Annotated in this window: 51 protein-coding genes and 3 pseudogenes (2 of these 54 running past the window's edge); 15 read left to right on the top strand and 39 right to left on the bottom strand. The window is 49.8% G+C overall.

The window, feature by feature from the left end; translation table 11 throughout:
* The 4 genes and pseudogenes from ppsA to GSF01_RS07140 form a co-directional block, all read right to left on the bottom strand.
* On the bottom strand, positions 1 to 1,339 hold the 5' portion of the coding sequence (gene ppsA / locus GSF01_RS07130; RefSeq protein WP_159882345.1) for a phosphoenolpyruvate synthase. It extends 1,277 nt beyond the left edge of the window; 1,339 of the gene's 2,616 nt are visible here — the first part of the coding sequence; it begins with the start codon at positions 1,337 to 1,339; its stop codon lies off the left edge, out of view.
* A 260-nt stretch (positions 1,340 to 1,599) separates the two neighbouring features.
* Complete coding sequence (locus GSF01_RS29280) at positions 1,600 to 1,776, bottom strand: DapH/DapD/GlmU-related protein (protein WP_235941340.1); 177 nt, start codon at positions 1,774 to 1,776, stop codon at positions 1,600 to 1,602.
* Entirely contained in the window at positions 1,710 to 2,087 is a 378-nt protein-coding gene (locus GSF01_RS07135; protein ID WP_201305333.1) for an LbetaH domain-containing protein, read from the bottom strand. Before GSF01_RS07135 ends, GSF01_RS29280 begins: the two co-directional genes overlap by 67 nt.
* A gap of 33 nt (positions 2,088 to 2,120) precedes the next feature.
* Positions 2,121 to 3,026: pseudogene (locus tag GSF01_RS07140) on the bottom strand (NAD(P)-dependent alcohol dehydrogenase); the annotation flags it as partial.
* On the opposite strand from GSF01_RS07140, the gene GSF01_RS07145 reads away from it, so the two are divergent.
* Positions 2,991 to 3,434 carry a MerR family transcriptional regulator gene (locus GSF01_RS07145; RefSeq protein WP_159882466.1) on the top strand — a complete coding sequence of 148 codons (444 nt, stop codon included), beginning with the start codon at positions 2,991 to 2,993 and terminating at the stop codon, positions 3,432 to 3,434. The pseudogene GSF01_RS07140 and the gene GSF01_RS07145 overlap by 36 nt on opposite strands.
* Positions 3,435 to 3,898: 464 nt before the next feature.
* Here the strand turns inward: GSF01_RS07145 and GSF01_RS07150 are convergent, their stop codons facing one another.
* A complete protein-coding gene (locus tag GSF01_RS07150) occupies positions 3,899 to 4,477 on the bottom strand; it encodes a Crp/Fnr family transcriptional regulator (protein ID WP_159882346.1) in 579 nt (192 codons plus the stop codon).
* Between the two features lie 125 nt (positions 4,478 to 4,602).
* Here GSF01_RS07150 and GSF01_RS07155 point away from each other — a divergent pair, with 125 nt between their 5' ends.
* Positions 4,603 to 5,565, top strand: coding sequence for an NAD(P)-dependent alcohol dehydrogenase (locus GSF01_RS07155; protein WP_159882347.1), 963 nt, complete (start codon positions 4,603 to 4,605; stop codon positions 5,563 to 5,565).
* Positions 5,566 to 5,711: 146 nt separating this feature from the next.
* Complete coding sequence (locus tag GSF01_RS07160) at positions 5,712 to 6,404, top strand: YetF domain-containing protein (protein WP_159882348.1); 693 nt, start codon at positions 5,712 to 5,714, stop codon at positions 6,402 to 6,404.
* A 287-nt stretch (positions 6,405 to 6,691) separates the two neighbouring features.
* On the opposite strand, the gene GSF01_RS07165 is transcribed toward GSF01_RS07160, so the two are convergent.
* Positions 6,692 to 7,984: a UDP-N-acetylmuramoyl-L-alanyl-D-glutamate--2,6-diaminopimelate ligase gene (locus GSF01_RS07165; protein WP_235941333.1), complete on the bottom strand. Its 1,293-nt coding sequence runs from the start codon at positions 7,982 to 7,984 to the stop codon at positions 6,692 to 6,694.
* Between the two features lie 190 nt (positions 7,985 to 8,174).
* Between GSF01_RS07165 and GSF01_RS07170 the strand changes: the two genes are divergently transcribed.
* Both GSF01_RS07170 and GSF01_RS07175 read left to right on the top strand, forming a co-directional pair.
* Positions 8,175 to 9,131, top strand: a complete 957-nt coding sequence (locus tag GSF01_RS07170; RefSeq protein WP_159882350.1) for an AraC family transcriptional regulator — start codon at positions 8,175 to 8,177, stop codon at positions 9,129 to 9,131.
* A 36-nt stretch (positions 9,132 to 9,167) separates the two neighbouring features.
* Entirely contained in the window at positions 9,168 to 10,094 is a 927-nt protein-coding gene (locus GSF01_RS07175) for a cysteine peptidase family C39 domain-containing protein (RefSeq protein ID WP_159882352.1), read from the top strand.
* An 87-nt stretch (positions 10,095 to 10,181) separates the two neighbouring features.
* Here the strand turns inward: GSF01_RS07175 and GSF01_RS07180 are convergent.
* From GSF01_RS07180 to GSF01_RS07190, 3 genes and pseudogenes are all read right to left on the bottom strand, one after another.
* Positions 10,182 to 10,607, bottom strand: a pseudogene (locus tag GSF01_RS07180) (helix-turn-helix transcriptional regulator); the annotation flags it as partial.
* Positions 10,608 to 10,671: 64 nt separating this feature from the next.
* Positions 10,672 to 11,199, bottom strand: coding sequence for a hypothetical protein (locus GSF01_RS07185; protein ID WP_159882354.1), 528 nt, complete (start codon positions 11,197 to 11,199; stop codon positions 10,672 to 10,674).
* A 441-nt stretch (positions 11,200 to 11,640) separates the two neighbouring features.
* Positions 11,641 to 12,270, bottom strand: coding sequence for an NAD(P)H-dependent oxidoreductase (locus GSF01_RS07190; protein ID WP_159882356.1), 630 nt, complete (start codon positions 12,268 to 12,270; stop codon positions 11,641 to 11,643).
* A 134-nt stretch (positions 12,271 to 12,404) separates the two neighbouring features.
* On the opposite strand from GSF01_RS07190, the gene GSF01_RS07195 reads away from it, so the two are divergent.
* Complete coding sequence (locus GSF01_RS07195) at positions 12,405 to 12,764, top strand: winged helix-turn-helix transcriptional regulator (RefSeq protein WP_159882358.1); 360 nt, start codon at positions 12,405 to 12,407, stop codon at positions 12,762 to 12,764.
* A 115-nt stretch (positions 12,765 to 12,879) separates the two neighbouring features.
* On the opposite strand, the gene GSF01_RS07200 is transcribed toward GSF01_RS07195, so the two are convergent.
* Positions 12,880 to 13,515, bottom strand: a complete 636-nt coding sequence (locus tag GSF01_RS07200; RefSeq protein WP_159882360.1) for a TetR/AcrR family transcriptional regulator — start codon at positions 13,513 to 13,515, stop codon at positions 12,880 to 12,882.
* Positions 13,516 to 13,640: 125 nt separating this feature from the next.
* Here GSF01_RS07200 and GSF01_RS07205 point away from each other — a divergent pair, with 125 nt between their 5' ends.
* Complete coding sequence (locus GSF01_RS07205; protein ID WP_159882362.1) at positions 13,641 to 15,206, top strand: FAD-dependent monooxygenase; 1,566 nt, start codon at positions 13,641 to 13,643, stop codon at positions 15,204 to 15,206.
* An 84-nt stretch (positions 15,207 to 15,290) separates the two neighbouring features.
* On the opposite strand, the gene GSF01_RS07210 is transcribed toward GSF01_RS07205, so the two are convergent.
* From GSF01_RS07210 to GSF01_RS07255, 10 genes and pseudogenes are all read right to left on the bottom strand, one after another.
* Positions 15,291 to 15,917, bottom strand: a complete 627-nt coding sequence (locus GSF01_RS07210; protein WP_159882364.1) for a stalk domain-containing protein — start codon at positions 15,915 to 15,917, stop codon at positions 15,291 to 15,293.
* Complete coding sequence (locus tag GSF01_RS07215) at positions 15,904 to 17,247, bottom strand: M56 family metallopeptidase (protein ID WP_159882366.1); 1,344 nt, start codon at positions 17,245 to 17,247, stop codon at positions 15,904 to 15,906. The genes GSF01_RS07210 and GSF01_RS07215 overlap by 14 nt, the downstream gene beginning before the upstream one ends.
* Positions 17,244 to 17,624: a BlaI/MecI/CopY family transcriptional regulator gene (locus GSF01_RS07220; protein ID WP_159882368.1), complete on the bottom strand. Its 381-nt coding sequence runs from the start codon at positions 17,622 to 17,624 to the stop codon at positions 17,244 to 17,246. The genes GSF01_RS07215 and GSF01_RS07220 overlap by 4 nt, the downstream gene beginning before the upstream one ends.
* A 269-nt stretch (positions 17,625 to 17,893) precedes the next feature.
* Positions 17,894 to 18,367 (bottom strand): annotated as a pseudogene (locus GSF01_RS07225) (SRPBCC family protein).
* Positions 18,368 to 18,429: 62 nt separating this feature from the next.
* The gene (locus GSF01_RS07230) at positions 18,430 to 19,584 is read right to left on the bottom strand and encodes a sulfite reductase subunit alpha (RefSeq protein ID WP_159882370.1); all 1,155 of its coding nucleotides are present in this window, start codon (positions 19,582 to 19,584) and stop codon (positions 18,430 to 18,432) included.
* 301 nt (positions 19,585 to 19,885) lie between these two features.
* On the bottom strand, positions 19,886 to 21,850 hold the full coding sequence (locus tag GSF01_RS07235; protein ID WP_159882372.1) for a beta-galactosidase: 1,965 nt from the start codon (positions 21,848 to 21,850) through the stop codon (positions 19,886 to 19,888).
* A 134-nt stretch (positions 21,851 to 21,984) separates the two neighbouring features.
* A complete protein-coding gene (locus tag GSF01_RS07240) occupies positions 21,985 to 22,401 on the bottom strand; it encodes a Rieske (2Fe-2S) protein (protein WP_159882374.1) in 417 nt (138 codons plus the stop codon).
* Positions 22,398 to 23,543, bottom strand: coding sequence for an amidohydrolase family protein (locus tag GSF01_RS07245; protein ID WP_159882376.1), 1,146 nt, complete (start codon positions 23,541 to 23,543; stop codon positions 22,398 to 22,400). Before GSF01_RS07245 ends, GSF01_RS07240 begins: the two co-directional genes overlap by 4 nt.
* A gap of 242 nt (positions 23,544 to 23,785) precedes the next feature.
* Positions 23,786 to 24,673 (bottom strand): AraC family transcriptional regulator, encoded by an 888-nt coding sequence (locus GSF01_RS07250; protein WP_159882378.1) that lies wholly within the window; start codon positions 24,671 to 24,673, stop codon positions 23,786 to 23,788.
* Positions 24,664 to 25,479 (bottom strand): AraC family transcriptional regulator, encoded by an 816-nt coding sequence (locus GSF01_RS07255; RefSeq protein WP_159882380.1) that lies wholly within the window; start codon positions 25,477 to 25,479, stop codon positions 24,664 to 24,666. The genes GSF01_RS07250 and GSF01_RS07255 overlap by 10 nt, the downstream gene beginning before the upstream one ends.
* Before the next feature lie 155 nt (positions 25,480 to 25,634).
* Here GSF01_RS07255 and GSF01_RS07260 point away from each other — a divergent pair, with 155 nt between their 5' ends.
* The 3 genes from GSF01_RS07260 to GSF01_RS07270 are packed head-to-tail and all read left to right on the top strand — an operon-like array spanning position 25,635 to position 28,135.
* Entirely contained in the window at positions 25,635 to 26,693 is a 1,059-nt protein-coding gene (locus GSF01_RS07260) for an amidohydrolase family protein (RefSeq protein ID WP_235941334.1), read from the top strand.
* A 14-nt stretch (positions 26,694 to 26,707) separates the two neighbouring features.
* Entirely contained in the window at positions 26,708 to 27,769 is a 1,062-nt protein-coding gene (locus tag GSF01_RS07265; protein WP_159882382.1) for an amidohydrolase family protein, read from the top strand.
* Between the two features lie 15 nt (positions 27,770 to 27,784).
* The gene (locus GSF01_RS07270; protein WP_159882384.1) at positions 27,785 to 28,135 is read left to right on the top strand and encodes a Rieske (2Fe-2S) protein; all 351 of its coding nucleotides are present in this window, start codon (positions 27,785 to 27,787) and stop codon (positions 28,133 to 28,135) included.
* A gap of 129 nt (positions 28,136 to 28,264) precedes the next feature.
* On the opposite strand, the gene GSF01_RS07275 is transcribed toward GSF01_RS07270, so the two are convergent.
* Together GSF01_RS07275 and GSF01_RS07280 are read right to left on the bottom strand one after the other, a co-directional pair.
* Entirely contained in the window at positions 28,265 to 29,335 is a 1,071-nt protein-coding gene (locus GSF01_RS07275) for an FAD-dependent oxidoreductase (RefSeq protein WP_159882386.1), read from the bottom strand.
* Positions 29,336 to 29,340: 5 nt separating this feature from the next.
* The gene (locus GSF01_RS07280; protein ID WP_159882388.1) at positions 29,341 to 31,296 is read right to left on the bottom strand and encodes an FAD-dependent oxidoreductase; all 1,956 of its coding nucleotides are present in this window, start codon (positions 31,294 to 31,296) and stop codon (positions 29,341 to 29,343) included.
* A 114-nt stretch (positions 31,297 to 31,410) separates the two neighbouring features.
* Here GSF01_RS07280 and GSF01_RS07285 point away from each other — a divergent pair, with 114 nt between their 5' ends.
* Positions 31,411 to 31,917 carry a helix-turn-helix domain-containing protein gene (locus tag GSF01_RS07285; RefSeq protein ID WP_159882390.1) on the top strand — a complete coding sequence of 169 codons (507 nt, stop codon included), beginning with the start codon at positions 31,411 to 31,413 and terminating at the stop codon, positions 31,915 to 31,917.
* A 67-nt stretch (positions 31,918 to 31,984) separates the two neighbouring features.
* Here GSF01_RS07285 and GSF01_RS07290 read toward each other — a convergent pair whose 3' ends face one another.
* The 4 genes from GSF01_RS07290 to GSF01_RS07305 all read right to left on the bottom strand — a co-directional run bounded on the left by GSF01_RS07290 (position 31,985) and on the right by GSF01_RS07305 (position 37,795).
* Positions 31,985 to 33,556 carry an extracellular solute-binding protein gene (locus tag GSF01_RS07290; RefSeq protein ID WP_159882392.1) on the bottom strand — a complete coding sequence of 524 codons (1,572 nt, stop codon included), beginning with the start codon at positions 33,554 to 33,556 and terminating at the stop codon, positions 31,985 to 31,987.
* 243 nt (positions 33,557 to 33,799) lie between these two features.
* Positions 33,800 to 36,034, bottom strand: a complete 2,235-nt coding sequence (locus GSF01_RS07295; protein WP_159882394.1) for a helix-turn-helix domain-containing protein — start codon at positions 36,032 to 36,034, stop codon at positions 33,800 to 33,802.
* Positions 36,035 to 36,040: 6 nt separating this feature from the next.
* Complete coding sequence (locus GSF01_RS07300) at positions 36,041 to 36,898, bottom strand: carbohydrate ABC transporter permease (protein WP_159882396.1); 858 nt, start codon at positions 36,896 to 36,898, stop codon at positions 36,041 to 36,043.
* Positions 36,899 to 36,907: 9 nt separating this feature from the next.
* On the bottom strand, positions 36,908 to 37,795 hold the full coding sequence (locus tag GSF01_RS07305; RefSeq protein WP_159882398.1) for an ABC transporter permease: 888 nt from the start codon (positions 37,793 to 37,795) through the stop codon (positions 36,908 to 36,910).
* A gap of 396 nt (positions 37,796 to 38,191) precedes the next feature.
* Between GSF01_RS07305 and GSF01_RS07310 the strand changes: the two genes are divergently transcribed.
* On the top strand, positions 38,192 to 39,289 hold the full coding sequence (locus GSF01_RS07310) for an amidohydrolase family protein (RefSeq protein WP_159882400.1): 1,098 nt from the start codon (positions 38,192 to 38,194) through the stop codon (positions 39,287 to 39,289).
* On the opposite strand, the gene GSF01_RS07315 is transcribed toward GSF01_RS07310, so the two are convergent.
* The gene (locus GSF01_RS07315; protein WP_159882402.1) at positions 39,286 to 40,164 is read right to left on the bottom strand and encodes a helix-turn-helix transcriptional regulator; all 879 of its coding nucleotides are present in this window, start codon (positions 40,162 to 40,164) and stop codon (positions 39,286 to 39,288) included. The genes GSF01_RS07310 and GSF01_RS07315 overlap by 4 nt on opposite strands.
* 99 nt (positions 40,165 to 40,263) lie before the next feature.
* Between GSF01_RS07315 and GSF01_RS07320 the strand changes: the two genes are divergently transcribed.
* Positions 40,264 to 40,635 carry a Rieske (2Fe-2S) protein gene (locus GSF01_RS07320; RefSeq protein WP_159882404.1) on the top strand — a complete coding sequence of 124 codons (372 nt, stop codon included), beginning with the start codon at positions 40,264 to 40,266 and terminating at the stop codon, positions 40,633 to 40,635.
* A 95-nt stretch (positions 40,636 to 40,730) separates the two neighbouring features.
* On the opposite strand, the gene GSF01_RS07325 is transcribed toward GSF01_RS07320, so the two are convergent.
* The 3 genes from GSF01_RS07325 to GSF01_RS07335 all read right to left on the bottom strand — a co-directional run bounded on the left by GSF01_RS07325 (position 40,731) and on the right by GSF01_RS07335 (position 44,127).
* Entirely contained in the window at positions 40,731 to 43,055 is a 2,325-nt protein-coding gene (locus GSF01_RS07325) for a helix-turn-helix domain-containing protein (RefSeq protein WP_159882406.1), read from the bottom strand.
* A gap of 154 nt (positions 43,056 to 43,209) precedes the next feature.
* Entirely contained in the window at positions 43,210 to 43,644 is a 435-nt protein-coding gene (locus GSF01_RS07330; protein WP_159882408.1) for a VOC family protein, read from the bottom strand.
* A 45-nt stretch (positions 43,645 to 43,689) separates the two neighbouring features.
* Positions 43,690 to 44,127, bottom strand: coding sequence for an SRPBCC family protein (locus GSF01_RS07335; protein WP_159882410.1), 438 nt, complete (start codon positions 44,125 to 44,127; stop codon positions 43,690 to 43,692).
* A 520-nt stretch (positions 44,128 to 44,647) separates the two neighbouring features.
* On the opposite strand from GSF01_RS07335, the gene GSF01_RS07340 reads away from it, so the two are divergent.
* Positions 44,648 to 45,766 (top strand): mandelate racemase/muconate lactonizing enzyme family protein, encoded by a 1,119-nt coding sequence (locus GSF01_RS07340; RefSeq protein ID WP_159882412.1) that lies wholly within the window; start codon positions 44,648 to 44,650, stop codon positions 45,764 to 45,766.
* A 72-nt stretch (positions 45,767 to 45,838) separates the two neighbouring features.
* On the opposite strand, the gene GSF01_RS07345 is transcribed toward GSF01_RS07340, so the two are convergent.
* The gene (locus tag GSF01_RS07345; protein WP_159882414.1) at positions 45,839 to 46,636 is read right to left on the bottom strand and encodes a DUF2935 domain-containing protein; all 798 of its coding nucleotides are present in this window, start codon (positions 46,634 to 46,636) and stop codon (positions 45,839 to 45,841) included.
* A gap of 318 nt (positions 46,637 to 46,954) precedes the next feature.
* Here GSF01_RS07345 and GSF01_RS07350 point away from each other — a divergent pair, with 318 nt between their 5' ends.
* Positions 46,955 to 50,224 (top strand): FIMAH domain-containing protein, encoded by a 3,270-nt coding sequence (locus GSF01_RS07350; RefSeq protein WP_159882416.1) that lies wholly within the window; start codon positions 46,955 to 46,957, stop codon positions 50,222 to 50,224.
* Positions 50,225 to 50,342: 118 nt separating this feature from the next.
* Here GSF01_RS07350 and GSF01_RS07355 read toward each other — a convergent pair whose 3' ends face one another.
* The 8 genes from GSF01_RS07355 to GSF01_RS07390 all read right to left on the bottom strand — a co-directional run.
* A complete protein-coding gene (locus tag GSF01_RS07355; protein ID WP_159882471.1) occupies positions 50,343 to 51,245 on the bottom strand; it encodes a DsbA family protein in 903 nt (300 codons plus the stop codon).
* A gap of 25 nt (positions 51,246 to 51,270) precedes the next feature.
* Positions 51,271 to 51,585 (bottom strand): winged helix-turn-helix transcriptional regulator, encoded by a 315-nt coding sequence (locus GSF01_RS07360; protein WP_159882473.1) that lies wholly within the window; start codon positions 51,583 to 51,585, stop codon positions 51,271 to 51,273.
* Positions 51,586 to 51,723: 138 nt separating this feature from the next.
* The gene (locus GSF01_RS07365) at positions 51,724 to 52,404 is read right to left on the bottom strand and encodes an MBL fold metallo-hydrolase (RefSeq protein ID WP_159882418.1); all 681 of its coding nucleotides are present in this window, start codon (positions 52,402 to 52,404) and stop codon (positions 51,724 to 51,726) included.
* A 3-nt stretch (positions 52,405 to 52,407) separates the two neighbouring features.
* Positions 52,408 to 53,316 carry a hypothetical protein gene (locus GSF01_RS07370; protein WP_159882420.1) on the bottom strand — a complete coding sequence of 303 codons (909 nt, stop codon included), beginning with the start codon at positions 53,314 to 53,316 and terminating at the stop codon, positions 52,408 to 52,410.
* Positions 53,317 to 53,335: 19 nt separating this feature from the next.
* On the bottom strand, positions 53,336 to 54,376 hold the full coding sequence (locus GSF01_RS07375; protein WP_159882422.1) for a coiled-coil domain-containing protein: 1,041 nt from the start codon (positions 54,374 to 54,376) through the stop codon (positions 53,336 to 53,338).
* Entirely contained in the window at positions 54,369 to 55,250 is an 882-nt protein-coding gene (locus tag GSF01_RS07380) for a cell division protein FtsX (protein ID WP_235941335.1), read from the bottom strand. Before GSF01_RS07380 ends, GSF01_RS07375 begins: the two co-directional genes overlap by 8 nt.
* Entirely contained in the window at positions 55,225 to 55,887 is a 663-nt protein-coding gene (locus tag GSF01_RS07385; protein ID WP_159882424.1) for a cell division ATP-binding protein FtsE, read from the bottom strand. Before GSF01_RS07385 ends, GSF01_RS07380 begins: the two co-directional genes overlap by 26 nt.
* Positions 55,884 to 57,671: the final stretch of a non-ribosomal peptide synthetase gene (locus GSF01_RS07390; RefSeq protein ID WP_159882426.1), read on the bottom strand. It continues 5,319 nt past the right edge of the window; 1,788 of the gene's 7,107 nt are visible here — the last part of the coding sequence; its start codon lies beyond the right edge, outside the window; its stop codon occupies positions 55,884 to 55,886. Before GSF01_RS07390 ends, GSF01_RS07385 begins: the two co-directional genes overlap by 4 nt.

Genomic DNA, 57,671 nt, shown 5'->3' on the forward strand with positions numbered 1-57,671 from the left:
TAATCAAATTCGAAACGATTGTCGGGTCATTTTCGATGTGTGGTTGAAGGCCTGCAGACGACATACCTTGATTGCTTTTAGGGGGACTCGGTACTTGGTTATCCGTTGGTATCGATCTTATAAAATGTTCTCGCTCTACGACGGTCGTCAGTGCATCCTTGATGAGCGGATCGTTTTTCCCCAGGACATTTATTAATGTTTCCCTGCCGGAAGGCGAAGCCAGCATAGGTGTAACATCAACAAACAACCTTCCACCCGCTTTGCGCATGGGTGCAGGAGTGATCAACAGGTAAAAGGACAATCCTAGCGGCTTCATGGGATCGGTCATCATTTGCTGATGGCCGACAGATACATAGACGTGATTTTCTTCGTCATTCGCTTCGGGGATCGGGTATAAGGTCGTGATGGGTCGACTCTGGACGATATAAAACGTATCATCAGCCAAACACCATTCGATATCTTGCGGGCAGCCAAAATAAGCTTCGATCTGTCTTCCGATGCTTGCCAGCTGTAAAATTTGTTGTTCCGTAAGCGCTTGATTGTTTTGCTGATCGGGATCGATCTGCTTTGTCTCTGTTCCGCCTTCTCTTCGACCATAGATAGCCAATTTTTTGGCTGCTATCCTCTTGTCGACGATCCGCCCTTCCTGTACTTGATAACAATCGGCAGATACCAAGCCAGAGACCAGTGCTTCTCCAAGTCCAAAACTGGCATCGATCGATAGCAGCTTTCGGTTGGAGGTAATCGGATCAGCGGTAAATAAAATCCCGGAAGCTTGCGGGAAAACCATCCTTTGAACGATTACGGATATATAAACTTGACTGTGGTCAAATCCATTTTGCATACGGTAGATAACCGCGCGATCCGTAAATAGGGAAGCCCAGCATCTGCTGATATGCTGCAAAATGGCATCGACGCCGATGATGTTTAGATAGGTGTCTTGTTGACCGGCAAAAGAGGCATGCGGCAAATCTTCGGCAGTCGCACTCGAACGAACGGCATAAGCATGCTCCCCGCCAAGTCGGGAGAGATAGTGAGTAACTGCTTTAACAACATCGGAAGGTATTTCTGCTTCCCTAATCAGTTGTCGCAGTTCCCTGCTGATTTCACCAATTTGCTCCCGGTCCTCTGCTTTCAGTTCGGTTAGGCGATCCAATAAAGCATGATACGTTGGGTTTTGTTCGATGGCTTTTTGAAATCCAACTGTGGTAACACAAAATCCTTCCGGCACCTGTATTCCTTCCATGGTGGATAATTCCCCTAAATGTAACCCTTTTCCGCCAACGAGCAAAAGCTGCGTTTTTTCGATTTCTTGGAAGCTGAGAACCACAGAACTCATCGAGATCTCCCCTAACCGTTAATTTGAAAAAAGAATTTGACAACAGCTTACCTGCATGGTAAAATAAAATTGTAAGATGCGGAACTAATGCAAACTTTTATTTTTTAGACGCAATCTGATTATATCATCGTGTTTGTTTATATGCAATATAAAAGAACCTGACCACACTACTCAGGTTCTTTTTTGATTTCCCGCTATCCTTAGTCCCCCTGCCTTCCCTCGGAAGCCGCGATTGAATTCCATTCCTTTTTCAAAACGTTTCATGTTAACATTTTTACGACTTTTGCCGGAACCCCAGCAACAACACTATCCTCTGGTACATTCCGATACACTACGGCTCCTGCTGCAACGATAGAGTTGTCCCCGATAGTCACACCAGGGAGTATGGTAGCACTTGACCCAATCCAAACATTTTCGCCAATTGTAACCGGAGAGATCCGTTTCCTATACGAATTCCGCCTCGATCTTGAAAGGAACACCCTGTATTAAAAAACACGTTTTTTCCAATCGCGATATTTTTGCCGAAATCGGTATAGAACGGCGGGAAACAGATGAAAGATGGATCGATGTGACTGCCTGTCAATTCACTAAAAATCTCTACTATTTCTTCTTGTGAATGAAAGGACGTGTTCAATGTCATCGTGATTTTTTGAGCTTCATAACTACACTGAGTTAATAGTCGGAATAATTGTTTATCTTCAGCGGAAATGGAGTTCCCTTGTTTACAAAAATGGATAAACTCTTTCATCTCCATTAAAATCACCAGTCCTTCAAAATCTTTTCACATTGTGCTTATGTCAATCACGAATCTATATTTTACGTCGGAAGCTAATACACGTTTGTAGGCTTCGTCAATTTGGTCGGCAGATATCACTTCGATCATGGGAACTATGTTATGTTTTGCACAGAAATCCAACATTTCCTGCGTCTCGCGGATACCTCCGATCATGGAACCTGCGAATGAACGGCGATGTCCGATCAAATTAATCACTCTTAGTGACAGCGGTTCTGCAGGAGCACCAACGTTCACCAGCGTGCCGTCAAAAGCAAGTAAACGCAAATAGGCATCCAAGTTTATACTTGTACTTACCGTGTTAATAATCAAATCAAAGTGCCCGGTCAATTTCTCGAATGTTTCCGGATCGCTTGTGGCATAGTAGTGGTCTGCTCCTAATTGCAAGCCATCGGCCTTTTTATTCAAGGTTTGGGACAGAACCGTGACCTCGGCGCCCATGGCATGAGCAATTTGGACAGCCATATGGCCAAGTCCGCCCATACCAACAACAGCCACTTTCTTGCCTGGGCCCGCTCCCCAATGGTTAAGAGGCGAATAAGTCGTAATACCTGCGCAAAGTAACGGAGCAGCCAAGTCAAAACCAATGGTTTCTGGAATTCTGACAACAAAGTTCTCCGTTACGACAATATGGGTAGAATATCCACCTTGCGTAAGTTCGCCGTATTTGTCAACGCCAGCGTAGGTTTGGATATTTCCTTTAAGGCAGTATTGTTCTTCCCCTTTCCGGCAATTCTCGCATTCGCCGCAGGAGTCGACCATGCATCCAACCCCTACCCGGTCACCGACCTTATGTTTTGTAACTTGAGGCCCTACAGCCGTGACAATTCCCGCTATCTCGTGTCCAGGCACAAGAGGATAGTTTACTGGCCCCCATTCACCGTGAGCGCAGTGGCAAAGGAATTGAATCTTACACCCTATACCTTGCGTTACTACGATAAAGAGGGACTTATGCCTTTTGTAGAGCGGACCTCCAGCGGGATAAGATTGTTTAAAGAATCCGACATCGAAGCTTTGAAAATAATTGAATGTTTAAAATCCACGGGGATGCCGATCAAGGGAATTAAAAACTTTATCGATTGGTGTTCAGAGGGAGATTCCACCTTGCAACAAAGATATGACATGTTTTTGGAACGGAAAGCTACCGTAGAAGCACAGATAGAAGAGCTAAAAAAAACAATGGAAGTCATCGAGCATAAATGCTTATACTACAAGACTGCACTTGACGCCAAAACAGAAAATATCCATAAAAACGTGAATATAGGGAGTAATTTTACTCACTTAGTAGAAAACCACTTGTAATTCATATAGAAACATATGAGTTACAAGTGGCTTATCTTGTAATGGTTCAATTCTTGTTCCCTTAGTTTACAGACTTGCTTGGTCAAATTTGTCCCAGGACAGATATACACATAAAATTGTTAATCCGAAAAAGATAAGTGAAATTCGAGTATTTCTACGGAATTTGATGCCGTATGCAGAGAAAAAAATCGCCGCGGCAAATTTTGCCGCGCTTTGATAATATCCATTTTCTGAAATAAAGGTATTACTAAATAGTATTGCGATCAGCAAAGTTGAAGTAACTAGAAGCTTAAACCACAAAGGTTCCCTTAAGAATTGTTTATACATAAATTTAATCATTTGCATCTCGGTCTATCCCTTCTCTTTTTTTTCTCGCGGTATACGCAGTTCCCCATTTTCCAGCCTCATCTCTTGACTTAAGTCAATGCACGTAAACGTCCCCCTAGCTACAATGAAATCATTACTTAATCTTGGTGGATTCTCTTCTTAATTCTGCTTAGTGACTCCGCAGTAATGCCCAGATAACTGGCCAATTGATGTTGGGGTACCCGGTCGATCAAAGATGGGCGTTTCATTAGCAGCGTCTTGAAACGTTCTTCAGGCGATGAAGCAATAAATGCAGCGAATTCCTCTTGGACCTGACTAAAGCTCTCCTCAATCATCCTGCGGGTCATTGTCTCCAATTGAGGGTGTTTGTTGTACATTTCCTTTTCGGTGACCAGGTCGCCAACAACCAGTATCGAATCTTCCATGCACGTGAAGGTGTAGTCGGACGTCTTGTCTGGTTTGTGATGATTGAAAATGGCGATGGCTTGCTCTTCGGTGTAGAAATTGGATGTGACCTCTCTACCCTCCTCATTGATCGCATACTGCCTTACGCAACCTTTCAAGATAAAATAACATTTTGTAGGGGTATCCCCTTGTATAATAAGAACGGTCCCTTTTTTAAATTCATCTATTTGGATCTCATCCACAATGGCTTGCTGATCTTCCTCGTTAAGGGAAGTCCATCTCGACATATATTTGTAAAAAATGTCTTTCATATCAGATTTGCTTCATCTCCTTCTCTAACGGTCATGTATTATCCATTTTCTTACGTTAGGGAGCCGTTTGTAAAGGATTGTTTCAGTGAACCATAAAAATTAGCCTTAAATAGGAGGGAAAACTCATGAGAGCCATGGTCCAAATGTCGTATGGTCCACCTGAAGTGATTGTCCCGCAAGAAATCGCGAAACCGTCCCCAGGAGACAAGGAAATTCTCATACGTATCCAAGCCGTATCTGTAGGACCGTCGGACTGCGCTTTTCGCAAGGGCGATCCTGCTATGATTAAATTGATCTACGGATGGTCCAGGCCGAAATATGCAATTGGTGGATGCGAATTAGCCGGCGAGATCGAAGCGGTCGGCAAAGAAGTAAGACATTTTAAAACGGGGGATCGTGTTTTGGGGATGAGCGTCAAAAACTTCGGCGCTTATGCCGAATATAAGTGTCTTTCCGAAGAGAGCCCACTTGCGGTTTTTCCGGACAATATCTCCTTTGAAGAAGCCGTCGGCATCTGTGACGGAGGTGCCACCGCATTGACGTTTCTAAGAGATAAGGCAAAGCTGCGGAAGGGACAGAAAGTGCTGATTAATGGTGCCTCGGGGGCTGTCGGGATTTACGCCGTGCAATTGGCCAAATACTATGGCGCTGAAGTAACCGGTGTTTGCTCTGCCGGCAATGAAGCTCTGGTAAGAAAAGCAGGAGCAGATTACATTATTGATTACAACTTGGAGGATTTCACGAGGGCGAACAAAGCCTATGATGTCGTTTTTGATGCGGTAGGCAAACGCTCCTTCTCGTCATGCAAGCGTGTACTTACGACCAAGGGAGTTTATCTGACTACCACACCTAAGCTGTCTATCCTTTTTCAGATGATGCGGACTTCCCTTTTTAAAGGAAAACGGGCTGTTTTTGCAGCAGCCGGCCTTATGCAAAACAATGCGAATTTGGCGTTTCTCATGGAACTCGCAGGAAATGGTACGCTGAACGCCGTGATTGATCGTCGATATCCTCTGGAACGCCTACCGGATGCCCACAAATATGTAGAGACCGAGCGTAAAAAAGGTAACGTGATTGTTACGTTCTAAAGTCAGCCGTGCTCCTTCGCTCAAAAACTTGCCCTTATGTAGGGTACGGTGCCGTTCAAGTTCATTAGCTTTCTTTCACTTAACAAGTATAAGAGGTGGAAATAAAGACCAATCTAGAACTATCTGTTTTGCAGGGAGCTCAGCACATGACCTATGGAGAAATTCTATTTCGTACGGCAACGTCCTTTGCTGCTCTACTTGTTTTGACGCGTCTGCTCGGTAAAAAACAAGTCGGACATCTAACGTTTTTCAATTATGTAACAGGGATCACCTTCGGCTCCACAACCGCCGAGATTATCGTCAACAGACAAATCACGCTGCTGCAAGGAATAGCTAGCTTGGTCTTATGGTCGCTCTTGGCGTACTTCATCGCATTGATCGGATTGCACTCCGTCAAAGCTCGTGAGATTCTCGACGGCGAGCCTACGATTCTCATCAAAAAAGGAGAGATTTTGGAAAAGGAATTGGCTAAACAGCACCTCAACATCGATGATTTAATCATGTTGCTTCGGAATAAGGATGTCTTCTCACCCAAAGAAGTCGAATTTGCAATTTTGGAACCAGACGGTAAACTCAGCGTGTTGAGAAAAGAAGAACTGCTGCCTGCAACAAAAAAAGATATAAAGGCAACCGTTACGCCTATTCAAAGAATCCCGACGGAGCTTATCATTGATGGCAAAATTGTAGAAAAAAATCTTATGAAAATGGATGTCTCCGTTGCCTGGCTTAACCAACAATTAAAGAAAGCCCGCATTCATTCTATGGATCAAGTATTTTACGCAGAGCTCCAATTGGACGGGACGCTGTATATCGACAAATACCAGGACTCGATCCCATAAATAGAGCTGGTGGCGACTGCTTGAGTTCAGACCAACCTATTAACTTAATTTTGTCATCCATGCGGCAAGCACATCTTCAACTTCATTGGGTGCATCTTCTTGAGGATAGTGACGGCCTGGCATAGTAACTTCGGTCTGCGATGGCCAATCACCGTTAGATTGTGAAGCACGATTTTCAGCAAGCTTACTGGGTTCGGCTTCCCTCCGTACGTAACCTTCTGCTTCCAACTTGATAATTGCTTTGCTCGTTGTCTTTTTGTCGATGAGCAGTTTCTTACTTCGGACGATTAGCTTTTCCCCTCCCGAATCGCTTGTCGCGCAACTTCACGGTCATCAAAGTGGATCGTTCCATCCTTCATAATCTGGTACGTTTCGTGCCCTTTGCCTGCAATAACTACAACGTCTCCCGAGTTTGCCATCGAAATTGCATTCGAAATGGCCCTGGCGCGATCCGCCATTAATTCATACCTGTCTGCTGAATAATGCTTATCAGGCAGACCGGCCTCGATGTCCGTTAGAATCCGTTCCGGATCCTCGGAACGCGGATTGTCCGATGTGACGATCACAAAGTCGCTGTATTCGGCCGCAATGCTACCCATGATTGGGCGTTTCATACGGTCACGATCACCGCCGCATCCGAACACAGTGATGACCTTTTTCTCAGAGAACGCCCGGACAGCCCGAAGCACATTATCCACCCCGTCTGGTGTATGGGCGTAGTCAACCAATACAAGAAACGGCTGTCCTTCGTCAACGATCTCTAGTCGTCCCGGAACCCCGGGTAGCGATGCGAGTCCATCTCGGATTGTTTCCAGCGTCAAGCCCTCGGCGAGCGCGGCGGTAATTGCCGCCAGCGCATTATAGACATTGAAGGTACCTACCATGTCGATCTTCATTTCAGACGTCCCCTTATATGTAACGACCCGAAACGACGTACCCTGTGCGCTTAATCGAATTTCCTCTGCTCGTACGTCCGCCTCTTCATGGATTCCGTACGTCAGGACATGCGCCGCGGTTAATTTCTGAAAGACGGTGAACACTTGGTCATCTGCATTCAACACAGCGAACTTGCACGCTTCTGGGTCGCCGGTGAACCGATTGCCGAGACGGGAAAAGAAAAGTCCTTTAGCAGCGATATAATTGTCCATCGTACCGTGATAGTCCAAATGATCCTGTGTAACGTTCGTAAACACCGCTGTCCGAAAATCACAGCCTAGCACCCGTCCGGCATCAAGGCCCTGTGATGTCACTTCCATCACGGCATATGCACAGTGTGCATCGACCATTCGTCGCAGATTTACCTGTAGTACTGGCGGTTCCTGCGTATTGATGTCCGTTTCAAGCAGGGTGTCACCAATCTTTGTGCCGGTGACCCCAATCAGCTTCAGTTCGCTGCTTGGATAACCATTGAAATGTGCAGAGAGTACCGCAAGCGCATGTCGTGAATCCTGCACGAGAACTAACGGCACGTCGACATCGATGTTTCGTTCCGCAACAACGGCTACCGCTCCAGCCTTCACTGCATCATTAGCATAGGGATGCCGATCTTCCTGATAGCCTGGAATGCCTGATATACACACGAACAGATCACCCGGCGTAACACGCCGCGAGTGAGTGGTCTGATTTGCATACAGGGATTGTTCTTTATTTGACTGGGGATTCCTAGTTGGTGTCTAGGAATTAAAAGAACAAAACCCCCTAAATATAGTAAAATAGGGTATGGATCCTAACATAAGCAAGTCCAATTGATTTCGGAAGGTGATGTAAAGAGTGAGCCAAAAGGAATATGTCTCAAGTATCAATAAAGTGATTGATTATATCAATAATAATATTGACACAGAATTAAGTCTCAATATTCTTTCAACAATTGCTAATTTCTCCCCCTATCATTTTCATAGGATATTCAAAAGCATTATGGGTGAGAATCTATATGATTTTATTCAGAGGATACGTATTGAGAGGGCTGCAAACTTGCTCCTGTATCAACCTGATATGCCAGTAACCGAGATTGCCTTAAATTGTGGATTCTCATCATCAGCTATCTTTGCGCGAGCTTTTCGAACCCATTTTTGTATGTCGGCGACTTCATATAGGAAATCATTTAGCAAGAATCGCAAAATTAATAGCAAAGATTGTAAAGAACAAAATAAACCCTGTCATTATTATAAAGAGTATCTGGTGACACCAGGAGATCCTAATAAGGAGGAATCTTTGAGTATGAATGTAGAGATTAAATCTTTACCCACTTATCATCTTGCTTATTATCGCCATCTTAAAGGTTATCAAAAAGGAGTTTACAACCAAGATATTACTGAGTCGTTTAGGAAGGTCGAGAATTGGGTTGCCTCACGGAATTTATTTAGTTCGACAACTCTTGGAATAGGTATCACTTATGATAATCCAGACATTACTTCCAACGATAAGTGTCGATATGATGCAGCCTTTACGATACCGAATGATATCACTGAAGCAAGTGGTGAAATTGGGGTTCAAGATATTCAAGGCGGATTATACGCGATTTGCAGGATAGAAGTTAGCAAAGATAATCCATTTGAAGTAGCCATCTCCAGCCTCGGGGAGGTAGTAGATTATTTATACGGAAATTGGCTTCCTGATAGTGGTTTCCAACTAGCCGACAAACCTAGCTTAGAAATATACTACCGCGGTGATGAGAAACAAGAAGAGCAGTTTGTAATAGATTATTGTTTGCCAATAATCACAAACTAATATGAAGAATAATCTGTTGCTGGAGGTTTGCAACTAATGACCCAGTATATTGGAAATGGCGCGTATTGTTATGCAAATTCTTCTTCAATGCTATTAGCATCAATCGGAGAGAAAATTTCCCCTTCTTTAATAGAAGTGTTAACGGGTGTAGGACTAGGAGCTATTTGGGTTGGTAATTTACCCTACTTCAGTAGTTGGGCTGGTATGCCGGACAAAGGAATTAGCCATGCGTTACGAATTCTCGGATTCGAATTTGAGGAGAATTTTTGCCAAGATGGTGATGAACTGCCGCTCCGACCATTAAAGCAAGCTTTACAAAAGTCGCCCGTCGTACTGGGACCGCTTGATATGGGATACTTACAATATAACCCCAATTACAAGAATCTCTTTGGGGCAGACCATTATGTCCTTGCTTACGACATAGATGATGAATACATCCATGTTCACGATCCAGCAGGATTACCATTTGTTTCTCTATCACATGCTCTTTTAGAAAAGGCTTGGAAAGCAGAAAATGTGTTTTACCACCCAAATTGTTTTCGTTATTGGTCATCTCCACAACGTATTACTTCCCCAACAGAAGAGGAAATTTTTCATAAAGCAACTGCTTTTTTTAAATCAATTTATAAAGAATCACAGGAACATGCGGAGAAAGAAACAATGCTTTGCGGAAAAGAAGCAATCGAAGCTCTAGCAGACAGAATTAAAGACGGTAATGTTGCCCCTCAATTAATTGGACATTTATCTTATTTTGTTTTCAGTGTTGGTTCAAGACGGTGTGGGGACTACGCGGATTTCTTTCGACCCTTCAATAAGAAGTTATCTGACCTAAAGCTGAGTCAAGGGAATTTATTTGGTAAATGTCAGTCCAACATTGTTAAGAGTAACTTCCAAATAGTTTCCGATACTTTAATGGATCTAGCATGTGTTGAAAATGAATTTTGCGTAGAACTACATAAATAACTGATTCTATAGTATAAATAATAAAACGACCGGGGAGAGCATCTGCTTTCCCGGTCGTTTTTGAATATGGAACTACGACGTATTATTGAACACTTCAAAACTTTCCTTCGTTTCGATCCGATAATTCATTGCCTCTGCCCCTTTGATTGTGATAAGGAAGGACAGACGGGGGTAGGCTTTGAGTGCAATCCCCTCTTGGCGGGCCATTGCCGGCGTGATCCCGTGCAGCGCATGGAACGCTCGTGCGAACGGGACTGGCGATTCGTAGCCATACTTCAGCGCGACGTCGATCACCTTCGCCGAACCGCCTTGCTGTAGCTCCAGCGCGGCAAGCGTCAACCGTCTCCGCCGAATGTACTCCGACAGCGTCACGTCCGTAATGAACGAGAACATCCGTTGGAACTGATACGATGAACAGCAGGCCAAATGGGCCGCTTCCCTCAACTCGATCTCTCCAGTCAGGTTCGCTTCAATATAGTCTATCGCCCGATTCATCCGCTCCAGCCACTCCATCTCAGTCCCTCCTCTCGTATTCAAGTATAGGTGGGGAGGAAAAAAGCTTCGCAGCCATTTGTGCCTAAATAAGTTGCTTCGATTGAGGTGGAACACATAATAAGAGCTGGCAGCCCAGCTCTCTTTTCGGTCCATTCGCAGTGAATTCCTGGGTTGCTGTCAGCTTGACCGACAACGATCCGCTCAGATCCGCACTGTTTTTCCCGGTGATACTAACCCAATGAGTGCCCGTGGACCAAGGGGACGATGCATAACCAGCCCCGGATTGACCTGCGGGTACTTTGAAAAGCAGTTTCGAAGTTCCCGTCAGTTTATCTTGAGTAACATGAATAATAATTTCATCGGATGATGGATTATTAACCCATACCTTCACCCATCCATAATGTTCTGGGATGCTGAAACTTGTTTCATACTTCCTTCCAGAAATTGATTCACTCACAACTACGTTTTCGAAATCGAAAGTTGTGATCGTATCGGTGCTTAGGTCTACACCTTTTACAGGAGTTTCAGCGGAGCAGCTGCAAATAACGGCAACGGACGCGAGAATAGCGGATACTGCAAGGCTAGTTGTAACCTTTTTGAGCTTCATCATCTGGAAAATTATCTCCTAACTTCTTATATGAGGCTGTCGATTCATTGTGAGTAACTGAGTTGAAACGTTCTGCTTTCGCTAACGGACCTCAGCGTCTCTATTTGCAGCATTTTCGCAATATTGAAAATCTAACGGACTCAGATTACGCTATTTGGTGCATTTGCGTCCATTCTATGCGGTTTTGACGTAACTAAGATCGTCTGTGTCCGTTACAATTTGAACAGGCCCCATTTTTGTGAAATAGCGACTGTGGTGTCCGTTACGATCTGCCTTTACTTAACTGCGCTGCCGTCCACAATGAATCGACAGCCTCTATATGGTCGTTATACATCTCCCTGAGCACCACTGTTCAGTTGAAATGTATTATCTTACATTTTACCATATTTCTGTATATAGGAGGTATGGTTATTCCATCAATGAAAGGGACCATTCAAGAAAAAATTAGAAACGTTTGGCAACTTCCTTAGCATGGGCAATTGCTTTTTCTTTTACAGATAGAGCCTGTTCTGATAAAGCCGTTCCCTCCACAAAAATTGCTTCACTCGTTATCCCATAGAACTGTAAAACCTTATTCAAATAGCTGTATCCCATTTCAAGAGAGGCAAGCGGACCTTCCGAATAAACGGAACCGCTAGCTTGAATATGCAAAGCTTTCTTTCCCGGCAACAGGCCTATTGGACCATTTTCGGTATATTTGAACGTCTTCCCTGGAATTGAAGTCGCATCGGTGTATGCTTTCAAAACTGGCGGGATCGAGAAATTCCACATCGGAGAAACATAGACGTACTTATCAGCAGCCACGAATTGATCAACAATCTCCCCAAGCCGAGCCACTTTTGATTGTTCAGCATCAGACAGTTGATCGATAGATGAACCCGACCGCAGCTTTCCCCAACCCCTTAAAACATCAGCATCGAATTGCGGAATATCCTCTTGGTACAGATCCAAATGAACAACTTCATCCGATGGATTTGCTTCATGGTACGCTTCAATAAATTCATTGCCTACCGCGAGGCTAAAAGATTCTTGTGGATCCAGAGGATGTGCGGTGATATACAGGACATTGGCCATTAATTAAAACTTCCCTTCTGTAATTAAAATAAATACACTTCCAAGGTTGATCATATTATATATACATTTTTATGAAAAGTAGGAACAATAATGTGGTATAGTATAAAATAAGGTACTGTAAAGGAGGCCAACGCATGCAAAAGAACCCGGACCAATGTAAATTCGTTGTGGCCCTGGATACGATCGTCGGCAAATGGAAGCCGATTATCATTCATCATTTGCTTCAAGGTAAGCCTTTGCGATTCAATGAGTTAAGAAGATTGCTGCCCGATATCACTCAAAGAATGCTCACGCTCCATCTGCGCGAACTGGAGGAGGATGAGATCATTCAACGAGTCATTTATCCGCAAATCCCGCCGAAAGTGGAATACTCCATTACGGAATACGGCATGAGCTTGTCCCCGGTTATGGATACCATACACCAATGGGGAGCGGCCCATATCGAGAGAAAGAAGCTCAATAAGGAGAAAAATGAACAGAATGAACCGAACTAGCGTTCGAAACTGAGCTAGTCCGGTTCATTCTATAGCTTGACGACATCACCTCTTGCTTTAATGCGCATCGTCCGGTACGCCCGTCACCGGATCGTCCCGGATGCCAAACCCCGTTTTATCCGGTGCGTGGTGCATATGCACGAAGAAAGACGCGTACGCCTTCCGTGATCATACGTTTGGTCTGTTCATCCCCCCATGTCCCGGTTTTTCTCGGTTGATTAAATGCCAATAAAAACGTTAATGCAGCGAAATGCTTTGCAGCCATTTGCGGATCGGGCACATCGAGCAGTCCGGTTTGTCCAAACTCTGTAAACCTCCTGATAATCCCCTCTTCCTTCGCGTTATCCAACCTTTCTAAAAACGAGTCTGGCAGGTTGGCGGCTTCCACCATGACCAGGCGGATCAAAGCCATGTAATCGGACGAACCGTTCGCAGAAGCTACGATTTGTTCGCAAAATAAGATGAGCGACTGCTCGAGATCCTCGAAGTCCCGAAGATGGTCTGAAATCCCCTGCTCGATCATGACCAGAACCGCTGAACTGGTTTCCTCCACAACAGCAAGCAGTAAGTTCTGTTTGTCGCCATAATAATCATACACGGTTCGTTTGGAAACTCCCGCTTTGGCGGCGACCGCATCAACGCTGGAACGATCAAACCCCTCCGACAGAAACAAATCCCGTGCCGCCGCCATAATTTTACCTCGTTTGTCTGCTGAGCCTTTGCGGATCGTCTTGTTTATCGTAGTATCCATTCTTACGTCTCCCCCTTATAGGTATGCTATCGGCAATTGATGAGAGTTCCGCTTTACAAACTACACTGTACGGTGTAGTATAGCGATTATGACATGTCAAATCAATGTTCCAGGAGGATTCTATCATGAACCCCATGCCGTCTTTTGTTGATGTTCTCATTGTCGGTGCCGGACCTACAGGGCTTACACTTGCTTGCGACCTTGCCCGTCGAAACGTTAACCACTGTATTATTGAACGAAGCACCTTCCATAGCGTAGCATCTCGCGCTAAAACGATCCAGCCCCGCTCTCTTGAAGTCGCTGATGATTTAGGAGCTGTTCGCTACATGATGGACACAGGAATCGTGGATTTGCCTGTTCGTTATTATACCGCAGATGGCGGCAGTGTTGATAAGCCGGGTATTACCGTTGCAGCCAGCGCCGAACTGGAGACACCCTATCGTGATCCGGTCTGGATTGCTCAATTTGATGTGGAAAAAGCATTGCGAGATCGATATGCGGAGCTTGGCGGTCAAGTTGAGTTGGGCGTGGAAGCTGTGGGGCTTGTTCAGGATTCCGATGGTGTGACGGTAACCGTGAATACGCTGCAAGGAAACAAGCAAATCCGCGCTCGCTATGTAGTAGGCGCTGATGGAGGCAAAAGCAACATCCGCAAATTTATTCAATTGCCGCTTGTTGGGCAAACCCACGAGAATGAGCGGTGGTATCTTGGCGATGTACGATTGGAGGGGTTGGATCGCGGCCGTATCCACATCTGGACATCTCAGGAGGGAATGATCGGGGTGACGCCGTTGCCGAAAACCGACATTTGGCAGCTGCAAGCTACCATTCCGGCAGAAACCGAGGAACCGGAGCAGCCTTCGCTAGAGGTGTATCAAGCCATGTTTGACCGTCGAGCAGGTGCCGGACGTGTTCGGCTCACAGCTGCCTCTTGGCTGTCCATCGCCCGGATCAATATTCGCATGGTGGAACAATACCGCAAGGACAGAGTCTTCCTCGCCGGCGACGCTGCTCATGTGCATCCGGCCGCAGGTGGTCAGGGCATGAATACAGGCATGCAGGACGCGTACAATCTCGGATGGAAACTCGCTGCAGTGCTGCGCGGTGCCGATCCTGCCTTGCTCGATACGTATGACGAGGAACGCCGTCCTATTGATCAAGCCGTACTCCAGGATAGCTCCAAGAAGATGGAGGCGATCACAGGGACAGTGACTGAGAGCGGAGCTTTGTCCCAAACCATGAGCATCCTATCCGACGATCTGACGAGCGGGCTTCGCATTTCCTATCGATCAAGCTCTCTCACCCGTCCGTTTGCTCGACCGAATGTTATCCGTACATTACCCGGAGATCGTGCTCCGGATGCCTTGGGTCTACAAGGCACCGGATTTGCAGGAAGTGTCTTTGACCTATTGCGCGGCCCACACTGGACGCTTTTGGCTTTTGCAAAATGCACCGATCCTTCGCTAAAGAACTTGGCCAACAACGAACTCCACGTTCATGGCATCCTCCCGTCGGATGTAGAGGGAGTGGAAGGCATCATCGACACGGCAGGGAATGCCTACCGAATATACGAAGTGGAAAGCGAAGAACTCATCTTGATTCGCCCCGACGGTTACATCGCGCTGCGCACCTCCATTGAGGATACGGCGTCGGTTTCGAATTACTTGAATTCCATATCTTGCGCAAACTGATTTTCAAATAAAAAGGCCCTAGTCCAGAGAACTGAACTAAGGCTAAATTGAACTTCCTTACGACAAAGTCGTAAACATCTATGCTTATTGCGTAAACGTTGCGGTCCTTGTGCTTTCATCCCAGTCGACTTGAACACCCAGTATTTCGGCAAGCTGTCGAACGGGCAAGAAGGTCAGATCGTTTTTAATCATCGGAACGGCTTCTTCCAGTTTTACCTCTTTGCCATCAACCAACATCTCTGATTTTCCGATATACATCATGATACTTCTAGTGTCTTTTTTTAGCGTGATTTTTTGTTCGGTTGGTTCCCAGGCTACTTCAAATCCGAATCCATCCGCTAGCGCCCTCAACGGAATCATGGTCCGACCATTCTCGATATATGGCTCCGCCCCGCTTAATGAGTATGCATGCAAATATTTTCCATCTACACGGACCGAGACATGGGTTTTCTTCGCTTCTTCACAAGAGGGAAGTTCGACGATCACTTTTTTGCCATCCTTCTCCACGCCGAGTTCTTTAGGCTCCCCATCCCGGCTCGTGTAACAGTCAGGGATAGGCACAGCATCTGACCAAAAGAAAGTTCTTTCAGCTTCAGCGGCATAGACATGGTTTCCTGCCAGCATGACCAAGAGCAACCCGAACGTAACATATCTCCATTTTGCCTTTAGCAAGTCTATCATCTCCATCATCTTCTCTTTAATTACGGTCAAAGGTGTAAGGACGAACTCCTTTTTCATCATAAACATACGAGCTTATTCCGTTAAGAGCAGCCTGAATTTCTTCTGGTGTAAACTCGTTCGTAATATCTTGCGGCACCGGAAGTCCTTTATCTAGATAAGATTGAATCTTGCCGTGCAGCTCATCGATTTTTTTCTGTGTTTTCTCGTCAAACGGCTTCATCTTGTTCGTTTTAACTGTTGCAGGCGATTTATTTCCTTGCCTATCGTAGTAGACGGTGGTTCCATCTGCAGATTGGACGTAAACATTTCGTCCTTCATCTTGTTTACCTGTCGGAATTACGATCGGCTCAGCCGTCCTGGTCGGGACAGCCGTTCCCGCAGCATATGTAGCCGCCCCTCCACTAACGACCAAGACAATTGCAACAACAAGGGACAATGCCAATACCGGTTTTTTCATTGTCTTCTCCTTCATAACGTTCATCAGTCTCCTTTTCATAGCCTTTTTTGGACTGCACAGGCTGCTTGTGAAAACAACATATCTTTGCATAACACCGTACTCCAGCATGGTCAACAATGTTTCGCCGTAAATTCGCCGGTTTTCCGTATTCATTTCCTGAACGACTTTTTCATCACAGGACAGCTCACAATCCGTATTGATCTGTTTAGTGAGCGAATAAGCTGCCGGATTAAACCAGTGAACCGCATTTGCAAGAAGCACCAGCAGCTTTACCAGGAGATCGCCTCGCTTTAAATGAACGAGTTCGTGCGATAGGATCATGGCAAGCTCTTGTTCCCCCAATCGGGTATCCGGCAGTACAACCATGGGTCTCCACAAGCCCATAACCATTGGTGTTGCTGCATGAGCACTTACGATTACCTTGACAGGGCATTGCACCGTATCGCATATCCAGCTTTCCTGTAATACCGAACGTTTAAATGCCCGATATTTTTGGATATGGACAGCAAGAAAGACAATGGCTCCGACGGCCCAAATGACCGTTGCGCATACAGCAAATTCCTTTGTGTAAGAAAACCGCAGCAGATAGTCAAACTGTTGCTTCAATAAGTACAAGCTGCTTGTTACCAGCTGCTCCGTTGGCGTAACATGCACATAATGTTCCGAAACGGTTCCTGATACCGGAGTTGTGCCTATGTCGGGTGAGATGGAACGGATGAAAGAGACAAGCCTGTTCATGATCTCCGAACCGCCAAGAAGAAAAAATACAGGAATCAAGCCGGTATAATAATGCCACGTCTGGGAAAATACGTTTTGCGTGACAAGCTTGATACTGTTTTGTAAAAACCATATGACTGTTCCAACAAAGGACGCAATAACGAGGGATAAGACGAAAGCCATCATTCCTTACCATCCTTACGATTAAACCAATCTCTTAATTCCGATATGTCATTTGGAGTTAGTTCAGCATCATCAACAAGAGCAGCAATCAATTTTTTGGCTTTCCCATCGTACAAGCGACTAAGAAAAGTTTTGGTTTCAACCTTCTTATACTCACTCAATGTCAGTGCAGCCTCGTAATAGTTCACCTTTCCGCTCATTGATTTTGTCAAAAATCCTTTTTCGATGAGTCGTTTCAGCAAAGTCGATACCGTTGAAGTTTTCCAGTCTTTGCTTTCGAAAATGTCTAGAAGCTGCGTAACGGTTACGGGCGTTGCTAACTCCCATATCACCTCCATGACTTCCATTTCGGTTTCAGATAATCTTCCTACATGTTTCATCGGCGCGCACCTCTGATTGTTAATGCGACAACTTGTCGTAAGTCAAATGTACGACAAGTTGTCGCAACTGTCAATAGTGATTAAATTAATCCGTATAATGTGAGAGCTGCTGCCGTTATGAATGATCCAAATAATAAAACCAACGGCAGTCCTGGAATTGAACTGTCCCCCATACGGCATACAGGTATAAAAAAGCCTGCTACGGTGAGGGGAGCAGTTCAAACTGTGGACTGCCGCTGGTTTATATCGAACTATTGTGTCTGTTAACGTCAGGACATACTTGCCAGATGCTCCTCAAGACGATCCATCGTCTGCTCGGCACCTGGGACGGCATATGTTTTCGCCTTATCGAAGACAGCGGCATTTTCTTCAAAAACCGTGCTATAAGAAAGTTTGGTCTTACCATCCAGATCCACAAAGATTGCCGTCGCCAGAAAATGGGGGAACATAGCATGTTTGATGAAGATTCGCTCAAATTTTACGACCTCGACAAAGACGTTGGTGTTGGGATAATCAACGCCATCAGGACCGTGCATGATAAACTTTCATGTACCGCCCGGTTTCATATCAAACGTCTGAAAAGACGTCGTAAAACCTCGAGGTCCCCGCCATTTCGAAAGGTGCTCCTCTTTCGTCCAAGCTTCAAACACAAGATCGCGTGGTGCATCAAATACGCGGGTGATTATAATCTCTCGTTCACCTATTTTCGTTGCGATATTATTAGTCGCGTTGTATTGCTTCATTTCCATCCATTCCTTAATTCTAAAGGCCATAATCTCGAAAATGGTTCAATTGATGCCATTATTTAATACACATCGCGCTGGTAACGTCCTTGCTCCTGCAATCCATTGAGATACGCTTCAGCATCTTCGCGGCTCAACTGGCCTTCTTTTTCAATAATGTCAATCAGGGTGTTATGAACATCCTTCGCCATGTTTTGCTTATCGCCGCACACGTAGAAGTAAGCTCCACGCTCGAGCCATGCGAACAGCTCTCGACTGTTCTCTTGCATGTTATGCTGCACGTACACTTTCTGATCCGTATCGCGAGAGAAGGCAGCGTCGATTTTGGTCAGCACGCCTGCTTGTAGATATTGCTCCAGCTCCTGCTGATAAAGAAAATCCGTCGCGGCACGCTGATCGCCAAAGAACAGCCATGCTTTGCCTGTCGCTTTGCTCACCGTACGCTCTTGAATAAAGGATCGGAACGGAGCAATACCCGTCCCTGGCCCCACCATAATGATGTCATGTTCCAAGGTTTCCGGCAGACGAAAGTGCTTATTAACCTGAATAAAGACCGGAATGGTATCTCCTTCGTTCAACCGCTCCGCGCACATAACCGAACATACACCTTTGCGCTCGCGTCCGTGCGCCATGTAATGAACTGCACCGATCGTGAGGTGGACTTCCTCCGGATTTGCAGCCAGGCTGCTTGCAACGGAATACAACCGTGGCGGCAATTTCCTTAATAAAGCGACAATTTCATGCACGGAAGCTTTCCAGGGTCCAAATTCACTCAGCAAATCCAGTAAATCTCGGCCATGCGTATAGGCCTTCATTTTTTCTGCATCCGCCACGAGTTGCTTCAGCTCTTTACTCTCAGAAAGCTCTGCTGCCTGCTGAACGATTTTTTTGGATAGCAGGGTAAGCTCGAAATGCTTCAATAGTGCTTCTTTCAGCGGGAGCGTTTCATTCTGCTTATTTATGACAACTGTTGTATCAGCATCCCACTTCATAACCTCGAGAATAAGAGTTACCAATTCGGGATCGTTGTAAGGAACTATACCCAAGCAATCGCCGGGCTCATAGGAGAAGCCAGAGCCTTGTAACGACAGCTCAATATGGCGTGTTTCTTTACTGGAGCCTTCTCCATTTAAATTCACATTTTTTAAAACTCTCGCTTGAAACGGGTTGGTTCTGGAAAACAAGGATGGTACTTTTTCGACATCAGTAGCTTGCATTTCTCTTCACCCCAGCAAAATTTTTTCTATAGAATATCACATGCCGCTCAACTTAGAAATTGTTTTTTATGAACCATCCGGATTTTCATCGCAGAAATGACGCGGATGCTGAGCGTACTTAAGAAGCTCCCTCCTTCGTTGCTTCGCGGAGAGAGCTTCAAGCTTGCTACTAGACGTGGTTCGTGTCGATCACTTATGAATTCGGGTAACAACGAAATCGTGGAAGTATCAAGAGCGGATGCGGGAGCCTTACTGCGATATACTTCAGCTTCTCTAAATTCCGCCGCACTATTTCAGTGCCTCAATAGATTCTGTCCTCTAGCGCCCCCATCTCCTGCGTCGGTTCAATCCTTCCATCCGCAAGGAGATACATGCGCACCGCAAATTCTCTCAGCGCACGATCACATTCCGCATACGGGCGATTGCAGATATCGATCAATCCGCTTTGTCCGGTCGCACCGTCAAACCTTCCGAGCGGCGGCTGATCGAATAGCTCGAAATAGTGCAGCCCCACGACCGAAGGCTCCGCCACGCCCTGCTCCAGATAGTAGGAGATCGCCTTGGCCCGCTCCTCCTGACTTGCAGCCTGCACCAGGCCGCTGCCTAGCAACCCTCTGTCATAGCCCCCTATATGCCATTCACCAACAATCGTCGGCAAGTCGCTCAAGCGGTATGCTTCTTGCGACTTGGCGCTGCATGTGTCTCGGTAGCAGTTAAAGGAAAAAACGTCGAAATGCCTGAAGCCTGGCACCGACACGGGCTTGAACTGGCTATAGCGCATACCAAGATTAAGGTGGTTCGGGTCCACACGGCGCAACGCATCGGACGGTACACGCGAGTACATCTCGATCAGAACTTCATCAAACTCGTGTAGATCGGCAGCAGCGAGGTCGCTTAGCCGGTCGGCATGCTCCAGGGGTACTAACAGGTCGTCAAACGATTCAAATTCCGTCTTCCATGCGGCGTTAAGCGCAGACAACTCGGTATATTTTTCTATCAGGAATCGGACGAGCGCATGCTTGGAAGCAAAGTCTTGTCGGCTGGCCAACAACCGCTCGGATAAGCACAGCTCCTCAAACAGCCATTCCGGCTCATTGGTCAGGAAGTAGCCGATCAGCATCGGATTATCCCGCAGCGGCAGAAGCTGCTTGGCATAATCCTCACTTAATTCGGCGTATTCCCGGGAGAACACATCCGGGAAATCACGGAATATACATGACGACGGCTTCGGAAAGTCGATCAGCGACCATACAAACGGAATCTGCACCTTCTCCAGATATGCCAGCGTCCGCTCGTCCGGATAGTTGCCCACTCCCACTCCAAGTGTGTTAATCCCCCAGGCTTTCAACCTGGCGCCGTTAATGTCTGCCCAAGCATTCCACCAGTCATCACCAAAGGCATGCATCATGTTTGCGCGGCTGAAGTTAAACATCCATCGGTCTTTTCCCGTCTCTACACCGTTCCTTTTACTGAATTCGGGGTCCTGATCGGCGGTCATGTACGCCTGTGAGTAGAGGGGGTCATTCCGATCCGGAAGCCATTCGCAAAGCGACTTCATCCCGTCGATAAAGGTGTAGATGCCCATGCGGTTGCCATAACAGATACCATGAGACACAAACGCGCAGCCCTCCGGATCGACGAGCCACCAACGGCGGCCATCATGCCGCGTGTGAAACCAGCCCGTCGACTCGAATCGCTTGTCCAGCCACCCCCCATAGCGTGAGAAGCCCTCCGGATATTCATCCACTGCCTTCTCGCGCTCGCTACGCAGGTAGGACACCAGCTCTTCCGCCGAATGTGTCTTGCCCGGCCAGTTTTTTTTCGCTATCTGGCCCAGCATGTCCACAAAGACCTCACCCTCCACGGGAAATCTGGGCGCGTCCGTCACGCAGGCTTCGCTGATCTCAACTTGCGTAAGCCCTGCCTCTCGTTCGAAGACAAGCTCCACAGCCTCCATCTCGCCGATGCTGCACGGCCTTCCATGCGCCGTCGATTTGTATTGCCCCGGTCGCGGCTCCAGGAAAAACGATTGGCTTGCAAGTACTGACAACGGAAAGCCCGCGGTAATCCGAACGTCCGGCAGCAGCTTCTGGGTCACGACAAATGCCGGTTTTTCCTCACCCTTGCGAAAAAAACGGAAGCTTGCTCGAACAAGCGACTCTTGACGAACTCGGAGCTGAACCGTCAGCCAGTGATCGCTCTTCCAGCTTTCACAACTTGCTCGGAAGCAAACATCTTCCGTCTGTCGAAACTTGACCATTTTCATCCTTTATCCCCCTGATCGGCTTTGGAGCCGGTAGTCGTAATGGGCTTCCCTTGAGTACCAAGCGGCCGCAGGAATGCTTCTTCCAGCGACCGCAAATCCCGGCAAGCAGAGCTGTAGGCTCCACAAGCAATGGCCTACATATGCACGACGACCGAATCTTCTTCCAGCGTGACGTCGAACTTCTCAACCGTTACGTCGTAAGACATGGTACGCTTCGATGGGTCCACGATCATGCATCCGGTCTTGATATCGAACTCCCACTGATGCCACGGGCAACGTACGATTTCGCCCTCACGCTCATAGTCGAATTGCCCCGGGCCCGGAGAGACGACTAGCGCCGTAGTCAAGCCCTTGCACAGCTCGGCGCCCTGATGCGGACACACATTGCGAAGCGCGTAGAATTGACCATTGACATGATAAATACCGAGGCTACGCCCACCCGCTTCTACCAGCTTGCGAGTGCCTGGCGGAATGTCCGAAACTTTGGCCACAACATGCTTCTGAGTACTCGCGCGCTGCAGAGAGGTCTGCGGTTTTATGGATGAGGTCATGGCTTCGTCACGCTTTCCTCTCTCTCAGATTTGCGCGAAGGCAGGTTATATAGCTCGGCTGCATTCTGATAATACACCCGGTCCCACAGCTCATTCTCGAGCTTGGGCATGGCCTGCAGCGGGGAATCAAAATCCCAGTGCGGATAGTCCGAGCAGAACATCAGCGTTTCTTTCGCATAAATATTGTCCATCATCTGATCGAACACTTCGCGGGTAGGCGTTTGTTCGATCGGCTGCGTGGTGACGCGCACGTTGCTGCGGAAATATTCGCTTGGTTTCTTCTTCACCCAAGGCGTTTGCACACGCAGCGACCTCCAGTCCTCATCAAGCCGCCAGAGATACGGTGCAATCCAGAATACGCCGGATTCCTGCATGACGACTTGTAATGTTGGAAAGCGCTCGAATACTCCTTCGAAGATAAAGCTTGCCAAGTGAGCCATCATAACCTGGGGGCGGCAGGCGCGTGCTTCGATATAGTGGGACACATAGCCCGCTCCGGTAGGCGTTTCGTTAATCCCAATGCCTTCGCCGCCGACGTGGATGGTGAATGGCAAATTATGACGGACACATGCTTCGTAGATCGGATAATAAAATCGGTTGCCATATGGGAACATAGCCCCGTTATGAACCAGCACCTGAACCATGTCGCTCCGTCCTCCGACACGGTCGATTTCCTTGGCTGCCTGAACAGGGTCCTGCTTCGCAATAAACACGGAGCCCTTCAGCCGGCTGTCCCGACTCAGCCAATGCTCGATCACATAGTCATTGGCAGCCGTGCTTAGCGCAGCCGCATAATCATAATTCATAGTACCCTGATGTCCAGGTCCTTCCCCTGTTAATATCCCGTATTCTACGTTATACGGGTCCAGATGATGCTTTTGCATAAAGGCCAGATCGCTACCGGCCGGTCCGCCCTCGGGAGGAAATGAATCCACCATCCGCCCGCCGACGCCGCCGTTGAAATGCATGCCCGACGGCAGCGCCGAGCCGTACGTATCGATCATTTCGCGGTAATGTCTAGGCAAGTAAGGCTTAACAACATCCAAACCCGTGTAATTGTGGATATCGCAATCGATAATAGAACGCTTCAACTTGGACCGCTTTGCTGCTTCTGGCTGTCCGTTTGCTGTTATTGTACTCATTGCCCGAACCCTCCATTATGTCCATATTGACTTGCTATAACACTTACAAGTTTATTATAGAGCGAGGCAGTGATTAATGATTGCCGATGTTTGACGGGATTTCTCTTAATAATTGACCAGTTTCGGACTTTTCCCCGATCCCATGCCTGATCCGTCTGGAAGGCAGCACCTCATAGAGGCTCTACGCGCAGAACCGCCTTATTGCCGTGATCTGACCCATATATTGCAGTTGCAACATCCCGTTATTCCCTCTCGATCCGTTGGCGGTAGGCAGACGGAGTTTCTTCCGTCAGCGCTTTGAAGTGACGGCTGAAATTAGACGACGATGGAAATCCGATCATGTAGGCGATCTCCGTGATGGACACATCCATCGCCTCACGAAGCAGCCGCTTGCCCTCCGCTACCCGCTGTAGCAGTACATATTGGTAAAAGCTGATCCCCATCTCCTTGGTAAAGCTTCGGGTTAAGTATTCTTCGCTCACGGAGAAGAGCTTGGCGACCGACTTCAGTGTCAACTCCTTGCTCAAATGCGCACACACATAGTCGGAACAAGATTGTACTAGATCATGCTTCCTTCCCTTCTCCAGCTCGCCTGTGACGATCTCGGGTCCTGCCGTGCTTCGCTGCAGAAAAGCGGTAACCTGCAGGACCTGAGCCAAAGCCATCCGTTCCCAGCCGATCTTGCGTGTCCCCAGTTCGCGACGCAGGTCTTCACACATCTCTTCTAATTGCCGTTGCTGCCTCGGGTTGAGGGTGAAGCTTAAACAAGAGTCAACGGGTACCCACGAAAAATCGATCAGCTGGTGCAAGGCAGGGAGCATGCCGTCTTCCTCGCAAAAATGGATGCAGATGACGCTACGCTTGTACGAGGACCTGGATATCATCTGATGCGGAACCGTCCCCCTGAACACCAGAACCGAACGGGGGGACTGCAGCAGGACCTGCTTGCCGACGACCATCGTGCCCTCCCCCTCCTGAGTCACGTGAATCTCTAGTCCTGGCTGCCGATGAAAGCTGGTGCCTTTGATCCACTCATTGCTTCGCAGCATAATAGGAAAGGAATGGAGGGTATTCTCGATATCCTTACTCCATTGAAGCTGATCCTCATTCATAAAGCCCTTCAAATCCATGTCTGCTCGTCTCCAGCCTTCCTGGGCATACTCTCTGCTTTCCGTACCTTCAAGGTATGAGATGGGGGATAACCGACAATTTTCTTATACATATAATTGAAATAAGTCTGATCGCAGTACCCCAGCGATTCGGATAGCTCCCTGATGGTCATGTTGGTAGTCATCAGCAGATCGCGCGCTGCGGCGATTCGGACCTCGTGCATATAACCTATGGGAGTCCGTCCAGTCACACGCCTGAACACAGTGGAGACATAAGTGGGAGACCGATCCACGTACCGTGCCAAATCGTTGATGAGTATTGGTTCGCGAAAGTGCTTTAGAATGTACTCTTGGATGCGCAAGGCCAGGCTGCGGAGTGAGTGGGGATGGCTTCCAGACAGCAACTCGCGCTGAACGATCCCCAGAATTTCCGTCAAGATCCCCCTCGTAATCAACTCATACCCATGCAGTTGGCCGATCCAGTATTCGTTCAACAGGCTGAACCGCTGTTTGAGATAATCGAAGCCGAGAGGCCGGATTAGCTTGAATGGCTCATCGACAAAGCAGGCCAAATCCTCGTCGGGCAAGTCCTGAAAGTGGGCGGAGTAGAGCGCATGCGGATCAGCAAGGTCCGTTTCCGAAGAGCGCATCGTATGCTGCTGCATAAACAACCCTTCCCCTTTGCGGATCCGCAGCGTCTGTCCCGCTATCCGGTAAATGACCGTTCCTTTCGTAACGAGGAGGAAAATGTGCTGCTTAGTTGGACTCAGAGGGACCTTCCAGCTTCCATGTACAGATTGCTGATAGGCAACGGAATAAATCTTCATGGACTCATACGCTCCTTATTATTAGATGGAAATCAAAGAATCACTCAAAAAAACGTATGATTATCAATCGTACTGGATGGACAATCCGGCTAGAATGACAGTATGAGCAAACGAACTGCCATTCCGCTCATTTTCAAAAAGAAAGGGTGATTGTATTGCTACCAGCTACAAAAGTTATCGACGTCGATGTCCATAACCAATTGAAGAGCTTCAGAGACCTGCTGCCCTACTTGCCGGAACCTTGGAGAACCCAGGTCGCTCAATCGGGCATTGGGATGCCTGACCGAGGGTATCCTTCTCCGGTCGGGGTGCTGCGCAAAGATTGCACACCTCCCTCCGGAGGTCCGGCCGCTTCCGATCCGGATTATCTCGTCAAAGATCTGATAATGCCGTTTCACATTGAATACGCGATATTAACCGGTAACCTCATGGATGTCTCCACCATGCATGACCCGGATCATGCCGCAGCTATCGCTTCGGCATACAACGACTATCTGGTGGCGGAGTGGCTTCCGAAGCATCGTTCATTTCGCGGCTCGATAGTCATAGGCACCCAAGACCCGCAGCTCGCTGTCCGGGAAATTGACCGGATGGCGGAGCATCCGGAGATGGCAGGCATCGTGATTGGCAGCGCCCAGCGTGCTCTGCTCGGCCAGCGCCAGTTCCACCCGATCTATGAAGCGGCACAGCGCCACGGCCTCCCGATAGCTATCCATCCTGGCGGTGAAGGAGCTGGGATAACCCCCCCACCCACGCCGTCCGGATATCCAACCCGATATCTCGAATATCATACATGTTTGTCGCAAAACTACATGGCTCACCTAACCAGCCTGGTATGTGAGGGCGTTTTCGAAAAATTTCCTGAACTAAAGTTTGTTTGCTTGGAGGGCGGCATTGCTTGGCTGCCCCATCTGATGTGGCGGTTGGACAAAAACTACAAAGGACTCCGCTCGTCCGTGCCTTGGCTGAAGCGCATGCCGAGCGAGTATATCCGCAGCAACTGCATGTTCTCCACTCAGCCGATCGAGGAACCGGACGATCCTAAACATTTGCTAACTATATTCGATATGATCGATGCCGAAAATATCCTGATGTTCTCCAGTGACTACCCGCATTGGGACAACGACATCCCCACTGAAATTCTGAAGCGGCTCAAGCCGGAAGCGCGGCAAAAAATATTTTACGATAACGCCAAAAAACTGTATCGGCTATAAGGAGGCTACCCGTCATGCTGGATAAAGAACTGAAAGTGATTGATACCGATTTACACAATGCGTTGAAAAGCGATCGTCAGCTTGTTCCCTATCTGCCGGAGCCATGGAAATCCCAGGTTGCCCGTTCAGGCATCGGGATGCCGAGCCTCGGCTACTCGTCTCCTGTTGGCGTTCACCGTCAGGACTGCCTTCCACCGGGCGGAGGCCCAGCCGCCTCCGATCCGGATTATCTGGTCAAGGACCTCATCGAACCGTTTAATATGGAGTATGCCATTCTGACAGGCACTCATATCGGGATCTCGGTCATGCATGATCCGGATTTTGCGGCGGCTATTGCCTCGGCTTATAATGACTGCACCATGGCCGAGTGGCTTCCAAAGCATCCTTCGTTCCGCGGCTCCATCCTGGTCGCTTCGCAGGACCCGTATCTGGCCGCTCGCGAGATTGACCGGCTGGCCGGCGCGGAAGGGATGGTGCAAGTGATTATGAGCAGCGCGCAGCGCGCTCCGCTCGGCCAGCGCCAGTTCCACCCGATCTATGAGGCGGCGGAGCGGCACGGCTTGCCTGTTGCGATCCACCCTGGAGCGGAAGGCGCTGGTGGCACGCCGCCTCCGACACCGTCCGGCTATCCGACACGGTATCTGGAATGGCATACATGTCTATCGCAGAACTACATGGCGCATCTGGTCAGCCTCGTCTGCGAAGGCGTGTTCGAGAAATTCCCGAATCTCAAATTCGTCATGCTGGAGGGCGGTATTGCCTGGCTTCCGCATCTGATGTGGCGGCTGGATAAGAACTATAAAGGACTCCGCTCTTCCGTACCATGGTTGAAGCGTATGCCGAGCGAATATATTCGCGACCATTGCCTATTCTCCACACAGCCTATAGAAGAGCCGGAAGATCCGAAGCAGCTGATTTCGATCTTCGATATGATCGATGCCGAGAACTTCCTGATGTTCTCCAGCGACTACCCACATTGGGATAACGATATCCCCACCGAAATCTTGAAGCGGCTTTCCCCGGAAGTACGACACAAAATATTTTACGGCAACGCCAAAGCGTTGTACCGATTATAGAACGGAGGACACAGCATGAGCATTCACTATGTTGCGCATACGAAAGAAATTGAAGAAGGGAAAAGCAAGATTGTCGAACTGGAAGGTCGATCGATCGGCATATACCGGATCGGCGACGACTACTACGCGCTTCATAACCGTTGTCCGCACGAAGGCGCCCAGCTTTGCAAAGGCCCCGTATGCGGAACAACAATGCCCTCCAACGTGTACGAATACGAATTCGGCCGCAAGGGCGAGCTCGTCCGCTGTCCTTGGCACGGTTGGGAGTTCGAGATCAAAACCGGCAAATCGGTGTTCAGCGACAAAGTCCGAACGAGGAGCTATAAAGTTCAAGTTGATAACGGCAAGATAGGCATAGTCCTTTAAACCCATTTCATCAAGAGCATAGCCCCGCAACCTGTCAATCAGGATGAGGGGCTTTCTTGGATTTTCGCTTTCTACCATTAATCGCAGTTAAGAATCACTCAAATCAGCAGCATCAGTTGCCGCTCCCCTTTACCCCTTGGAAGAGGATGGCTGAGCAGCCAAGTCTCCAACCAAGTTACCCAGAAGAAATGCATTGACGATGGCTAGCTCCTCATCGTGACCATCAAAAGGATAGTGCTGGACCCATGGCCCGGCCATGAACAAACCGTCTGCAATTCGCCGATTGCAGAGCAATCCCTCTGGAATCGGCGCTACGGGCAAAGCTTCGGATTCCGCCGACGCCTCGTTGAGGGAGATGACATGACCGGCAACCTGTTTGTCATCAGATCCGGTTGAGATGACCATGTCCGGCTCTCCCCACACATCATCAGCAAGATGGGCTAGCACTCCGGTTTGTAAAGCTGGAACCCGTTCACATAAGGAGTTTAAGGCCTCATCCATCACTACCAGCCATTCGGCCCGATTTCGCTCCCTAGCCGCCTCAAGCGTAACACGCCATTCGCCCTTCCAGTAGGCTGGCCGGCAGGTTACTTTCACTTCACCGGCAACGGGCAAACTCAGTGCCGTCTCATCCGGACATTCTCCTTGTACGCCATTGTAGATAAAGCGCGCCATTGATAACGCCCTCCCAGAAGGAGCCGGCTCAAACGTAGCCGCAGCGATCTTGCCGTGGGCTGACGCATCGATTACACAGTTCGTATCCAACATAGCCCGGCCCGAGCCGTAAATCACTTCCAGTCCGATGACGCGGTTATTCTCTCTAAGCAGACGCGATGGCCATATATGGAACAAAACCTCCACCCCGTGCCGCTCCATCATGTCATCGAAAGCAACTCCGGCGACTGCAGGATCTACCTGACCGTTGAACCAGCCCTGGCGCTCCTGCAAGCATTCATAAAACTCCTGCACGGCTTTCGAATACTTAGCATATTGATCAAGCCTGACAAAGCTGTTGCAGGCGCGCACTATTTCCCGGCCTAATACGCCGGTCGGCTCGATCAGCAGGACGCGACGGCCTTGTCCAGCCAGTACTCTGGCGGCCGCCACCCCTGAGATGCCTCCGCCGATCACAACGGCGTCATAATGTCCCCAATGCGGAATATTAGCCTTGCTTCTGTCCCTGTTCAATTCTACAGTCATGCCGTCTACACTCCCTTCCATGCAGTTAATCGCTCTGACAACTTGTTGGCCGCCACCCTGGCATAGCCCCTATGATCCTGCCGGTAACCATTGAAGATTCTGCGCCCCTTGCCTCCGACCAGTTCCAGTACGTAGGCGGCCGCAAGTTCAATCCCCCAGCGCATGGAGCGGGTATCAGGTAAAGCAGGCAGCTCTTCCCCCGAATGGTGAAGCACGAAATCATTCCCTAGCTCGGGATCGGCGAGCATAACTTCTACCGCTTCCCTCGTTTCCGCTTGCATCGAACCGGATAGCTGATCGGCTACCGAGATCAGATAATGAAGCATAAACAGCAGCGTCGCACTCCGTTTTTCAGTACGCAGCAGCTCTATTACGTCAGTAGCTACGGTGGAATTTTTCATATTCTTCAGCAAAACCAGAGCGGATACCCAGCTTTCCTCGGTACGTGTCAGCGTATTAGGCCGATCCGCATCCCGGCTGCGGAATATAGCCGCCAGAACCGGCACGGCAGCTTCTTGGCCAAGAAGCCCCAGCGCGAAAGCGATTCCACGCTGATGTCTGCCCTCGGTCTGCGACAAGGCCTCAAGCAGGACCGGCACGCATGCATCGCCGAGTGTCCATAGCCACCACAAGGCAGCAGATTCTTCATCACCGCCCAGATAGCCGATAAGCTTCTCCACTTCTGCTGCAGTCGCTCCTTCCTTCAGAAGGCGTGACATATTTTCTGTGGATTCTCCCTCTAGGGTTACCCAAGGCTTGCTGTCACCCGAGATTTCATCCTCTTTCAGCACTCCCCTGGATAGCAGCCGCTGCTGCAGTTCGGCAACGGGAATATGTCGCGGAATAACACCATGTTTGACGCTTAATGCCGCCGCCGTCCCGACTACCTCGCCAATCTTGTGCAAATCACGCTGCATCCTGAGCATCATCGCAGTGTCATGATCTTGAGAGAAGGCTCGGCAGCCGATCAGCAGACCGTCGATTTCCTTCGGGACAAAGCAGCGGTACGGAACGTCTCCGCCGAAGCCGAAGCGCCACATGCCAAGCATCGCAACCCAGATCTGGGACCATTCGCTCTCGTTAGCATAATCAAACGCATGGTTCTCATGATGGGCGAAGCATCGCATAACGACATCCTCGAAGCGCCTATCCACAAGAAAATCATGCTGGTTCAATATGTGCTCACCCTGGATCAGCCGTCCCTCGCGCAATCCTAGCTGAGGACCGATCACGGTATAATGCATGTTCAACGGATTCTCTCCGCCACGCCATGCATGTCGGCGCCCGGCGCGGTAGGCACGGGAGATATCAGCCGGATCGGTTACATCAACCCAGCCGATGTCAAAATTTTTGCAGCGAAGCTGATTTTTGGCGTCCACGGTCCGGGGTACAAGGGAGAAGTTATGGAGAGCGCCATCCCACTCTCTGCCAAGCGTGTACTCAGCCCCAGCCAAATACGAGATGTCGCCGTCAGCCGTCGAGTCGATCAGGATGGCCGACTCGATCCGAATCGTCCCACGTCCGCTTTCGACGATGGCTCCGCATACCTGATTATTTTCCATGATCACTTCCGAAACGATCGACTCATAGATCACGAGGATACCCAGCTCTTGGATGCGTGCTGAGATCGCAAGGCCCTTGGATTCCGGGGTAAACCCCTTGGAGGCGCTCCCCATCTGCTGATTCAAGGAAAGCACGCGTTGATCCAACTGGTCTTGTATACCTCCTTTCGTGCCAAGATAATAGGTATGCACCCCTGCGCGTATACCGACGCCGCCCAATCCGCTGTCGCGTTCGATCAGCACAACGGAGGCTCCTTCTTCTGCAGCTGAGATAGCCGCCGTCACGCCGGCTGTTCCCCCGCCTACAACCAGCACATCCGTATGCAGTTGATCCTCTTGTTGCCGGCCTCCATGCTGCCGCCGGTAACTGCCTTGTCCATCACTGATCGGTTGATCCATGTTCTTCTCTGCCCCTTTCTTGTGCTTGATATCTATCGACTCCCCTGTATTATAGATAGCCCGATGGAACAGCTCCATGAATAATACAGCATGGCTTGAACGGTTCTGCAGCTATTGTCTAAAAATGATTTGTCTTGGGCGACACGCAAGTTCGATTATTTCCGTAAACGCTTCAGCCTGCTTTACCAGCATTGGATCGCCAAATCGCCATTGTATGAATTTACATGCCAAGGCATGGTCATAGAATTGTACGGCTCCCTGCTGTTGGAGCTCGGACAGCAGGATATTCCGGCGCACAAACGGCTTATTGTTTCCGAAATCGAGGAGTATATCCAGTCCCGCTTCAAGGAAGACATCAAAATCGGCCAATTGGCTGAGCTCGTAAATCTGACCCCCAATTATGTCTCGAACATCTTCAAGGAAGTGACCGGACAAAGCCCGATCGAATACTTGCATCAACACCGTGTTGCGGTTGCGCGTGAGTTGCTGTTGCGCTCGGACATGAAGATCGCCGAAATCTCCGATTATCTCGGATTCTGCGAGCCTGCCTATTTCAACCGGGTGTTCAAGAAGGTGACGGGAGAGCCGCCTTCCGCGCTGCTGAAGCACAGAAGATCCTAGAGCAAGTGAAAGAGGGCTTAATAAAACCATTCTTGACGGTTTTATTAAGCCAACCTTCCAATACTCTCTAATTGCCTCCGTAGGTACGTTTGTACGCTTTGTTATACATGTTCAATAACTCATCGACGCCGAGCTTCTTGCTTTGATCGATTAGATCTTTGAGCGTTTGATCATTGATCGGTGCTTTACCCACGACGAATTCAGTAACTCTTTGCTCCAAATATTTATCCAGATTCGCGCGCTTCGATTTCTCCAACTCCAGCTCCTCGGTCGTTTTGGCGATTGCTTTCGGAGCGGGCACGATGAATTTCTCATAAGCGATGTTAACCGCCTTCGATTTTTCGTCCAGTCCGTTCTCCCATGCCTCACGCGCGATCCCGAAGTTGGTAGCGATTCCGGGATACCATACGCCGTAATCCCGGCGCAGCGGTGTATAAGGTGTAAAGCCAAACTCTTCGTTATATCGTTTCTTGCCGTCAACCACTTTATAAGACTTATCCAGAATACCGAGCGACAAGTACGTTGCTCCCTCCTCTCCAATCAGGAAATCGAGGTATTTAACCGCTGCTTTCTTATCCTTCACATTCGCCGAGATGGCAAGCCCTACATCGCCGAACTTGTTCCGCGAAAATTGATACTTTTTCACACCATCCGCTGCAATCAGCGGAAAAGCATCTAGGTCCATGTCTTTAATACCGGCAGATTGTGCAATTTTAGCATAGTTCTCAATGTTTGATTTCCACGTGTAGGTGACCGCAGATTTGCCGCCTGTAATTCGGGCTCTGAATTGATCTGTGGTTAACAAAGGATATTCCGTATCGAGCAATTTTTCCGCGTATAGCTTATTCATAAACAACAGCATATCCTTGAACCCTTTATGATACGGGGCAAAGGTGTACTGCTCATCGTCCGGAGTTTGCTCAATAAAGCCTGTGATTCCCGTAAACATACGGGAGAAGTTGCCGTATGCTCCTTCTTTTCCTACCAATGGCACGTTGAAGGTAAGCGGAATCAAATTCGGATCGTTTTGTTTGAAGCCTTTTAAGAATTGATAGAATTCATCTACCGTGGTTGGCGGCTTCAAGCCGTACTTATCCGCCAGGTCCTTCCTGTACAGCCAGGCGAAGTCGAATCCTTTGCTGTCGGGCAAGCTTTCGACACGTGGGATCGTATAGTATCCTCCGTCGCTTGCCGTAGCCAAAGCTTTGGCTTCCGGATTGTCATCGAAGAACTTTTTAATATTCGGGGCGATGTCCAAGTACTCTTTAAGGTTAAGAAATACGTTCTCCGGTCCGTATGTTCTACCCTCGTGATTTCCGATTTCCAGGAAATCAGTGACCGTATTCGTCGCGATCATGATATTTTTCTTCTCGGTTGCACCGGCTGCGTCAACTCCCTGAAACTCGATCTTGACACCTGTTTTCTTTTCGATTTCCTTGAAAATCTCCCAGTCCTGCTTGACGGGACCCTCCGAACGGTTGGCTAACATCCAGGTAAATGTGATCGGTTTCGGCGATTCGCCCCCTGACGGAGATGCGCTGCTTCCTCCATCCGTTTGTCCTCCCTCGCTACAACCTGCCAGAATCCCGCCCAATAAAACGGATGCCGCCGTTGCAGCAGCCAAACTTCTCTTTTTCAAATGTTTCAGCCTCCCTTATTTCTTCTTAGTGCGTTTAATTCCTTTCCCCTTGTAAACCTTTTCAAGCATCTACACACTCTGCACCAGTGCTGCCCCCTTAAGATACATGGGCCCGCACCGCGTTGTAAAGCGCGGAATTTTCGCGGATGATGCACGTTTTGCGATCTGACTATTAGCCGGAATCTCGTGAGCAAAACATGAGACTTCTGCAAGAACGGCGACTTTGGCACTTCCTGACTTGATTTATGCTCTCTGATGCAGCTGCCTGTATCTGCCTGGGGTAATCCCTTCGTACTTGCGAAATATCCGGATAAATGAGTTGCGACCCATGTAACCGACGTTCTCGGCAACATCGTCAATCTTCATATTCGTAGACAACAACAGTTCCTTGGCCTTGGCCAGCCGGTATTTAGCCACATACTCGACGTACTTCTCGCCAACCTCTTCCTTGAAGGTGCGGCTGAAATGGCTGACCGACATATTCGCCCGTTCCGCCAACTGTTCGATCGAATGATCGCCGGCAAAGTGTTGGTGGATGTAGTCGAGAATATCGGCAATTTGCCGGCTCGGGTCACGCGGCATGTCCCTGCGGAACAATAGAAAGTGAATATCGTGAAAGCACAGCTTGATTTCATCCCAGGTGACGCAGCGGTTCAACTTTTCGTATAACTCGGAGTAAAAGGGGATATTTAAATCATTGCGATCCTTTTCCAGCGCGCGGATCCAGGTATTCAGTACGTCGGCACATATCGTTTTCACTTGATAGGCGCTAGCTTCCTTTCGCATGCCGGCATCCAGCAGCTCATAGAACAAGTAGAGCAGCTTTTTATCTTCGCCGCTTTTGTACAGATTAAAAATTCGCTTGACCTCGTCGCCGGTCAGAAAGCTATCCAGCAGCATCCGGTCATCCCAGGCATTTTCCTCACTGAATATTTCAACTCGGGGATGAAGGCTTTTATAGCGCAGCATCGCAAGCGCGGATTTATAGGACAGATGCAAATCTCCGATCTCGTTCACAGTCTTCCCGATCCCGATCGTCGCCTTGAAGTAGTTGCTAAACAGCGCCAGAACCAGCTCTACAATCCCAGCCGCCTCCGATGGACCGAAGTGCAGCACAGCATCATGGTTTACGATACAGGCCAGTTGATCCGACCGGGGCTGGCATAGCCAAACAACCCCCGGAGCGGCTTTAGTAATCCGTTCCTTCAGTTCCGCTACCGTGAACGACTTGGTCGTTTCGGACAATTGTTCGTACACCGCCGAATAATACTGAATCTCGATGCAGAGAACCGTCTTGGCCATTTTCGGATGACAGTCAAAATCGATTTCCTTGGCGTAATATTCGATGGACAGGCTGTCGCGGTATTCGCCTAGCAGCATCTTTGCAATAAAATCCTCCTGCACGATCGGCGCCATGCCGCTGATCAAGGCAGTCAGTTCCTTATTCTCGGCTTTGATCTCACGGATCGGCTTGTAGAGCCTTCGGCTCAGCGTATAAGAGACAATAGCTCCCACAATCAGGAGAAATGCCATAAACCAGATGCTCAATGTGCGAATCGAACGTGTCGGCTTTAACAAGGTGCCCAGATCGATATAGCTGACAAAATGCCATGCCTCGTTATAGCTGGATTGCAGGACGGATAACGCCCGCTTCTGATTGGACAGTATAGTCATGCCCTCCGGTTCTTCCCGGACGATATCCAGCAAGTCCGCCGCTTCCATATCGATGTGCCCGGATTGGGCGATGATCGTACTCATCCGGTCGAGAACGATCGTCCCTTTGACCCATTCTTCTTGGATCCGGATCTGCTGGGCCAGCTTGTTCTGATCCAGATTGACGGCAAGGTAGACATCGGGCTCCTGCGCATTGAACGGATAGCTCATGATGACGGATAGATGAGGACTGGAAGAGCTCAGTGAGTCCTCATACCCTATTTTTTCGTACACCGCATATGGCTTTGAAAAGCTCATCATTTTTTTGCCCGTAAAAGTGGCTTCATACTCCTCGCGGACCTTGGGATCTACCTGGTAGAGCTGGTTGAAAAACACAGACTTGGATGAGTGGGTTCCCTGACTAACCACCAGATCCTGATGGGCGAAATACAGAAAAGCTCCCGCCACACTATCCTGAGTGCTCAACGTATTTAATTGGTTGATCAGCCTATGCGCTTCTTCGTAATACTCGAACTGTTCGGATTCGTAAGAGACCAGCCTGGCTGCACTTTTCATATTGGATGAATTAAGCAAGTTGATCATCTGATTCTGTATGGAGGAGAACAGTGCATCCGTTTCTTCGGCATAGCTGCGAAGGAGCACCTGATTCGACTTCTCAGCCTCGACCTCTACCAACTGCACAACGAAAAAATAGGTGAATATGCTTGCCGCCATAACAGGGACCAGAAAAAGAATAAAGAAACTGATGAAAAATTGAGAGAACAACGTGAGGGGATACAAACGCAGTCCGCTCATCCGCTTCATAAGGATCTACCCCTTTACTCCGCCAATCATGCTTCCTTGTACAAAATATTTCTGAATGAACGGATATACGCACAAGATGGGCAAGGTGGCAATCGTAATCAGCGCGTATTTCAAGGTTTCGACATGATCGGCGTCTCCCTCACCTTGCGGGATGTTGCCCGCAACCAGATAGCTCCGGATCATGATCTGCAACGGCTGGAGCTTACTGTCATTCAAATACAGCAAGGCATCGAAGAAAGCGTTCCATTGGCCGACCGCCGTAAACAATCCGATCGTCATCATTACCGGCTTGGATAATGGAATAATGATTTTCGCAAGCACCTGCATAGAGCTGCAACCGTCTATTATCGCCGCTTCCTCTACTTCTTCCGGCAGTCCTTCAAAGAAAGTGCGCATGATAAACAGATGCCACGTGCTGATCAATGACGGCAGGACGATCGCCCAGATCGTATTCAACAAATTTAACTGCTTCACAACCAGAAATGTTGGTATCATTCCTCCGCCAAATACCAGCGTAAAGGCAGCCATCAGCAGGATCCATCTTCTCCCCTTCAGCCATCGCTTGGCTAACGGATAGGCCATCGCCGATGTCGCGATCAATGTGAGCACCGTATGTACAACCGTATATCGGATCGTATTCCAATAGCTGAGCCACAGCTGTTTATCGCTTATAAAATTTTTATAGGCAGCGAACGTAATACCCTTGGGCCAGAGCAGAACTTGGCCGCTTGCCACCTTGGCATTATCGCTGATCGAAGCTGATAGGACGAACATCATCGGATATAGCATGATGACGATCACCAGGAGCATGATCACGACATTAACCGCATCAAACAGCTTTGAGCCGAAGCTTTTGTTATCCATAAGTTCCTCCTACCACAAGCTGGTCTCCGAGTATTTTTTGACAATACGGTTGGCGGTTACGACGAGGATAAAGCCTATAGCCGATTGAAACAAGCCGACTGCCGAGGCGAAGCTGAAATCCGCGCTCAAGATCCCTCTCCGATAAACAAACGTATTAATCACATCTGATGTCTCGTAGGTCATCGGGTTATACAGCAGTAGGATTTTCTGGTAGCCGGTCTCCATAAAGTTACCTAGATTGAGCACGAATAGGATAATGATGACCGGTATCATACCGACGAACGTAATATGTCGCATTTGCTGAAAACGGTTGGCGCCATCCATTTTCGCCGCTTCATACAAGGATGGATCGATACCGGCGATGGCTGCCAGATACAAGATCGTGCCCCACCCGATGCCTTGCCAGATATCCGAGCCCACGTAGATTGTCCGAAACCACTCGGGTATCCCAAGGAACATGATCGGCTCCATGTCAAATATTTTCGATAACAGGTTGTTCACAATGCCCGTAGTCGGCGACAAAAAGGTAACGAGAATGCCGGCGATGATGACCGTAGACAGGAAATGCGGCATATAGCTGATACTTTGAACAAACTGCTTGAACTTTTTGTTTTTGATCTCATGAAACAGTAGAGCCAGCATGATAGGTGCTGGAAAGCTAAACAGCAGGCCGTAGATATTCAGCATTATCGTATTGCGGATCAGCTTCCAGGAATCCGGCGTATGATAGAAAAATTCGATAAAATGTTGAAGCCCGACAAACTTGCTCCCCAGTATGCCTTTGCTGACCGAATAGTTTTGGAACGAAATGATCAGTCCATACATCGGCAAGTATTTGAAAATAAGATAATACAAAATGCCGGGAAGCATAAGCAAATATAAAGCCTTATGCTTCATGAGATAAGCCCAAAACGGAAACCGTTTCGAAAATGAGATTGGCGCTACCTCGTGCCGGCCTACAGCTCCAGTCCTATCGCTCTTGGTTGACAACACACTTCACACTCCCTACTCGAATCAATTCCTGTGATTACGGTTACAGCCGGTGCAGGCATTTCTAACCTTACGCAATCGCAGGCTTCTCGTAAAGCATGCGTTTTTCCCATGTACCTTTTTTTGCGTAAAACCCGCTACAATGCTCTATTTTCGGCCGTCGTGCAAAAAACGAGACGGTGAATAATTGAAGACTCCCCTCCAAACCTTACAAATTGATAAAGATCATTACATTCTGACATTGTTTATCCGCCTGCCCGTTCCGTATAATGGGGTCATTCAAATAGAAGGAGGCGACACATCATGTCGGCTGACAAACGTTCCATCATCGATGTGGATATTCATCACAACACACCGAATGTACAAGCGATCTATCCTTACTTGCCCCAAGTCTATCGCGATCAGATTGATGAGTGGGGCTTATTGCTTCCGAGCTATCCATTTATGAATGGTGGGAAAGGGGGCAGACGCGTGGACGCGGCTCCTCCCGAGGGCGGATCTGCTGGGTCTTCACTTTCCTATATGCAGAAGCATTACTTGGATCCGTTTCATGTAGACTACGGTATTCTAACGGGGGAATTTTACTCGGCAGGCACCATTGCCGATGTGAAATATGCCGAGGCTCTATGCAGGGCCTATAACGATTATACGCGTGACCATTGGCTTGCACAGGACGACCGACTGAAAGGGTCGATCGGCATTCCCAAGCAGAATCCTCAGATGGCCGCAGAAGAGATCAAGCGGTTGGGCGGCGACCGGCGTTTTGTGCAGGTTCTCGTTCCGGGGGGCGCCGAGAAGCCTTACGGTAACCCGCTCTACGATCCGATCTTCGAGGCGTGTGTCGAGCATGAGCTCGTCTTCACGATTCATATCGGCAATGAAGGCCAAGGCGTCAACCCGGCCCCTACCGGCGCCGGTTATCCCAGCTATTATATCGAATCCCGCGCAAGTCGCACGCAGGTCATGATGGCACATATGGCCAGCCTCATCTTCAACGGGGTATTCGAGAAGTTTCCGACTTTGAAGGTGGTTATGCAGGAAGCGGGGGTCATGTGGGTGGGACCGTACTTGTGGAAGCTGGATCAGGATTGGAAGGGACTCCGCTATCAGACGCCCTGGGTCAAAAAAGCGCCCAGCGAGTATTTTCGCTCCAACATGTATGTATCCTCGCAGCCGATCGAGCTGACGCCCGATCCGGCAATGTTCAAGCCTATGCTTGACTCGATATGGGCGAATGAAACGCTGCTGTTCTCCAGCGATTATCCGCATTGGGATTTCGATTCGCCGCGACTGGCCTTCCCTAAGCTGGACCCGGATTACCGGCAGCGGATTTTCTACGACAACGCCGCAGAGCTATACAAGCTGCCGGCGCGCACCGATCCGCAAGCTACGAGGGCTTAGGTTGGATTGTCGGAGACGCGCCTTCTCCATTTGCCGGGGGGCATGTCATAGTATTTGCCGAATGCTCGATTAAAGGAATACGGGTCAGGGTATCCCAACGTCAAAGCGACCTCCTCGATTGTAAGAATGTCCGCCTGCAGGAGTTCTGCTGCCTTCTCCATCCGCAGCTTCTGCAGGTACTTCATAGGGGTTAGCCCGGTCCGCTCAGTGAATACTTTGGAGAAGTGCACCCGGTGCACCGACACATAATCGGCGACATCGTGGACGGTAATTTTCTCCATGTAGTGTGTATGCATGTACTCCATGCATCTTGTCAACCAAACCTCCTGCCCCGCGGAACGTAGCGGGGGAGCCGACCGGATCATCAAACTGAATATTCGGTAGAGCAAGGAGCAGACCTCGACCTGCCTCCTTTCGTCCACTGGCTGTCGCGTATAGAGCTGCCTGAGCACCAGTTCCAGCTCTGTGTTCACAACCTGCCGCACGTAAGGCTTATCAGGCGTAAAGCCGCTCCAGTTCAGCAATTGCTCCGCCTGGGGACCATCAAACGATATCCAGGTCATCTGCAGCTCAGTCGTAGTTGTGCTTCCCACTCTTCGGTAGCGGTACACGATGCCGGGAAACATGGCAAATACGTCACCTTTGTCCAGAACGATATGCTGTCCGGAGTAGCTTATCTCCAATTGTCCGTCTCTGATGAAGTGCAGATTGAAATATTCCAGCAACCGCGGTCCGATGTGATAGCTTGGCCTCGCACGCGTAAGGCCTGTATTAAGCGGCCACAGCCCGCCGCTTCTGGCGAATGGATCTGGAATATAGAATTGCTGGACGGCGGTTTCCCGCTTCTCGATATCCTGATTATCCATGTTAGGCATGAAAATTCCTCCTTCATCCGTTCACACAACGCGAGGTTGAACGGATTATAGCATGCTCGTCAAGGAAAATAAATAATTAAAAAGATCAGGTGACCTCTCATGACACTACACTATATCGGATTAATTGCGGATTACCCGGAAAAAGAGCGCAAAGTGATCGAAATAAACGGGAAAAGCATCGGCATCTTCCGTCTGCAAGGCAAGCTATACGCTGTACTTAATTATTGCCCGCATCAAGGCGCGCCCTTATGCGAGGGCTTCGTCAGGCCCTGGCTGAACTCCCCTGCGCCCGGGGAGTTCGGATACGAGCGGGAAGGAGAAATTCTCCGCTGTCCTTGGCATCAATGGGAATTCGATATAAAAACTGGCTGCATGGTCATTGACGGCAAGGTACGTACCAAAACCTACGATGTAACCGTCGAAACCTTTAACGTGTCGGAAGAGGACGGCAAGGTGTATATCAAAATGTAGGCGACCCGCTTGGAAACCAGCCAGGCGAAGAAGCCCGATTCCGCTTCTCTTGCAGAAGAAGTGGAGTCGGGCTTCTTCGGATGCGGGTGCTTTCGTTAAGATTGATGCATAGACCGATATTGCCCGGGGGTTACACCCTCATATTTACGAAATAGGCGGATCAGCGAATTTCTCCCCATGTAACCGACTTTTTCGGCAATATCATCGATCTTCATTTCGGTTTCAAGCAGATACTTTTTTGCCATCGACAGCCTGTATTTCGAAATATATTCTACATATTTCTCCCCAACTGCTTCTTTGAATGTCCTGCTGAAGTGGCTTTCCGACATGTTTAATTCACTGGCGAATCGCTCCACAGACAATTCCTCGTCAAAGTGGGTATGAATATAGTCCAAGATATCGGCCAGTTGGTCACGCAGATCATCAGGCTGCTTCATCTGGAACAGCATAGAATGAATATGCTCGAAGGTTTGCTTAAGCTCCTCCCACGTTACACAACGGTTCAATTGGTCAAACAAACCGGAGTAGAACGAGATGCTGAAATCATTGCGTTCTGTCTCCACAGCTCGTATCCAAGAATTCAATACATCGGAACACAGACTTTTGACCAGATAAGCAGTCGCGTTCTTCCTAAGCGCCGTATCCAAAAGCTCATGCACCGACTGCAGCAAGACCGCATAGTTGCGAATTTTGTACAGATTAATTATCCGGTTCACTTCATCATTGGACAGAAATCCGTCGATAGATGTCTTATCCTCCCAGACACTGTCTTCATGAAAAACCTCCACCCCTGCATTCAGTCCCTTATGCTGCAGCATGGCTATAGCCGTGTTGTAGGACAGATGGAGCTCCCCGATTTCGTGAACCTTTTTTCCTACGCCGATAGTAGCTTTATAGTAACTGCCGAATTGCTGCAGAATTTGCTCTAAACAGCGGGTAACTTCATGTATATCCATCCGCAGGAAGGTGTCTTTATGCAGAATGCACGCCAGTACATCAGTTCTTGTCTGACATATCCAGACCATGCCTGGAATGGATTTCTGGATGTGTTCCCTCACCTCTAATTGCATAAATGACTTCGATGTCTCTGAGATGTCTTCGACCACCCGAGCGTAGTATTGAATGTGAATACAAATTACCGTTCTAGTCAGCTTCGAGTCGAAATCGAAATCAATCTCCTTGGCGTACAACTCAATAGACAGGTTGTCACTGTATTCTCCCAACAGGATCTTACTAATAAAGTCCTCTTGAACAATCGGAATCATACTACTGACTCTATCACTTAATTCTTTATTTTTTGATATTAGCGAAGTCGAGGCCTGCTTGATATAATCGTAGGCGTTGCCGCTCCGTTGCACTGGCAGTATAGTCGCATGATGTGCACTCAGTCCGTCTTTGATTTCCTTGATCGGCTTATACAGCTTTTTACTCAAATAGTAGGAAAGTATGCCGCCTAAAATAATGAAAAACGTAAGGAACAGCAGGCTGAAATAACGAATTCGATTGGCCGGTTCCAGCATAGTCTCCATATCTACCATGCTGACGTAATACCACGAGGGGTTGAATCCGGATCTCACGAAAGATACCGCCTTCCCGCTGATCTCTACATAGAGTTCTCCTTCGGTCACGGAATGGAAGGGAATGAACGTTTCTTGCGGCTGACTCGTTGCTTTACCGGTTTCACTGATGAAGTTCCCTGCGTGATCAACGATGGCGGTTCCTATCACCCACTCCTCATGAATACGGATCTGCTTGCTGATTTCTTCACGATCCATAGTGACAACTAAATACACGTCCGGCTCTGGGTTGTTATACGGGTAACTCATCACAGCGGAAATATGGGAGCTTGCCGATACGGCCGCATCCGAATAAATCGTTTTATAGTCCACCCTGTACGGCTTTGTGAAATGCATCATTTTTTTTCCAGTAAAAGTATCCAGGTACCCCTTCAAATCTGACTCACCCACTCGATACGCGGATTGAAAAAAAGCTTCTTTATCCATTTCCATGTTATAACCTATGATCAGGTCATGCTTGGGGAAGTAATAGTAAGCATTCGAAGCGATATCTCGACTGTTGAACGTATTCAACTGTTCCATCAGGGAATGTGTGATCTCATAATAGGGAAGATCGCGCTCCGGTTCTTCGAATTGTCGGACAGCACGATTCAGATTGGAATTATTGAGAAGATTGATCATATTAAGCTGAAGAGAAGAAAACACCGTGTCTGTCTTATCGGAAAAATTACGCATAATTATATTGTTGGCTTCTTCCGCTTCGTTCTCCATGAGCTTTACAACATATACATAAGTAAGTACGCTTGCAAGAATAACAGGTATTATAAAAAGGAAAAAGTAGCTCGCAAAATATTTCCAGAATAAGGCAATGCTCACTGGACGAAATTTGAAAATTCGTTTCACCTAGGCTCAACCCTCTTTGCTGTGTATATGACTCTATATTCACACAATAGCTTATGGGTTGGCAAGGAACAATAGCAATACAAACCAACCGAGCCTCCTGCCCAGTACGGGGACAGAAGGCTTGGTTGGTCATGGAACAGAAGTCTACATACGATTACTGCGAATGCTCTACAGGCACATTCACTTGGAAAATAACCCCGAACTTGTCCTTTATGATTCCGTATAAAGGGCTCCAATCTGTCTTCTGCAGAGGCATGACAACTTGTCCGCCCTCTTCCAAGGCTGCAAAAATTTCTCTCGCTCTTGTCTCTTCCTTGGGATGGATGGAAATCTGAACCGTATCGCCGCCTGGCTCATAAGGCATGCCTGGGAACGTATCGGAGAACATGAGATCCGCTTCGCCGACTTTTAAGTGCGCATGCATAACGCGAGCCTTAATGTCCTCGGTCAACGGATGATTCGGGTCCTCCGGCATATCTCCGAATGTCATGATGCCAAGTATTTTCCCGCCAAGCGCTTTCTCGTAAAAATGGACCGCTTCCTTCGTGTTGCCGTCAAAATTCAAATACGGGTTAATCGTGATAGACATCCTCTAACAGCCCCTTTGACATAGTCTGGACAGCCTCACTTGTACTTATTCTTCCTCTTTTGCCATTTCCGCATACTTTTTAAAATTGTCTAAAATCGCCTGCCATCCGGCCTGCTGCATATCGACGGCATTGGTTTCTTCCGCTTCGAACGATTCGACGATCTGCGTGTCGTTGCCTTGGCGTATAAAGGCGATCTTCACTTTTCTGCCGTCACCCAACGTATAGGAGAGGCTCTCGTTCGTACTCACCTCGTCATATACGCCGCCGAAATCAAATCCAAAGCTGCCGTCCTTGGCTTCCATCCTAGAGACGAATTTGCCGCCAACCTTCAGGTCATTCTCGGCGTATGGCGTGTGCCAGTCGTCGGATGCGTTATTCCATTGTGTAATATGCTTCGGCTCCGTCCAATATTGCCATACCTTCTCGACGGGACAATGAACGGTCGTTTCCACGGTTATCGTTACTGGTGTGCCTGTTCCCATAATATACCCTCCTTCGATATGAACCCATTACCAATACCTATAGTAGCATATAAATGGCATTTGGGTTTCTTATAGATTGCTATTCTCATAGAATAGCTTCGAACCTTAACATGCTAAGCGCTATGAATATTACGCCTGCTAGTCTGCTGATTAAGCTCCATTTCCGTTTTAGTATGCCTTTATTATAAGGTTTAAGACCAAGATAAAAGAATTCCCAACTTTTTTGCGGGAAAAGCAGGCAGAATAAGCCGATTAGTAAAACTGCGAATGCAATAAAAAAAGACATCATCATTTTCGCTTACCTCACTCTATCGTCGATGTGGCTGCCGTCCGCTTTGATCAGATCAGGGGGCATGTCCATCCTGAATGCGTTGTTCGACGTATCTTCCATTATTATACAGATACATTCAGTATTATAATAAGAAAATTATTCCTTAATTGCAAATGAACATGTAAGCCATACTATCTTGGAAAAGGAAACGTACGCGGTTCATATTCCAGATACGGGAGGTAGCGTCCTTTGCATATAAGCAAAATTGAGACATTTCCATTGTTTCACCGTCTCTCAAAACGATATGGAGATGCAAATGGCATGAAGTCATACCGGACCTGTTTTTTGATCCGGATCATAACCGATTCGGGCATCGAAGGCTGGGGAGAATGCGTGGATTGGCTGCCAACCTTGCAGAAAGGCTTTCAGGAACGTATCATTCCCTATTTAATGGGCAAGCCGGTTGTTGATCGGGCCAAAATGGTTCAGCATATAAAAAAATGGCATGCACGTTCTGCCGCAGCCGTAAGTATGGCCCTAACCGAAATCATGGCCAAGAAAATGGGCGTTTCCATATGTGATATGTGGGGCGGTAAATTTCGGGAGAAGGTTCCAGTCTATGCATCCTTTCAATCCTATTCGGAAGATGGAAGCTGGCAAAGGAAATCACTTTCGGATATTGAAAAAGCAATTCGTTCAGGATTTGACCGGATCAAGGTCAAGGTGGGCGGAAAAACGATCACCGAGGATCAAGAGCATATGGTCTCCGTTCAGGCCATGTTAGAAGGGAAAATCGGATTAGCTATTGATGCAAACCAAAGCTACGACCTGGCAGCTACTTTACGCTGGCAATCCTTGCTCGATCATTGGCCTAATCTCCTGTGGTTGGAGGAACCGCTCAAGACCGATCACATTACCGATTATGCGCTTTTAAGAAGCCGATTGAATGCCCCTTTGGCCGGTGGTGAAAACGTAGAGACGGCGGCGAAGTTTCTTCCTTTTCTCACCGAGCATGCCCTTGACTTCATTACCCCAGATCCTATGCATACATCCGGATTGGAAGGTTACAGAGAGGCATTAAGCTTGTCGAGGCTTTTTGGCATTCGCGTCACGCCTCATACCTATGATGGAGCTTTATCCCGTCTGTATGCGCTCTTTGCTCAAGCGTGTTTGGAGCCTTGGAGCAAGATGGAAGCGGACGCGATCGAGCCTGTGGAATGGGACGCGATGGAGAACCCTTTTGCCGAGCTTATTCCGCTCTCCCCTTCTTTCGGAAACATTACCCTTCCAAGCGGCATAGGAATCGGGTTAGAGCTTGATGTCGATAGGCTTGCTTTTTACCAATGGGATGGCGCAAGTTATGGGTAAGCCATATAATCAGACAGCTCGGGAACAACCTCGGCTTAGCCTGGATATACGATAGAGCTCTGGCGGGATCTTCTATGGCTCGATTCTAGGCTTGGTCGGGTTGCAATCCGGTCTAGGGACTAGTCCTAGCTGCCCTAGCTTCGTCAAGTAATAACATTCCTCCCTTAGCATATGATCCGGAATGAGAGGCATGATGCGGCCGAGCAGCTCTGCCGTGATACCCAGCTCTTCAAGCTCGCCTAAGAAGCCCCGGAAGTATTTCATCTCCAGATCGACCTCTTGATGAAACCTCCTGAATGCAGGGAAGTCTTTCATTTGTGTACGCATATATCCGGCCATTTCAATACTTTTCATATAGAACTGTTGAAAATGCTGTTCGAACTGCTCGCTCTTCTGGATTAATCTTTTCTCCACAAAATCAAGATCCGCGGCAATCGCAGATGCATGACCTGCAGCATCGGGGAGCCACAGAAAGTCGTGATGAAGAGCATCAAACAGGGGAACGGGCTTCCCTTCCGCCAGGTCCGTAACGATACGCAAATATTCCTCTAACTCATTCACCATGTGATTAATGAAGGTTGGCGGAAGTGAGATGGTAATTTTCTTAAGGAGACTTCGTTGTAACAGGCTCAGCTTAAATTGGCGAAATTGTCTCGTCAACGATAGAGCCTCCCGAGCGAGAGGTAAAGTCTCCGTATCAGATTGCGCATTTCGGGCCAGTTGCAGAAGCCGGTCGAACGACTGAATAAAAAAATGGGCGGATTGGATATCTTTCGTTTCCCGGGGCGACAACGCATTTTCTATAAACCTGCCATGATCACCTAATATTTGAAGCCAGAACCGATGCTCGAACAGGGCGGATTGACTCAACGAACATACGCCTCCTTCTGTCTGTTTAGCGCAAAGCCATACGAAAACGTATGATAGAATAACGAACTATATAACCGCACGGCGAGAATATAACCCTCTCCTCTATAGTCAACACTCCAATCCTAAGCGGCATCAACCAATCCAACATTTGACGCCCAATCCTTAATTTGTGTGCCCCTTGGCTGAATGATTGATTGCCCCTGTTTGAAAGCGCTATCTATAATGGACTTGTAATTGCCGAATCATCCAAAAACAAGGAGGTGGACAGTAAAGGTTCAATTTCATTCTTTCCAAAAACCGTTTATAAGGAGGCAGCAAATGAAGTATTATATGACCTTATTGTTAGTCTTGGCGATGACCCTATCTAGTTTTCCCCCGCAGGCGCCGATCGCACGGGCCGACAATTCCATGCTCCCGGCCTTCCCCGGCGCGGAAGGCTTCGGTTATGCAACCCCCGGGGGCCGCGGCGGAGAGGTTTATCATGTGACGAGCTACGAGCTTAAGGGACCCGGTACTTTTCATGATGCACTAATGACAACCGGTGAGACACCGCGCACCATCGTTTTTGACATCTCGGGCGACATCGAGATTCCCCAGATCGTGGTGAGGAATAAATCTCACATCACGATTGCAGGTCAGACGGCTCCAGGGGATGGCGTAACGATCCGGGGGAATAATATCCGGTTCATCGACTCCAGCGATATCATTATCCGCTACCTGCGTTTCCGCATGGGGGACACCGCCGTCAACGACGATACGATGTACTTTGAAGACTGCCAAAATATCATCATCGACCACTCCACGTTCTCCTGGGGGACGGATGAAGTGCTTTCGATCAAAAGTAAGGATTACGACAATCCGCGATCCCGAAATATTACCGTACAATGGTCCATCATCTCCGAAGGACTGCTGACGCACTCGATGGGCGGCTTAATCGAGATGAATACGATCACGATGCACCACAATCTTTATGCCCATAACAACGACCGGAATCCGAAAACGAAAGGTCAAATCGACTTCGTAAACAACATCGTCTACAACTGGGGCGGCTTTCCCTATGTGGCGGGCGGCGAATCCGGGACAAAGGGATACGGAAACGTAGTTGGGAATTATTTTATCGCAGGTAAAAATTCGGCCGATCCTCAGTATGGCGTCGTCCGCGGCAACGAGAATTATCAGGTGTATCTCGAAGACAACCGGATTGACAGCAACAAAAACGGTCAGCTGGACGGCATCGATGCCGGTACCGGCATCATTGAGGCGAAGAAGCCGAGCGTCGTAGTGCCGGAGCGTTTCGAATACCCGCTCGTTCACACGCAAGCTCCGGAAGCAGCGTATGAGCATATTTTGAATTACGCGGGCTCTTCCCTTGTGCGGGATGCGGTGGATACGCGTGTCATTAACAGCGTAAGGAATCAGACAGGCGTGATCATCGGCAATGAGCAGGATTTGGGCGGCTTCCCGCTCCTCAAGCAAGGCACTGCCCCTGCCGATCAGGACCGGGACGGCATGCCCGATGAGTGGGAGCTTGCGAACGGACTTAATCCGGCCGATCCGGAGGATCGAAACGGCGACCGTAACGGGAATGGCTACACGAATCTGGAGGACTACCTGAATGAGCTGGCGGCCCCCGGGTTCCCTGCTTCATACCCGACGACGCCCCCGGCGTGGCCCGGTCCTCCCTTCACCCCTCCGCCTGTAGAGCCGGAACCTACTCCTGATCCGGAACCGGTGGCAAGCATCGACGGAGACATGGTCCGGCATGTCGTGATTAACGATAACAGCAGCAGCGGCAGCACGAACGCGGCTAACTGGTCCGTCCAGCAGGATCTCCAGCTGGGAGACATCGTGTTCGGAGATCGAATGACCGGCAGCAAGGTCTACAGGTTCGAATCGATCCCGGAACACTTGAAGGGCCGGGAATGGATTCGCTCGGCCGTAGGCTCCAGAAGCGCGACGAACCATGACTTGATCTCCTTCTATCTGGCGGCCGATGCCGATGTATATGTCGCCTATGATACAAGGATTACGACAGAGCCCGAGTGGCTTACGGCCCAATACGAGGATACGGGCGAGTTAATCGCGGACAGTCAGCCGGTGGAGTATAAGCTGTACAAAAAGCGTTACGCCGCAGGCACCCATGTGGTGATGGGTTCGAACAATAACACGTCGAAATGTCCTTATTTTGTAATCCTGAAGCCGGTGAGTCCAGAAGCTGAGCCACCTGCTGAAGCTCCTTCAGATCTGACCGGGCAGCTGACAGACGGCCCAGGTGTGCAGCTGAATTGGTCGCCCGTAAACGGAGCACACGCTTATCTCATCTATCGCTCCTCATCCAAGGACTCCTTGTTTAAGGTTGTGGCCAGCACCGATGCTGCAGCTTATACCGATACAGCCTTGGAAAAAGGAGTCGCTTATCGCTATCAAGTATCGGCTCTATCCGCAGGAGGAGAATCCCCTCATTCCGCTGCGGTCGAGCTGTTCACCTTTGACGCATCGCAGCCTGCGCCCTCCGCACCGTCGGATTTGAGTATTGCCGCTGCAAGAAGCCTTTCCGTCGAGCTGCGGTGGACGCCGGTAGAGGGGGCGGTAAGCTACAGCGTCTACAGAGCGACAGGATCGGATGCTGACTACATGAAAATAGGCACGGTTTCGGCCGCCGTCTATACGGACAAAACGGTAAGCCCTTCCACTTCCTATAGCTATAAAGTGACGGCGACCGGAATTGGCGGAGAATCTGCGGCTTCGGAGAGCGTCTTGGCGACGACAAAGTCGCCGGTGAGCCTGCCCGAGGTGCCTGAGGGTCTGACGGCTGCGGAGGTTTCGACTTCCTCTTTTGCCATCCGATGGAATCCGTCGACTCGAGCGGAAAGCTATAACCTCTACAGAAAAGCGGATGGCGAGGAGTCTTTTGCTAAGATAGCCAGCAGCACCTTGCCCTACTATGTTGATGACAGCATCAGTGTGAGTCATACAGGCTACCAGTACAAGCTATCGGCCGTCAACGAAAGAGGCGAAACGGCGCTGACGGATGAGCTGCGGATCGCAATGCCCGTACCAGCCGCGCCTTCCGACCTTACGGTCGGGCTGGTGGGAGAAACATTTGTCGGACTCATCTGGACCTCCCACGGCGGGGAAACCCAGGTCAATGTGTACAGGGAAGCGAACGGCATCGTCGAAAATGTAGGATACGCCAAGGTTCATACGTACTACGACCGCACGGCTGTGCCTGGCGTTGCTTACACCTATTACATCAAGGCTCAGAATGCTGCCGGACAATCCGCAGCGTCCAATCGCGTAACCGTCACGCCCGGATTCATGACGGTTCTGGAGAACTATATGGATCAATTTAAGGCAACCGGCGATGTAACGGGTCCTCTCGCTTCTCAGCTGACCAACAGTCTGAAGCAAGTTAAGCATCATCTTGATAAGGGAGCGGATAAACAGGCGATGATGTTCCTGGAAAAATTTCTGGAACAGCTCGGTAAGGAAAACATGCAGCAGACTATTTCTTCAGAGGCTTATCTCACCTTGAGCCATAATGCTGAGTTGTTCTTGGCTCGGTTGAAACAGGCTCATGCCGGTTAAGCCGTCCTAGAACGGCCAAGCTCGCTTCAGCCATGCAGAAAAAAACAACCTAGCCTCCGTTAGTCGGGGCTAGGTTGTTGCCTGTTTCCAGGGCAAATGATCGGGGTCAAAGCCTAGTTTATAGCTTTTCAATATAGAATTCTCCAAGTTGGATCTGGCCCTTGTAAGTATCCGCCGGAAGCATTTCTTGAGTGAAGGACTCAACCTCAGTTGCTTCAAGATCGTACATGACTTCAATCTCTTTGGCAAACAAAAGACTTTCCTGATCCAAGAGCTGCTTCAAGTCGGGAATCTGACGAGCTTGAAGCGTCTTACCCGGCAGCACCTGCTTCAGCGCATCAACGTAAGTATGCAGTTTTTTTGCTCCTACGATTTTGACACCTTGTTTCTCTTCATTGACCATAATCACGGTCGGGAATCCGCGTACGCCAAGCGATCCGGCAAGTGCAAAGTCTTCCTCCAGCAACACTTGCGCTGCCGTTCCCTCCGCTTCCTTAACGATTTTCGCTCCATCGAGACCCAATTGATCGACAAGATCGATCAAGACCTTCTCCTCCCCGATATTCCGATTAAAGGCAAATACGGCTTCCCTTGCACGGCGTAAAAAGGTCTTCGCCATCTCCTCGTTCTCGCGTTGGATCATTTTGTACACGCGGGAAGGCGGATAGGAGGATTGGATCGGATCGGACAGCCATAGCGACCCGTCGATTGGCATGCGGGAATGCTCCCCGACCTCTCTCCAGTGCTCTGCTACATCGGCTGGACTCCCGATCCCGTTACTGACATCGGCAAAGCCGTCCCAGCTCTTCAATAGCCCGCCCATGACGGTTTGAAGTGTGAAATAATGCCCGTATTGCTTTTCGAAACGCCGGAGCTCAGGCTCCAATGCCCAGCAATGCGAACAGATCGGATCCGTAACATAATATAAATCGACCTTTTTTTGAGGCTGGTTAAAATCAATAACCTCTATGCTCTCGTCTCCTACTTCCCCGCATACACCCGTTTTGATATCGCAAACCATCTGTTTCAATCAGATCCACTCCTCTTTATTGGTCTTTATATTGCTGCGCCCATTGCTGAATTGGCTTTAACGCCTCAGTCAAAGCTCTACCCTTTCCTGTCAGCACATAAGAAATGTTCACAGGAGTCCCCGCCGTTACGTTCTTCTCAATCAACCCATGCTCTTGGAGCTCGACCAGCTTTAGCGAAAGAGCCCTCGGAGTAATTTCCGGCAAATCCCTCTTCATATCCGAGAAATGAGCCGTATGCTGCTGACACAACGAAAGGTAATGCAAGATCAAGCCGTTCCATTTCTTCCCGAGGATTTCGAATGAATACTCCAGAAAGGGACATGTTTGAATAATGGGATTCACCACCTTTATAATTATATTATACTTACTATACAGAATATATCAAGTATACTTTTTATATTAAATAAGCCCTCATCGTCACATGGACGGATGAGGGCTTCACGTGCAAGGAAGCTTTGCAAGCTTAATTCAAACGTATTGCAAGTTCGACAAATTTTGATTTTTCCGCATCCGGTAAGCGATGAATTCTTCCTTCGTCTGAAACTGAAAATACATATTGTACATATGCAGATAGTGCATCGGCTGGCCGGGCAGCTCGCCGAACGCATGGCCGGGATGCACCCTGATCTGAGGATGAACCAGCGATTTGATCCGCTGGACGCTCTCGAACATCGCGCCGGCATCCGAGCCATGAGCCGCGCAGACGCCGCAGCCTTCGATGAAGATCGTGTCCCCGGTCATCAGATCGCCTGAAAGCAGGAAGCACGAGCTGCCGAAGCTGTGGCCAGGAGTTACCAAGCAAGTAATCGTGGTTGCCCCCAGCCTGATGACCTGCCCGTCCTCGAACGCCTGCAGGCCATTGCATTGGAAGCCGTAACCTTCGATCTCCAGACGGGACATCCAAACGGCAGGAGCATATTCCCTGGTCAGCCTGGGGACAAGCTGGACATGGTCAGTATGCGAATGCGTCAACAGAATGACCGTCAGATCGGCTTGGAGCTCATCCAGCTTGCCGGTTACGGCAGCATGATCCCAGGCGGGATCGACGACGCAGGCTTGTCTTGTTGCCCGGTCCACGATGACATAGCAATAATTGACCAGTCTGCCGGAGACGACCCGAAGCCGGTGAAGCTCATAAGGAGCAGTCATGGCTTAGCTCTCCTCCCTCGGCGTAGCCGGCTTCCGCCGCAGCCAGAGGACGACCGCGGCGCCGAGCAGCACAGCGGCTATCGGCAGATAGGGGATACGCTTCGCCTCCTCGTGCCCGTCCGCATGCTCCCCGTGCTCGCCATGATGCTCATGCCCGCCCGAGGAAGCCGCGATCGCTTCGCTGCTGAATTGCCCTTTAGCCAGCTTAAGTATCTGCAGCTCCGGTTTACCCGCTTCCGCACCCGACAACCATGTTTCCTCGAGAGTTTTCCCCTGCCATTGCTTAAGATCCGTCGGGCCGAACAAGGCCTTCGGATGTTGGCTAAGCACATATTCCTGTCCGCCAACGACGATCTTGTAGGTGGAATAGGCAGAGGAGCCTTCCCCTTCCTTCCCTTCGATCACCTGCTCGATGACGCCCGATGGCCCAGCCTTATAACCGATCCGTTCCGCCAAAGCCTTGCCTTCAGCAGGATCTTGCACCAATCGTCTCATATAACTCGCAAACGCTTCGCGAGTCAGCTTGGCGTCCGGGTCGGGCGCAGACGCTTTTCCTTCTGCATAAGCCCTGCTCACATCGGCATACGTGGCGTCTCCCTCTAGCGCATCCACCAGCCCGCGGCGCATCGCTTCCTCCCGAACCTGCTCCGGACTTTTCCCTTCGGCGCCGAAGCCGTGGTACATGCCTGCCCAATAGGCCAGATCTGCCTTCCGCAGTGGTGCAAGCGGCCGGTATAGCTTGGCGCCTGCCTCCGCTGCGATCAATCCCATTCCGCGCAGGTACACGATATCCTCCAGCGCCTTGGACGTTTCGATATCGTCATAAAGCGTTTTTTCATTCTCCACATGGGCTAGCCCTGTCGGAATCACGAGCATTACCAGCAGCAGCGTCCCGATCCAAACTCTCAGCATGACAAGCACCTCTCCCATCTTATTCCTTCAGATACTCCTGTGGTTGAATGACAATGGCTCCGTTCGTCTGCTCTACGATAAACTCACCGGCAGCGGGATGAAGCCTGGCATAATCCAGTTGGAAGCCCTTCAGCCTCCGAAGCACCGTCTCCGGAACCGCGAAGCCGTTCAAGAAGGCTGCTTCAAATTCCAAAGCAACACGCTCTCCATCCTTCCGCACCGTCCCGATCAGCAGCAGATCGGCGCTGTTACGCACCAGATGAACATAAGCATGATCCGTCAAAAAGTAATAAGTCAATGGACTGGCGTCATTCAGCAGCCGATCCTCCAGGGTGTATGGAGACACAGGCGTTTTTCGGGTGATGAATGCGTTCGGCCTCTGCCTCAGTCGTTCTTCATCCTCCCGCAGCTCCAATAAATAGCCGATATTTTGCGTCCATATCTCGTCAAGGCGATGCGTTAGCGGATCGATCTCCCGCTCCTCCGTCAGCAGCCTGCCGATCCATTCGCCGATACTCAGATAATCCGCTACGCTACGGCGCGGCCCCGAGCCAAGAGCCTCGGCCTCCTGCATGGTTCTCTCCCTGGCCTCAAGGTTGCCCCGGATCACTTCCAGCAGCTTGCCGTGAAGGGAGAGCGAATCTTGAATAGCCTGGATCGGCGCGTATTCGGCATAGAGCAGCTCAAGCTGCCTCACATCGCCCTCAAGCTCGCGCTCCAACAGCCGCATGCCGGCGAACAGGTCTAACGCATCCTCCCCCTCCAGCATGAACTGCAGGTATGTATCCATGCCGATCGCTTGGTAGAGACCCATCTTATCCTTAAGCGCCCCTGCTTTGAGCTCGTAATCCTCCCGCATGCCTGCCAGCTGCGGGTTCAACCGTTCCATCTCGGCTTTACTGTCCGCTAGATCGGCCAGCAGCCGCTCGGTCACTCCGGGATTCTCCGATCCGGCCAAGTAATCCCCGAACACCCCGCTGACATGAGCATATACCGCGGGAGCAAACATCAGGCCCAGCAGTAAGGCGGCCCATATCGTCCTTCCGCTTCTTCTAGTCATGCAGCCACCGCCTTGTCGCCGTCATGCTTCCGGCCAGGCCGATTAACATTCCTGCAAGCGGAATACCGGCCGAGACCAGCTCAATCCAGCCCTTCCTGTAGCTGAACACCGATCCAAAGCTGGCCGTCAGCTGCGAATAGGCGTAGTCATAAACCAAGTATACGAGGATGCTGGCGAGCAGACCTCCGAGCAGACCTAGCAGCCCGCCTTCCAGTAAGAACTGTCCCCGTACATGGGTATCCTTCGCGCCAAGCAGCAGCTTTACCCGGATCTCCTTCTGTCGGCGATACATGGCGAGCTGAATCGCGATCGTAACCGTTGCCGCCGATAAGAACGATAGAACGAGCAGAAGAACAATCCCATATCGTTCGGACCGGTCCGACCACGACAGCACGGCCTCCGCATATTTCTGGGCGAATATGACGTCCGTGACCCCCTGCATGCCTGCCAGCTCGTCTGCAATTAATGATGCCTGCTCCGGAGAGGCAAGCTCCAGCGTGATCATGTCCGGGAGATGATTTTGGTTTTGGAAGGATCGGAACAGATGTTCCTTTCCTGAGAAAAGCCGCTTCAGCCTATCCAGCGAATCCGCTTTTGTCTCCACATCCGCCCGTTTCACCCAGGATCGGGAGCTAAGCAGCTCCTTCATCTGCTCCGCATGAACGGATGGATCGAGGAAGAGCTTGATCTTGACCTGCGATTCGAGGTATTGAACCGTTTCCTGGACCCCGCCCCGGAGCAGCAGCAGCAGCCCCGCCGTCGTCAGCGTGATCGCGATCAGCAGCACAGCCGCAAGCGATGCGCCCGGATTGCGCCGGATGCCGTCACGCGCATCCCGGATGTAATAATTAGCCAGCGTCCAGCGCATGCGCATGAAGAACTCCTCCATTCATATATACCGTTCGGGACGGGAACTCCCGGATCAGTTCATCGGAATGGGTCACCATCAGAATAGCCGTTCCTTCGCTTTCATTGAGCTCCCGCAGCAAGCGGACGATTCGGACGGCATTCGCATGGTCCAGATTGCCGGTCGGCTCGTCAGCGAGGAGCACCGACGGACCGTTCAGCAGCGCTCTGGCAATTGCCACCCGCTGCTGCTCCCCGCCCGAGAGCTGGCGGGGAAACAACGCCTCCTTCCCGCCGAGCCCGACCTTATCCAGGAAGTCCGCCGCTGCCTTTCGTGTAGACTTCGGGTCCCGGCCGAGGACTTCGCCGGCGAGCGTCACATTCTCGAGAGCCGTTTTTCGCTCAATCAGCTCGTAGCTCTGATGGATGGTGGCCACCAGCCGGCGTACCGCATAACGCGGGATGCTCCTGAGCTCCTGCCCGCCGATCGCGATCTCGCCGTCGTACTGCTCGATTTGCCGGTTCAAGATGCGCAGCAGCGTACTCTTGCCGGAGCCGGAAGGGCCCTGGAGGTATACGAACTCCCCCTGGGCCAGATCCAGCTCAAGGCCGTGCAGAACCGGCTGACCCGCATAGGTCTGCGTCAGTCCGCGAATCCGAATCATCGCACTTCCCCCGTACCGACCAGACCGGCGGCCGGAATTCTTTGAAGAATGGCTTGTATTTTCTCCGCATTTCTAGCCACATGCGGCGGACTCAGCATATCCAGATGAGCCCCCGCCCCAGCGTAGTCCATCGATGGACCATAGGTCGATACTGACCAAGGCAAGACGGCCGTGCCCTGCAAATCCCGTTCCTCCGAACGGATATCGTGCAGCTCCGCGCGGATACGATCCCGGTGAACCAGGGACTCTGCATAGCGCGCGTATGTGCCGATAAGCCGCTCGCGCTCCCGCATCAGCGCGTCGCCGGGATCCAAGCCGTAGCGGCTGGCCGCTTCCTGCAGCAGCATCCGGATTTCATCGTCGATATCGGCCTGCGAACGAACGGACGGCTCCCGATGGATCGCATCCAGCAGGATGATCCCGGCTACCCGGACTTCTCGGCGTTCAAGCTCAGCAGCCGCCTCGAAGGCCAGATTCCCCCCTGCGGAATAGCCGAGCAGCCAGCACGGCCCTTGCTCCTGAAGAGCCATCATCTCATCCGCATACCGGGCAATCCGGTCCTCCTCCTCCACAAAATCGAAGGCGTACAAGCTGTATGCCCCGCTTAAGCAGGCCGCCAGCTCCTGGAAGACGAAGCCATAACCGAATAGCGGCGGAAAGCAAAACAACGGAGGATGACCAGGCTCATTCCAGAGCGTGGGCAGTTTGGAGGAATTGTCTACGCCCCGGTCAATCGCTGCCGCCAATTGCCGCAGGGTAGGCTGTTGGAAGACGGTCCTCAGCGTCAGCTCGGCTCCAAGCTTTGTCGAGACAAGCGAAGCCATGCGTGCAGCCTTCAGCGAATTGCCGCCGAGCGCGAAGAAATCGTCCTGCAGCCCGACAAGCTCTACCTGCAGCAGCTCCCTCCATATCTCGGCAATTGCTTGCTCCGCCTTGGAACGTGGAGGCACGTATTCGGCTGAACGCAGCTGCTGTCCGTCCGGCTTCGGCAGCGCCCTGCGATCCACCTTGCCGTTGGACGTAAGGGGAAGGCGTTCCATGCACATGAAGTAGGACGGGATCATGTGCTCCGGGATACGCGCTCTCAGATGGTCGCGCAGCTCGCTGAGCTCCAAGGCCGAAGCGACGATATAGGCGCACAGCGCTTTTGTCCCCGCTTCATCAAGCGCGATGACGACAGCCTGTTTGACGCCCGGATGGGCAAGCAGCGCGGATTCGATCTCGCCCGGCTCGATGCGGAAGCCGCGGATCTTCAGCTGGTCGTCGGCGCGTCCGACGAATTCCACCTGACCGTCCTCCCGCCATTTGGCCAAATCGCCCGTCCGGTAGAGGCGCCCTCCCGGATGGAACGGACCTTCCAGGAACGCAGCGGCGGTCAGCTCGGCTTTGTTCAGATATCCGCGAGCGACACCGGCTCCTCCTATACAAAGCTCGCCCACCACGCCTACCGGCTGCAGCTGTAGCGAATTGTCCACGACGTACATCCGCATGTTGGCGAACGGCTTGCCGATGGGCACCGTACCGACGCTTGTGAATCGATCGGCCGTCTCCTCGTAATAGCTGGTATCGACGCACGCTTCCGTTACGCCATAGCAATTGACGATACGAAGCTTTGAGCCGAAGCGCGCAAGCAGGCGTCCGTATTCCTCTGCGGGGCAGCTGTCCGAGCCAATCACGAGCAGCTTCAGGTCCCCGAGCTCCAGTCCGTGGTCAAACACATGGTCCATGAAAGGGACGGCAAGCGCAGGAGGCATATCCAGCACCGTGATCCGGTGCGCCCGGAT

The sequence above is a fragment of the Paenibacillus puerhi genome (genome assembly GCF_009846885.1).
Classification (GTDB): Bacteria; Bacillota; Bacilli; order Paenibacillales; family NBRC-103111; genus Paenibacillus_G; species Paenibacillus_G puerhi.

Coding starts and splice junctions, on each gene's coding strand:
- GSF01_RS07135 (WP_201305333.1), bottom strand. CDS start 2,087: ATGAAAGAGTTTATCCATTTTTGTAAACAAGGGAACTCCATTTCCGCT.
- GSF01_RS07150 (WP_159882346.1), bottom strand. CDS start 4,477: ATGAAAGACATTTTTTACAAATATATGTCGAGATGGACTTCCCTTAAC.
- GSF01_RS07155 (WP_159882347.1), top strand. CDS start 4,603: ATGAGAGCCATGGTCCAAATGTCGTATGGTCCACCTGAAGTGATTGTC.
- GSF01_RS07160 (WP_159882348.1), top strand. CDS start 5,712: ATGACCTATGGAGAAATTCTATTTCGTACGGCAACGTCCTTTGCTGCT.
- GSF01_RS07175 (WP_159882352.1), top strand. CDS start 9,168: ATGACCCAGTATATTGGAAATGGCGCGTATTGTTATGCAAATTCTTCT.
- GSF01_RS07185 (WP_159882354.1), bottom strand. CDS start 11,199: ATGATGAAGCTCAAAAAGGTTACAACTAGCCTTGCAGTATCCGCTATT.
- GSF01_RS07190 (WP_159882356.1), bottom strand. CDS start 12,270: ATGGCCAATGTCCTGTATATCACCGCACATCCTCTGGATCCACAAGAA.
- GSF01_RS07195 (WP_159882358.1), top strand. CDS start 12,405: ATGCAAAAGAACCCGGACCAATGTAAATTCGTTGTGGCCCTGGATACG.
- GSF01_RS07200 (WP_159882360.1), bottom strand. CDS start 13,515: ATGGATACTACGATAAACAAGACGATCCGCAAAGGCTCAGCAGACAAA.
- GSF01_RS07205 (WP_159882362.1), top strand. CDS start 13,641: ATGAACCCCATGCCGTCTTTTGTTGATGTTCTCATTGTCGGTGCCGGA.
- GSF01_RS07215 (WP_159882366.1), bottom strand. CDS start 17,247: ATGATGGCTTTCGTCTTATCCCTCGTTATTGCGTCCTTTGTTGGAACA.
- GSF01_RS07220 (WP_159882368.1), bottom strand. CDS start 17,624: ATGAAACATGTAGGAAGATTATCTGAAACCGAAATGGAAGTCATGGAG.
- GSF01_RS07230 (WP_159882370.1), bottom strand. CDS start 19,584: ATGCAAGCTACTGATGTCGAAAAAGTACCATCCTTGTTTTCCAGAACC.
- GSF01_RS07235 (WP_159882372.1), bottom strand. CDS start 21,850: ATGAAAATGGTCAAGTTTCGACAGACGGAAGATGTTTGCTTCCGAGCA.
- GSF01_RS07240 (WP_159882374.1), bottom strand. CDS start 22,401: ATGACCTCATCCATAAAACCGCAGACCTCTCTGCAGCGCGCGAGTACT.
- GSF01_RS07245 (WP_159882376.1), bottom strand. CDS start 23,543: ATGAGTACAATAACAGCAAACGGACAGCCAGAAGCAGCAAAGCGGTCC.
- GSF01_RS07250 (WP_159882378.1), bottom strand. CDS start 24,673: ATGGATTTGAAGGGCTTTATGAATGAGGATCAGCTTCAATGGAGTAAG.
- GSF01_RS07255 (WP_159882380.1), bottom strand. CDS start 25,479: ATGAAGATTTATTCCGTTGCCTATCAGCAATCTGTACATGGAAGCTGG.
- GSF01_RS07265 (WP_159882382.1), top strand. CDS start 26,708: ATGCTGGATAAAGAACTGAAAGTGATTGATACCGATTTACACAATGCG.
- GSF01_RS07270 (WP_159882384.1), top strand. CDS start 27,785: ATGAGCATTCACTATGTTGCGCATACGAAAGAAATTGAAGAAGGGAAA.
- GSF01_RS07275 (WP_159882386.1), bottom strand. CDS start 29,335: ATGACTGTAGAATTGAACAGGGACAGAAGCAAGGCTAATATTCCGCAT.
- GSF01_RS07280 (WP_159882388.1), bottom strand. CDS start 31,296: ATGGATCAACCGATCAGTGATGGACAAGGCAGTTACCGGCGGCAGCAT.
- GSF01_RS07295 (WP_159882394.1), bottom strand. CDS start 36,034: ATGAAGCGGATGAGCGGACTGCGTTTGTATCCCCTCACGTTGTTCTCT.
- GSF01_RS07300 (WP_159882396.1), bottom strand. CDS start 36,898: ATGGATAACAAAAGCTTCGGCTCAAAGCTGTTTGATGCGGTTAATGTC.
- GSF01_RS07305 (WP_159882398.1), bottom strand. CDS start 37,795: ATGAAGCATAAGGCTTTATATTTGCTTATGCTTCCCGGCATTTTGTAT.
- GSF01_RS07310 (WP_159882400.1), top strand. CDS start 38,192: ATGTCGGCTGACAAACGTTCCATCATCGATGTGGATATTCATCACAAC.
- GSF01_RS07315 (WP_159882402.1), bottom strand. CDS start 40,164: ATGCCTAACATGGATAATCAGGATATCGAGAAGCGGGAAACCGCCGTC.
- GSF01_RS07320 (WP_159882404.1), top strand. CDS start 40,264: ATGACACTACACTATATCGGATTAATTGCGGATTACCCGGAAAAAGAG.
- GSF01_RS07330 (WP_159882408.1), bottom strand. CDS start 43,644: ATGTCTATCACGATTAACCCGTATTTGAATTTTGACGGCAACACGAAG.
- GSF01_RS07335 (WP_159882410.1), bottom strand. CDS start 44,127: ATGGGAACAGGCACACCAGTAACGATAACCGTGGAAACGACCGTTCAT.
- GSF01_RS07350 (WP_159882416.1), top strand. CDS start 46,955: ATGAAGTATTATATGACCTTATTGTTAGTCTTGGCGATGACCCTATCT.
- GSF01_RS07355 (WP_159882471.1), bottom strand. CDS start 51,245: ATGGTTTGCGATATCAAAACGGGTGTATGCGGGGAAGTAGGAGACGAG.
- GSF01_RS07365 (WP_159882418.1), bottom strand. CDS start 52,404: ATGACTGCTCCTTATGAGCTTCACCGGCTTCGGGTCGTCTCCGGCAGA.
- GSF01_RS07370 (WP_159882420.1), bottom strand. CDS start 53,316: ATGCTGAGAGTTTGGATCGGGACGCTGCTGCTGGTAATGCTCGTGATT.
- GSF01_RS07375 (WP_159882422.1), bottom strand. CDS start 54,376: ATGACTAGAAGAAGCGGAAGGACGATATGGGCCGCCTTACTGCTGGGC.
- GSF01_RS07380 (WP_235941335.1), bottom strand. CDS start 55,250: ATGCGCATGCGCTGGACGCTGGCTAATTATTACATCCGGGATGCGCGT.
- GSF01_RS07385 (WP_159882424.1), bottom strand. CDS start 55,887: ATGATTCGGATTCGCGGACTGACGCAGACCTATGCGGGTCAGCCGGTT.